This window comes from Lelliottia sp. 7254-16 (genome assembly GCF_002922995.1).
GTDB classification, from domain to species: Bacteria; Pseudomonadota; Gammaproteobacteria; order Enterobacterales; family Enterobacteriaceae; genus Enterobacter; species Enterobacter jeotgali.
The window spans coordinates 1-57,671 of the sequence record NZ_PQVS01000009.1 but is presented as its reverse complement, the minus strand read 5'-3'; the positions used below and the strand labels follow the sequence as shown (position 1 = coordinate 57,671).

The window sequence follows — 57,671 nt, the reverse complement described above, 5'->3', positions numbered from 1 at the left end:
GCTTTTTTGTCCACATAGATATAGGCAGTGACGTAGTAGAAGTCGTAGCTCACGCCGTGGAGCAAAATGCCGAGGAACAGCAGGGCGTAAGTGAAGTACTGGTCCGCGCCGCCGAAGACGAAGAAGCCGTAGCGGATGGCGGCGGTGATCAGGCCCAGCAGCAAGACCTTTTTGATACCAAAGCGCTTGGTGAAGAACGGCAGCGCCAGCATAAAGAAGATTTCAGAGAACTGACCGAGCGTCATCCAGCCGGTGGCGTTTTTCATCCCCACTTCGGTGAGATAGCCCGTGGCGAAGATGTAATAGAACGCCAGCGGCATCGCAAACAGGAACGAGCAGAAGAAGAACACGAGGAAGTTTTTATCGCGCAGCAAAATCAGCGCGTCCAGCCCCAGCATCACCTTGATGTCCAGCTTGCCGGTACTCTTCGGTGGCGTATTCGGCAGTGTCAGGGCAAATACGCCCAGCAGCGCGGAGCTGGCTGCCGTCATCAGCAGAGGAATATTGGTGTCCGAAATGTCGTTAAAGCCGAGCATTTCCGGCAGGAATCCGCAGGCCAGACCGGAGGCAATCCAGCCAATCGTCCCCATCACGCGGATGCGCGGGAAATCGGCCTCGACGTCGTCGACGTTAGCAAAGGCAATGCTGTTGGTCAGCGCGATGGTTGGCATGTAGGTCAGAGAGTAGAGCAGCAGCAACGGGAAGAAGGCGCTGAATTCGGTCTGCTGGGCGGCGAAGTACATCAAAATCGCCCCGGCAAACATCAGCACCGCCAGCACTTTTTGCGCGGCAAAGAAGCGGTCCGTCAGCGAGCCGACGAGGATCGGCGAGAGGATCGCCGCGATGGCCGTACAGGCATAAGACCAGCCAATTTCCCCGGCGGTAAAGCCGCTTTTACTTAGCCACAGCCACAGCGGCACAAACCATGCGCCCCAGATAAACCATTCAACAAACATCATGAATGACAGTTGGACTTTCGTTTTCATTGTTTAATCCTGCATGTCAGAGAGGGTACGCCTTTAACATACCACTCAATAATACCTTTTAAATACCTTTGGGGCGAATGTTTGATCAATGTAACAGTTTTGTTGTACACGAAACGAGCCAGCAGATTGTGCTGAAAAAAGTTGCGAATGCTGGAAATTAGGTTAAGTCGGGTCCAGGCTTAGTCTGCTCACAAATTTGTGGGTATGGATAACACGCTCCGACATGATGTCGGAACTTACGGGAGCATCGCTATGACTGATATTGCGCAGCTGCTTGGCAAAGACGCCGACAGCCTTTTACAGCATCGTTGTATGACTATTCCAGCCGATCAGCTCTACCTGCCGGGCCACGACTATGTTGATCGGGTGATGATGGATAACAATCGCCCGCCAGCGGTGCTGCGAAATATGCAGACGCTGTACAACACCGGACGCCTCGCCGGGACGGGCTATCTGTCCATTCTGCCCGTTGACCAGGGCGTTGAGCACTCCGCGGGGGCATCGTTTGCCGCCAATCCGCTCTATTTCGATCCGAAGAATATTGTTGAGCTGGCGATTGAAGCCGGCTGTAACTGCGTGGCGTCAACTTACGGCGTGCTGGCTTCGGTGTCGCGCCGTTACGCGCACCGCATTCCATTCCTTGTAAAACTGAACCACAACGAAACTTTGAGCTACCCAACCGAATACGATCAGACGTTGTATGCCAGCGTTGAACAGGCCTTCAACATGGGCGCGGTGGCGGTGGGGGCGACCATTTACTTTGGCTCTGAACAGTCTCGTCGTCAGATTGAAGAGATCTCGGCAGCGTTTGAGCGTGCGCACGAACTGGGCATGGTGACGGTGCTGTGGGCCTATCTGCGTAACAATGCGTTTAAGAAAGATGGCGTGGATTACCACGTGTCTGCGGATCTCACCGGCCAGGCGAACCATCTGGCGGCGACCATTGGCGCGGATATCGTGAAGCAGAAAATGGCTGAAAATAACGGCGGCTATAAGGCGGTGAATTTCGGTTACACCGACGACCGCGTTTACAGCAAGCTGACCAGCGATAACCCGATCGATCTGGTGCGCTACCAGCTCGCCAACTGCTACATGGGGCGTGCAGGGCTGATTAACTCCGGCGGCGCGGCAGGCGGCGAAACGGATCTGACCGACGCGGTACGAACGGCGGTTATCAATAAACGCGCGGGCGGCATGGGGCTCATTCTCGGTCGTAAAGCGTTTAAAAAATCGATGGCCGACGGCGTTAAGCTGATTAACGCGGTGCAGGATGTGTATTTGGATACGAAGGTGAGTATCGCGTAGCCTGTTGCCCTCACCCTAACCCTCTCCCACAGGGAGAGGGAACTATGACTCCTCCACTTCATGTGGGAGAGGGGACTATGACTTCTCCACTTTCTGTAGGAGAGGGGACTATGTCTTCTCCACTTTCTGTGGGAGAGGAGACTATGACTTCTCCACTTCCTGTGGGAGAGGGGACTATGTCTTCTCCACTTTCTGTGGGAGAGGGGACTATGACTTCTCCACTTCATGTGGGAGAGGGGACTATGACTTCTCCACTTTCTGTGGGAGAGGGGACTTTCTTTTCTCCCTCTCCCTTTGGGAGAGGGCCGGGGTGAGGGGCCCAGACCGCACCGCACTTAAACCCGAAACCCTTTTTCATTTCATTCAAACACCCATCCCGATCAACTTCACACTTCCCCTGTCTTTTGTGAAAAGTGTCACTCCTCCCCGTGCATATGCCCAATAAATGACCGATGCTTAGCGGAATTTGTCTAAGGCAGCGGATGAATTTTGCGCTTAAAGTTACTTTCGAAACGGCTTTTCAAATTACGACGTCGCTCTGAACCTCTGTTGTTTTAAGGACTGATAATGAAAATAGAATCTGTAAACGTCACCGTCTTCCAGCATCCGACGCGACGGGTCTCCGACAGCGCCGGGCATTCGCACCCAGGCCCGGAAAGCATGGCCAAAATGGCAATGCTGAGTATTACGGCAGACGATGGCACCAAAGGGTATGCTTTTGCGCCGCCGGAAGTGGTGCGCCCTTTTGTGGTCAATACCTTCTTTCGCAAAGTGCTGGTCGGCCAGGATGCGTTCAACCGCGAAAAAATCTGGCAGGAGCTGGCGCACTGGCAGCGCGGGAGCGCACATCAGCTCACCGAGCGAGCCCTCGGGTTCATTGAGCAGGCATTGTGGGATCTGATTGGTCGCAAACTGAATATGCCGGTGTGGAAACTGCTCGGCGGTTACCGCGATAAAGTTCCGGCTTACGGCAGCACCATGTGCGGGGACGATCTGCCGGGCGGTCTGTCGACGCCGGACGAGTACGCGAGCTTTGCCGAAACCCTGGTGGCGCGCGGATACAAAGCCATCAAACTGCACACCTGGATGCCGCCCGTCTCGTTTGCACCGAACCCGAAAATGGACGTCAAAGCCTGCGCCGCCGTGCGTGAAGCGGTCGGACCGGATATCGATCTGATGATTGACGGATACCACTGGTACAGCCGCACCGAAGCGCTGTACATCGGCAAAGAGCTGGAAAAACTCAACTTCGCGTGGTTCGAAGAGCCGATGGAAGAGGAGAGTATGGCCTCCTACGCATGGCTGGCGGAAAACCTGTCGATTCCAATTATTGGCCCGGAAAGCCTGGGCGGAAAACACCACAGTCGCGCCGACTGGGTAAAAGCCGGGGCCTGCGACATTCTTCGCGCAGGAGCCAACGGCGTAGGCGGGATTTCACCGACGCTGAAAGTGGCGAACCTCGCGGAATCCTTCGGCATGGACTGCGAAGTTCACGGCAACGGCGCGGCAAGCCTGGCGGTGATCGGTGCGATTAAAAACTGCCGCTGGTATGAGCGCGGCCTGCTGCATCCGTTCCTGGATTACGACCAACCGGCTGCCTATCTCCACAGCCTCGTCGACCCGATGGATGAACACGGCATGGTCAGCCTGCCGGACCGACCGGGTCTCGGCGAAGACATCAATTTTGCGTATATCGAAGCCAATACAGTCAGCCACGACTGAACAATAAAAATGCCCGATGGCGCTGCGCTAATCGGGCCTACGTGGCCCCGTAGGCCGGATAAGGCGTGAGCCGCCATCCGGCAAAACGTACCCTACAGGCGATATATACATGAAACAAACTCCTCTGTTGAGGGCGTGCTTACTCGCGCTCTCGCTGATGATGGGGAGCGGGGCGGCATACGCGAAAACGCCGCCCGACCAGCTCATCATCGGCATGAACATGAACAACCTGCTGACGCTCGATCCGGCCGCGATGACCGGCAACGAAGTGGTCGGCATCGTGGTGAATCTCTACGATTCGCTGGTGGAACTCGATCCGAATGAACTGACCAACGTCAGGCCCGCGCTGGCGAAATCCTGGGATATTGCGCCGGACGGCAAAACCCTGACTTTCCATCTGCGCGATAACGTCAAATTCCACTCCGGGAATCCGCTCACCGCGCAGGATGTGGTTTGGTCAATGCGCCGCCTGCTGCACCTGAATCTGGCGCAAGCGTCGGTGTGGAAATCTTACGGTTTCAGCAAGAAAAATATCGATAACCAAATCAGCGCGCCCGACGACTACACCGTGCAAATTGTGCTGCCCAAGCCGAACGATCCGCAGCTGGTGATTTACTCTCTTGGGGCGCTCGGCAATCTCGGCGTGCTCGACAGTAAAACGGTGCAATCTCACGAAGTGAACAACGACTGGGGAAATCGCTGGCTGACCACTAACGAGGCCGGTTCTGGGCCGTTTATGCTCGACACCTGGCAGGCGAAGGATGTTCTGCGCATGCAGCGCAACCCGCACTACTGGCGCGAAGAACCGAAAATGAACCGCATCGTGTTGCGCCATTTTCAGGAGTCGCAAACCCTGCGGCTGATGATTGAGAAAGGCGATCTGGATATTGCCAGTAACATGGCGGTGTCCGATATCAACGCCCTGCGCAAAGACCCTCAGCTGACGGTTGAAGCCGTGCAGAAAGGGACCGTTTATTACGTGGCGATGAGCATGAAAGAGGCGCACTTCGCCAACCCGAAAGTGCGCGAAGCGGTGCGCTATCTGATTGATTATCAGGGTATCAACAAAGCGCTGATGCCGGGCTACGGCGTGCTGCACCAGCGCCCGATCAAAGCCGGGATGCCGTCGACGCTGCCGGACCCTGGCTATCGGCTGGATATTCCACGCGCCAAAAAGCTGCTGGCCGAAGCGGGCTATCCGCAAGGTTTCGACACCACCCTGCGCGTGCTGGCGGATCAGCCGTTCCTCAATATCGCCATTGCCGTGCAGTCCACGCTGATGCAGGCGGGGATCAACGCCAAAATCATTACCGGCACCGGGAACCAGATCTACGGTGCGATGCGCGAGCGTAAGTTCGACATGCTGGTTGGGCGCGGCGGAAGTGGGGTCGAGCCGCATCCGCACTCCAGCCTGCGTGCGCTGGTTTATAACCCTGACAACAGCGACGAAGCGCGGCTCACCAACTTCCAGGGCTGGCGCACCAGTTTCTACGACAAACCCCTGAACGAAATGATCGACAACGCGCTGCTGGAGCGCGATCCGCAAAAACAAATCGCCGATTATCAGCAGATCCAGGTCCGTTACGACCAACTGATCCCGGCGATGGTCCCTCTGTCGCAAATGGTCGATTCGGTCGTGGTGCGCAATGAAGTCAAAAACTTCCAGTCGCACCCGTCGGCCACCACGTTCCTGCGTGAAGTCTACAAAACCGGAGGTGAACAATGAGCGTCGCGATCCTATCTCCCGCCTCCCGTACCCGCCGTTTCTCGAAGCGGCTGACGCAGGTGCTGGTGACGCTGTTTGGCCTGCTGCTGCTGACCTTTTTTATCGGTCGCGTGATGCCGGTTGATCCGGTGCTGGCGATTGTCGGGCCGGACGCCGACCACAGCACCTATCAGCAGGTTTATCACCAGCTGGGCTTCGATCAATCCTTGCTGACGCAATTCGGCATTTACCTGAACAATCTCCTGCATGGTGATTTGGGGAATGCGCTGCTGACCGGCAAACCGGTGACGGACGATATCCTGCGCGTCTTCCCGGCGACGCTGGAGCTGGCAACGATGGCGATCGTCGTTGGCGCGGGTTTAGGCATTCCGCTGGGCGTGCTGGCGGCGGCGCGGCGCAATAGCCTGTCTGATTATGTGGTGCGCATCATTAGCCTGGCGGGTTATTCCACGCCGATTTTCTGGGTCGGGATGATGGGGCTGCTGCTGTTCTATGCCTGGCTCGGCTGGGTGGGTGGTGCTGGAAGGCTGGATTTGGGACTGGATGGTATCGTGCCGCGCCGGACCGGACTGATGACCGTCGATGCACTCCTGGCGGGCAACAGCGCCGTGTTCTGGAACGCGATCAATCATCTGGTGCTGCCCGCGTCATTGCTCGGCTTCCACTCGCTGGCCTACATCAGCCGTATGACCCGCAGCTTTATGCTGGCGCAGCTCTCGCAGGAGTTCATCATCACCGCGCGGGTGAAAGGCTTAACCGAGCGGCAGGTTATCTGGAATCACGCGTTTCGCAATATCCTGGTGCAGCTGTTAACGGTAGTCGCGCTGGCCTACGGCTCGCTGCTGGAAGGCGCGGTGCTGATTGAAACCGTCTTCTCGTGGCCGGGTTTTGGTTCTTATCTCACCGGCAGCCTGCTGCTCGGCGATATGAATGCGGTAATGGGCTGCGTGCTGCTGGTGGGCGTCATCTTTGTGATGCTCAACCTGCTCTCCGACATGCTGTATCAACTCTTTGACCCGAGGACGAAATCATGACCGTTTCTCTGGATACGCCGCTGGGGGCCGCTAACCGCGAAAGCCGCCAGCGTATCAAACGCAGCCTGAACCGTGGGGCCGGTTTTGTCGGCAAAATGGCGCGCAACCCGCTGACGGCAATCGGTGGCGGGATTGTTCTGCTGCTGCTGATCGTCGCCGCCTTTGCCCCGCTGATTGCACCGTATAACCCGCTGGTGCAAGACCTCAACAATGCGCTGGTCGCGCCGAATGCCCGGCACTGGTTTGGCACCGATGAGTTTGGCCGCGATATTTTCAGCCGCCTGGTGTACGGCTCGCGCATCACGCTGTATATCGTGCTGCTGGTGTCAGTCACCGTCGGGCCTTTAGGGTTGCTGCTGGGCGTCACCGCCGGATATTTCGGCGGCAAAGTCGATGCGGTGCTGATGCGCGTGACGGATATCTTTATCTCGTTCCCAAGCCTGGTGCTGGCGCTGGCGTTTGTCGCCGCACTCGGTCCGGGGCTGGAGCACGTGGTGATTGCCATTACGATTACCGCCTGGCCGCCGATTGCCCGTCTGGCGCGGGCGGAAACGCTCTCGCTGCGCCAGGCCGATTTTATCTCGGCGGTGCGTTTACAGGGTGCGTCCCCGGTGCGTGTGCTGTGGCGACATATTGTTCCCCTGTGCCTGCCGTCGGTGATTATTCGTATCACCATGAATATGGCCGGGATCATTCTGACCGCCGCCGGTCTGGGCTTTCTCGGCCTCGGCGCGCAGCCGCCGGAGCCGGAGTGGGGCGCGATGATCTCCAGCGGGCGCACCTACATGATGGAGTGCTGGTGGGTAGTGACTATTCCGGGGCTGGCGATTTTGATCAACAGCCTGGCGTTCAACTTCTTAGGAGATGGCCTACGTGACATCCTCGATCCTCGCAGCGAATAACGCTCCACTGCTCGACGTGCGTGACCTGCACGTCGATTTTATCAACGGCGGCGCGGTGACCAACGCCGTGCGCGGCGTCTCCTTCCAGCTCGGGCGTGAGAAGCTGGCGATTGTCGGCGAGTCCGGCTCCGGGAAATCCACGGTCGGGCGCGCGCTGCTGCGTCTGCATCCGGCGAAGGCGCGGATCAGCGCCACAAAGATGCAGTTTGGCGATGTCGATTTGCGTGCGGTCAGCGAGGCGCAGATGCGCGGCATTCGCGGCAAGCGCATCTCGATGATCATGCAGGACCCGAAATATTCCCTCAATCCGGTGGTCTGCGTCGGCGATCAGATTGCCGAAGCCTGGCTGACGCACCATCCGGGGCGCAAAGCCGAGGCGAAAGCCAAAGTGCTGGAGATGCTCGACGTGGTGCGCATCCGCCAGCCGGAGCGGGTCTATCACCTGTATCCGCACGAAATTTCCGGCGGACAAGGGCAGCGCATCATGATCGCTATGATGCTCATAACCGATCCCGAACTGGTGATCGCCGATGAACCGACCTCTGCGCTCGACGTTTCCGTGCGCTTGCAGGTGCTGGGATTGCTCGACGATCTGGTTAAGTCGCGTGGTCTGGGGCTGATTTTTATCAGCCATGACATCAACCTGGTGCGCAGTTTTTGCGACCGGGTGCTGGTGATGTATGCCGGTCGGGTGGTGGAGTCCATCGCTGCCTGCGATCTGCACAACGCGCAGCATCCTTATACCCAGGGCCTAATCAGCGCATTGCCGGAACTTAACCATCGCCGTCCGGTGCTGCCCGTATTGCAGCGCCAGGCCAGCTGGCTCACCGAGTAAGGAGCAGAGATGATCGAGATTAAAAACCTCAACCTGGCGTTTGGCGAGGGTGAAAAGCGCAATCAGGTGCTCGACGAGGTGAACATTAGCGTCGGGGAAGGGAAGATTTACGGGCTGGTGGGGGAATCGGGTTCCGGCAAAACCACGGTGCTGAAATGTCTGGCCGGGTTGTTTACCCACTGGGACGGCGAACTGGCGATCGACGGTATTCCGCTGGGGCGAAAGATCAACGCCGAACGCTGCCGCCGGGTGCAAATGGTGTTTCAGGACCCGTATGGATCGCTGCATCCGCGTCACACGATTGGCGATATTCTGGAAGAGCCGCTGCAAATTCACGGCATTTCGGACCGCGATCGGCGCATTCATGGTTTACTCGACAAAGTAGGGCTGAACCGGGCGTTTCGCGATCGCTATCCGCATCAACTTTCCGGCGGTCAGCGTCAGCGCGTGGCTATCGCCAGGGCGCTGATTCTGGAGCCGCAGGTGCTGCTGCTGGATGAACCCACGTCGGCGCTGGACGTGTCAGTGCAGGCGGAGATTTTAAATCTGCTGGCAGAACTGCAGCGCGAATCGAATCTCACCTATCTGATGGTAACGCACGATCTCGGCGTGATTGCCCATCTGTGCCAGAAAGTGGCGGTGATGCAATACGGCAAGATTCTGGAAACGTTGACCGTAGATGAGCTGGTCGCCGGAAGCGCGAAAACCGACTATACGCGAATGCTGGTGAACGCCAGCCAACAGTACACCCGCGAGATGGCGCGGGAGGTGGCAGCGTATTGAACTGTGTGTTTTGTTGCCGGGTGGCGGCTGCGCCTTACCCGGCCTACAAGGTCAATGCAAAACGGCAACATCGTTGCCGTTTTTTATGTTTTCACCCTCTCCCTGTGGGAGAGGCCCGGGGTGAGGGCACCAGACCGCACAACCCTTTAGGCCCGTGCAAGCGTTGCGCCGCCGGGCATAGCCGTTACCGTAGAAGCACGCAATCCGGCGGCAACCGGCACTCCAGCGCGCCGGAGAGCAGGGAAATGCGGAAATGCTCGCCGCTGAGCGGTTCGCCGTCGAGGTTAAAGGTCATTCCGTGTGGGGCGATAATTTCAAACCACGCCGACTGTCCATCGAGCACGTTCGGGCTTTCTTCCGGGCGGGTCAGGGTGGTGAACAGCGCAGGCAGCATTCCGTCGCTGGTGAAAATCCGCAGCTGTAAGAGACCATCGTTGATCAGCGCTTCCGGGCAAAGCTGTTGTCCGCCGCCCGCCTGACGTCCGTTACCAATCCCAATAACCAGCGCGTCGCCCTGCCAGTGGAAATTTTCACCGTTAATTTCGCAGCGGTCGGGTTTGAGCATATCCATGCGCATCAGCCCGTGAATCAGATACGATACCCCGCCAAGCGCGGCTTTGAGTTTCTCTGGCGTTTCGCTGGTAATACGCGTGCCAAAACCGCCTGTCGCCATGTTGATGAAACAGGTTTTATCATTGACCTGGGCGATATCGACCGCGGTGGCTTTCCCGACGATCGCCAGCTGTAGGGCTTTATCCATGCTTTCTGGAATACCCGCGCTGGTGGCGAAATCATTGGCGGTACCAAGGGGTAAAATGCCCATCACCGGGCGCTGCGCGGCATTGCGTTCTATCAGTGCGCTTGCCACTTCATTAATCGTCCCATCGCCGCCACCGGCGATCACCGTTGCGACGCCCAGCCGACAGGCCTCGTCAATATAGCGAGCCGCGTCGCCTTTTTCCCAGGTCACACGGACGTGAATTTGTGCGCCACTTTCACGCAAATCAGCAATCGCCTGGCGCAGAAGGTCATTGCCCGCACTTTTGCCGTTGAGGATCAGTAAACTATCCGGATATGTCGACATCCAAGGTTGCTCCCTATTTAGCTCTATCAAGAGTGTATCTCAGGGAGGGAAAAAGCGCGTAAGAACAGGATGAAAGGCAAAAAATAAGCCTGCGTAAGGGCGTTTATACACCCTTACAGCAGGGGCTTTCAGCGGTGCAATGCGGGTTTGCGCGGCACACAGGACCACTGAAAACCACTATAAATCACTCAAGCGTGGACACTGTGTGGACACTCTGAGCGTCAGTGCCACCGCGTAAAGGGTTGAGCGTTATCGCGTCCTGCAGATATTCAGGGGCGAAGTGTGCATAGGTCATTGTCTGCTCAATCCTTGAATGCCCGAGAATCCGTTGAAGCGTGATAATACTGCCTCCGTTAATCATAAAGTGAGTAGCAAAGCTGTGACGCAATGCGTGTGTAGCCTGACCAGGTGGCAGATCGGGTTTCAGCTCTTTCATCAGCCGTCTGAACGCTGGATAGTTAGCCTCGGTGAAAAGGAAACCACGCTTACCTTTTGTGATCATTGTTGCCAGCTCCTTAGATATCGGAACGGTTCGCGGCTTGTTGGTCTTTGTCTTAACAAACGTGACGCGATTTTGAATGATGTTTTCCGCTTTCAGTTTTGCTGCCTCGCTCCACCTCGCGCCGGTGCTCAGGCAAAGAATCGCGATTTTTTTATTATCCCCGTCTACTTTGGAAAGGAGCTCGGCGATCTCTTCTTGTGTGAGATATCCAGTTTCCGGTTTATCTTCTTTCAACCTTTTCAGGCCTCGGAAAGGATGCTCCCCGAAAAATAGCTCTGCATCTATCAATGCGGTAAACATCCCGCTAAGACAGGTCAAATCGCGATTTATACTCGATGGTTTGATACCTTGAGAACGCCGTACCGAGCTGTACTGGCTTATCAATGATTTTGTAATCTGAAAGGCACATGGGTCATTGGTTATCTTGGTGAACAACTCAATCTTGCCCAAGTAATCTCGACCGTGAGTCTCGTGCTTGCCTTTCAACTCCCACCAAATTTTTGTCAGTTCCGACAGATGCCGCTTATCTGTCGGTTTCGCTAACCATTCTTTGTTGTGATGGTTGTACTGCGTATGTTTCTCGAAAGCGATAGCTTCGCTTTTCTTATCGAACTTCCTGCGGATGCGCTTTCCGTTGCGCCCTGCAGGTCTGACGTCCACTTCATATCGACCATCATCGAGCTTTTTAACAGACATAAAGCCTCCCGATGATGTTATTGCGTACTTCAATTTCCTGATTTACATAACAAAAACTCACTGTGCATTTACAGCACAAATAAGCACCGTAAATGGTTAGCCAGTTTTCTGGTCTGAGTGGGGTGACGTTGTTGTCTGCTGCCCAAAGTGCGCGAGAGCCGGTGCAATTTGCCCAGCTTCAGGTGATATCGACTCTGTCATAAACCACATAGTGTATTTTTTGAACTGTGGATGGTTCAAAATCTTCATCACTGCCTGTATGCCCATATCTTTTACACCCTTCTCGTAACTCGAAAGAGAGCTGTATGGAACGCCAGTTAAGTCACTGAATTCTTTTCTGTTCATACGTTCTGACTCACGCATGATGGCTAGCTTCTCATTGACGGGTATCATCGTAATTAACACTCCACTATTGATAGAAAAACGATAACAGAGTAATCTTCAATTCGTTATCGCAAGATAATGGCTCCAATATGGCAATTAAAAGCCATTGGGAGCAATTAAAACACTAACGAGGAATACTCACAAATGAATAGGGTCATTGATAGTGCGAGCGACGCCGTTCCATACCAGGAATTCGCACGTCTTATTGGTAAAACTCCTGCAGCAGTCAAAGGGATGATTGAGAAGGGCAAATTACCCATCGTGGAGATGACCGATCCGCAGTCAACCAGTGGGAGAGCCGGGGAATATTGGGTATACCTGCCAGCGTGGAACAAGGGTATGAAGATGGCCTATGACAGCCGCCCGAAAGAAATTCGAGAAGGGTGGCTAATGTGGCTTGGTTTAGGAGAGCCACGTTAATGAATATTGAACGTACGAAGGAGCCTCATTGTATTGCTCAGTTACTCCGCAGAGAAAGCCCTAGCCCGATGAACTTCACTATTACTCACGGGCGCGGCCGCAAGGGCATCATCATCCGCACTCGTAAGGCTGGCGTGATTGAGACGCTTCGCCGCCTGGTCAAAAAAAGAGGGCTGTGGTTATGACTGTCATGACTCTTGATGTGATCCAGAAACAACCAGCGGCGCTTCGGGGTCTGGTCGGTAAGTACCTGGCGCTACCACGCTGGCAGGACACCTGTGATTTTTACAATCAAATGATGGAGCGCGAACGACTGACCGTTTGTTTTCACGCTCAATTAAAACAGCGCCACTCCGTCATGCGCTTAGAAGAAATGGACGAAGCAGAGCGCGAGCGTCTTGTCTGCGCTCTGGATGAACTGAGATTCGCATTCAGTCGGTTTCGCCAGCATGGCTCGACTAAGGCGACCTTCATTAGCCGTCTTACTGTGAGTCAAAGACGTTCTCTTTTCCGTCATGCCGGGCTTACGGATCAGGAGTTCAGTATGCCGCACTGGCGATTGAATGAAGAGGAATGCTACTGGCGTGACAAACTATTCCGCGCCTTGCGAGAGTTGTTTAGCCTTTTTGAGTACGCGCCAACCATTTTAACCTCGGTAAAACCTGAGCAGTATTTACATTAATTAATCTGGATTCGTTTTATTACGCGCCTTACAGCGTGGGGACTCCTTTTGTCTGGAGATAGGCAAATGCAAAAACAAAATACAGCGCAGCGGGGCATGTATTCCGTACTTCTGGCGCAGACAGTAAGCGAAGCACAGCGCGACACAGCGACCCGTTTCTCTTCTCAGTTTGACGGTCTTATCGCGCACATCAGTAAGTCAGAACTTAATCGCACCGAGATTATCGAGTTATTAGGTCAGGAGTCGGAAAAGTTACACAACTCGATTTTCGGTAGAGCGGATTAACCACTTTTAACAGGAAGTAAAAATGAGCATACGCATCGAGATAAATAACCAGTACGTCATTACCAGCGACCGCTATCAATTTATTTTGCAGGAAAAGAAAACTGCTACATCCGGCAAGAATGAAGGTAAGGAATGGCTGGATGTAGTGGGTTACTACCCGACAATTTCTAAGCTCGTTTCCGGTCTTGTCTTGCATGACCTTTTAACGGGAGACGCTACTCGTTTCTCGGCGCTTGAAACTCAGATTGAGCGCGTAGCGAAGCAATGTCTGGACGCCTTCACTTCAAATGGCCGTTGAACCTCGGGGGCGTATTGCCCCCTCGCCACCGCCTCCTTTCCCGAAGCACACCGATGATACTTTCGTCGGTGCTTATCCCTGGAATGCTCCACGCTCTGCAATTGGCCGTGACAGACCCCTTACACGTGGCGAATTCCGTCAGGTGCAAGGTGTTTTAGGTAAAGTTAATCGCCTGCCATACGTCTTAAAAACGTTGTTCAACTCCCGGTATGACTTCATCCGTCGTACTAAAAGCCCACTTCATGGTTTCTATTTCCTTAAGAACACCGTCGAGCAAAGGGTGGGGCCACGTCTTGAGCGGGTTAACCAGCTAAACGGAATGAACGAGACCGCCTCGCTACTCTTCATGAGCGAGCGCGAAAGCTATTCGCGTTTACCTGGTATGAGTGACAAGGCGCTCAAAAAGTTTGCAGCTCGTATCGCTTCGCAGCTCTATGTTGCTTATGAAGAATTAAGCGATGCTTGGGCAGATGCTCACGGCGGTAAAGAGACTCTTTTCACCGATGAGGCACAGGCGCATTTGTTTGGGCACGTTGCCGGTGCAGCGCGTGCATTCAATATCACCCCAATGTTCTGGAAAAAATACCGCAAAGGGCAAATCACAATTCGCCAGGCATTTTCCGCTATCGCTCGTCTGATTAACGATGAATGGTGGATTAACCAGTTTAAGGCGCAGCGTATGCGCTGGCACGAGGCATTGCTGATTGCCGCCGGTGAGGTGAATAAAGACCGTTCCCCATACGCCAGCAAAACGGCGATCCGCGACGTACATTCTCGCCGCCTGGCTAACCTCGAATACCTCAAATCGTGTGAGCTGGAAAACAAAGTTACCGGTGAGCGCATCGATCTCATCAGCAAAGTCATGGGAAGTATTTCAAACCCTGAAATTCGTCGTATGGAACTGATGAACACTATTGCAGGCATCGAACGCTATGCGGCCGGTCAGGGTGACGTCGGGATGTTCATCACTATCACCACGCCATCGAAGTATCACCCGACACGTCAGGTCGGAAAGGGGGATAAAAAGACGGTGCAACTTAATCACGGCTGGAATGAAACCGCCTTTACGCCGAAGGATGGGCAACGGTATTTGTGCCGTATCTGGAGCCTGATGCGTACAGCTTTTAAAGATAACGATCTTCAGGTCTACGGGATGCGTGTTGTTGAGCCGCATCATGACGGAACGCCGCACTGGCACATGATGCTTTTTTGCAAACCTGAGCAACGCAAACACATCACCGAAATCATGCGCCGTTATGCCTTAAAGGAAGATGGCGATGAAAAGGGCGCTGCAGCACAGCGCTTTGAAGCGAAGCACCTCAATCAAGGTGGTGCAGCCGGTTACATCGCTAAATACATTGCGAAGAACATCGATGGTTACGCGCTCGATGGTCAAGTGGATCACGATACCGGCAAGCCTCTCACCGATACCGCCGCAGCTGTAACCGCATGGGCGTCAACGTGGCGTATCCCGCAATTCAAATCAATTGGCCTGCCGACGATGGGCGCATATCGCGAACTGCGCAAACTGCCTCGCGGGGTGAGCATTGCTGATGAATTCGATGAGCGTGTCGAAGCGACCAGAGCTGCAGCTGATGAAGGTGAATTTGACCTATATATCGCAGCGCAGGGTGGGGCGAATGTTCCACGCGATAGCCAGACCGTCCGTGTGGCTCGTAACGTAACTGACGAGGTCAACGCCTACGAAGAGGATATAGAGAGAGTCGTGGGCATCTACGCCCCGCACTTGGGCTCTGAGCTTGTACACGTTACGCGGACAGCCGAATGGCGCATCGTTCCAAAGCTGTTGACCGTTGAGCCTTTGACTTTAAAAAGCGGCATTGCCGCGCCTCGGAGTCCTGTCAATAACTGTGGATTGGCAAAGGTTGAAGAAGTGAAAATTTTGAGCACGTCATCAATTAGGCAAGTAATGGAGATTGAATTGAGCAATGAAGATGAGGTTTTAGGATGTAGTAATGAGGTTTTCGGCTGGGGAAGATAAATTCATCTTACCCAGCATTGGCGCTATTTATAGATGTACCCCTCAACAGAAAAGTTACTATTTATCTTAAACATTGCTATGAATTGCATACTTCTGAGCAAATTATTAATAAAAAAGAGTATTGAAAAATACGTACTTTATCTTTAAATTCTATAAGTGAGTTTATGTCTGAAATGTTATTGAAATCATTTCCATGTGCTATTTTATGTCTCTTCTGGTTCACGTCATCTAAAAATGTTTGCCACATAGAACGTCCAGGGTACTTCTCAGGGTTCGTTTGGTAGGGGTGCCTGCTTATTTTATAAGGGAAGCTTGAGACTCTTCTTTTGGTGAGTCTTAAGGAAATATCGAGCGATCTCTTAATTTGAGTTGGGGACATTGCAAAAACATTATCAAATCTGGAGTTGTGTAGGTTTTTGAAAATATCTTTCACACCAAAACGAGATGCTACTGATTCAATCGAATCAGGTTTGGGGTTTCTGTTTTTATCAGAAATAAACGGCTCGTGAGATATTTTAAAATCAGTAGATCTTTCTAAATCTTCAATTAAACACTGGATTGTATCTTGGTATGCAGGGAATGCTTTTTCGTCGAATCCGAGATATTTTTTACAATAAGTTCTTTTTATTGAAGTGGGTAAATTTTTAAATTCTACTTCTGTATAGTCGCTAATAATGTTTTTGACAGCTCCCTTAATAAAGCCTTCCATGTGTGCAACTATTAGAACAGTTATTGAACGGCATAGTGCATTGTATAGATCTTCTTTTGTATGTTGAACGGCTATGGCCTCAGCGACCAAAAGGTCAACTTCATTCCATTGAAGATCCACAGTATCTAGATAATCTGAAATGAATGTTGTCATTATGCTAATTCCTTAGCCTTTTCAATGCGATATGTGAGTTTTGATACGTCGTTTACACTACCCTCACATGCAGAGAAAAATATTGGATCCGAGAACATTTTAGTGATCGTACTAACGGTGACAACTCTATTTTTTTTTGCGCTTTCAATATATAAATGCGTAATTGAATCGAACACGGCAGCATTGAAGTCAGACATTTTTTTTCGGTTGGTACCTGTAATTCTGTACTTTGCAAATGGTGATTCAATTCCAGACTTTTCGATACTGTCGAAAGTGTTTATAAACATTTTTTTCATGTTGTTTAAATCACTCTCACTCAATTCATTAAAACTATTCATTTTGGTAGTCAGGAAATTTTTAAACTTTCCTTTATAATCTTTGAAGCTGTTTTTATAATTAACTGCAAAGAAGCGAAGTACAAGTTCTTCATCTTCCATTTTTCTAACTCTCTTACTATTAGGAGTTAGCTTGCAACTTCTGATGAAGTTTATGTCTTGAGATAAACCCTTTATCATTTCTTTGAAAGGGCCTCTACAGGTTGCATTACGTAGTTCCTGCGATTCTAATTTAACTGAGCCGGAGTTCAGTCGTTCAAAGATGTCATATTTCACTTGAGGGTCAAGCGTAGAGTCAATTCTCAAACATTTTATACTTCTTTCTTCAAGCCTACGAATTAAAAATGAGGGGAGGTCTTTATAGTTGGCACCATTTAAACTATCTAATACCTCTAATCCTTGAAGTTCATACTCATTTTGAAAGAAATTATATATCGCTGTTAATCTTTGTTGTCCGTCAATTACTGAAAAGCGTGAGGATTCAGTGTCGACTTCATCATCAACATCTACATCTTGTGATATGTATATGAAAGGTATAGGGATGTTAAGTATTAAACTCTCGATTAACTTTGAAGATGTTTCGTCGTCCCATCGATGTTTTCGTTGATATTCTGGGTTTAATTTTATTACATTTCTATTTATTTTTTTAACTAAAGTTTCCAAATCATATTCAATGGTTTGAGTCTTAACTGTACGTTCTTTTGCTATCTGCTGAAGTTCATCGAGGCTGTGCTTAAGGCTGCTCATAATTTTCCTTGGTTATGTTGTATTCTGCCGGAAACTCTAATTAGGACAATTTCTCGATTATGCAATTATTTGCATTCTATTGCATCTAAAACTGCACGTGCTAAAAAGTTATTCGTTTCTCACAGGGCGCAGGTTAATTAAGGAAATGCACTTGCATTAAAACCGCCCGATCAAGCGTGCAGGCGTGGCGGGGAAAGCATTGCGCGCCAGCACCGGTGACAGCATTTAATTTTACGCGTCTGTGGGCGTCGTGGCGGCACTGTTGATGTGCTGGTCTGTGCATGGGTACGCGGGATGTTGCATGGCGTGTGGCGCTTCTGAGGCGGTCTGTGATGATACCGCCCGGAGGCGGCATTTTGGCGGGTTTTACTCTGTTTCGAGGCTGTAATCTTTAAAGCGGATCACCTCCATCCCGAGCCAGTCGTTAACCTCTTTGAAACGCTCCTGCAGCGGCGTCAGCTCGTTACGCACAAAGACCCGCGCCACCTTCTCGACATCCCCCATTGAGCCGATATTTTCGGGCTTACCACCCATGAGCTGGAACGGGACGCGGTGCGCATCGAGCAGGTCAGCGGCGCTCACCTTTTTGATATTGAAAAAATCATCCTTGGTGGCGACTTCACTCAGCGGCACGATCTTAATGCCGTCCGGTTTCCCGTTGGGCGCGTAGAAAAACAGGTTTTTAAAATTCCCCAGTCCCTTTGAATTACGCATCGCATCACGCAGCGATTCGACGTCGGTGCTGCTTTGCGCCGCGTCGGTCACGTACATGATGTAACCCGCATGCGCGCCGTTCTGGTAATACTTGCGACGAAACAGCGTGGCGGACTCATTCAGCCAGGCGGAATTCAGTGCGCTCAGGTATTCCGGCATCCCATAAAGCTCCTGATTAATATCCGGCTCAAGCAGGTGAAACACCGAGCCGGGCGCAAATTCGTGCGGGTGGGTGAAACTCGACACGTACCAGTAAACATCATCCTCGACGCCACGGCGGGTGTATTTCGCAGGCGATGTTTCCAGCTTCATGAGTTGGCCGGTGACGCTCATGCGCTTCTCAAGGTAGCCGTTGGCAAAGACCAGATAGTCGAGTACAAGGCGGCTGAAATCCTGACGCGACAGCAACGGGTGCGGGATATAGGTGCTCGCCAGAATGTTACGCTTCACGTAAATCGGGGAGCTGTGGTGGACGGCGGCACGCAGGCTTTTTGCCAGCCCCGAGAAGTTGACCGGCGGCTCGTACCATTTCCCGTTATGAATACACTCGACATAATCGAGAATGTCGCGCCTGTCCATCACGGCGGAGGGCTCACCAAAGGTGAACGCCTCCATTTTTTGCGGTGCGCGGGAGGTCGTAGTGGTCGGTTTAAATTTTGCTTTTGCCATGTCAGTAAATTTCCAGAATAGAGTTTGAGTGCATCCCGCTCCCGGCGGAAAGCGGTTCGTTTAGCAGGGCGTGCATGGTCGCCCACGCGATATCCGCGTGGCTGGCTTCCTCGCTTCGACTCGCTTCATAGGTCGAACTGCGCCCGCTGCTGGTCATGGTTTTGCGAATGGCCATAAACGACTGTGTGATGTCAGTTGCACCGGCGTCGTATTCCAGACACCCGCGTCGGATGGTGTCTTTTGCTTTCAGCACCATCGCGGTTTTCATTTCAGGCGTGTAGCGGATGGCGCGCGCCGCCGGGAAGAATGAGCGCACAAGCTGGTAAACACCCTGGCCGATGCCGGTCGCATCGATGCCGATATAGTCGACGGTGTATTTTTCGGTGAGTGACCTGATGGCCTCCGCCTGCGCCGCAAAATCCATCCCTTTCCACTGGTGACGCTCAAGGATGCGGAACTTGCCCCCGGCAACCAGCGGCGGAGCCACTACCGCACAGCCTGCACTGTCGCCGGTGTGTGACGGGTCGTAGCCAATCCACACCGGACGCCAGTTAAACGGACGGTCGGCAAATTGTTCGAAGTCCTCCCATTCTTCCATCGCATCGACCATGCAGCGCTGCAGCTCCTCGAACGGGAATACCGACGCCTTGTCGTCGACGAACTCGCACATGAACAGGTTGCGGAAATCGTCTGCGCTGTTTTCCTGTTTCAGTTGATCCAGATTGAACAGGGTGCAGCCCCCGGCGAGCGCATCCTCGATGGTGACAATCTGCCGCCACTGACCATCCGGGCACAGCACGCCACCGGCGAGCGCCTTGTGGCTGATATCGATGTCGACCCGTTCGTCGCGATTGCTGCGCCCCCGGTTAAACAGCTCGCCTGACCAGAACGGATAAGCACCGTGCGCCAGCGTGGACGGAGTTGAGAAATAGGTGGTGCGCAGATGCGACTGTGATGCCATCCCCGACGCCACTTTGCGCAGCCGCTGGAAATTCGGTATCCAGAAAATTTCATCGACATACAGGTCTCCATTGTGGCTCTGCGCGGTGTTGGAGTTGGTCCCGAGGAAAATCAGCTCTGCACCGTTGTTGCCGATGACAATCGGGTCGCCCGACAGGTCGACGTCGACGAGACGCGCAAAGGCGATGATGTATTTTCGGAACACGTAAGCCTGCGTTTTACTGGCTGACAAAAATATCTGGTTTTGCCCGGTTTTCAGGGCGCGCAAAAGTGCCTCGCGCGCAAAGTAAAACGTTGCGCCTATCTGGCGCGATTTAAGGATGTGGCGAATGCGGTGCGCGATGCCTGCCTTATGCCAGTTGAGCTGATACTCAAACGACTGGTCGAGGAAAATCTCTTCCAGTTTCTCGATAGCCTCCTCGCTGAAAAAGTTACGTTTCGGCTTTTTGCGATCGCCTTTGTTGCGGCTCGCGATATTGGGATTTAAATCCACTTCATTACCGGTCTGGCCGTAGCGATTCACGCGCGCGAGTCGCTCCATCTGTCGCGATAAAAAATCAGCGACCTTAAAGTCATGCGGTGTCAGGTCGGGCTTGGCATAAAGCTGAATCAGCCGCGCCTCAAGCGTCGTTTCCACGCGATTGAGCGGGGCGGTTTCCTCCCATCCGTCGCGCTGCTTCCAGCTCTGCACCGTCGGGCGCTTCATCTGCAGCGTGTCGGCAATTTGTGGCACGGAAAAACCCTGCCAGAACAACAGGCGCGCCTGTCGTCGCGGGTCGTGCAAAAGGGAGAGGTCAGTTGAAATGGTCATGGTTGCCTCGTGTCGGTGAATACGGGGCAAGGCTAAGGAAATTAGCGCAGGGATTCGCTAAGCCCCTGTTGTGTCAGGGGTTGCACTTCTGCAAGCGGTGGCTGATGCGGGGCGGAGTCGGGACACTACACCCGAACCGAAAACCTAACATCAGGACACCTGAACAATGGCAAAGAAAGTTTCTAAATGGTTTCGCATCGGCGTCGAGGGTGACACCTGCGATGGCCGCGTGATTAACGGCGAAGATATTCAGGATATGGCGGACACATTTGACCCGCGTGTCTATGGCTGTCGCATCAACCTCGAACACCTGCGCGGCATCCTGCCCGACAGCGTGCTCAAACGTTATGGCGACGTGACCGAAGTCAAAGCGGAAATTATCAGCGATGACTCGGCGCTGAACGGCAAGAAAGCGCTGTTTGGCAAAATCACACCGCTCGACGAGCTGGTCAGCATGGTGAAAGCCGGGCAGAAGGTTTACACCTCGATGGAAATTCGCCCGAACTTCGCCAACAGCGGCAAGTGCTATCTCGTCGGCCTCGCCGTGACCGATGACCCGGCAAGCCTCGGCACGGAATACCTCGAATTCTGCAGCCGTGCCACGCAGAACCCGCTCGCCGGTAAAAAAGCCCATCCTGACGACCTGTTTTCCGTTGCCACGCTGGCAGAGCTGGAATTCGAAGACGTTCCCGACACCGTGCTCAACAGCCTGACTGACAAAGTTAAAGCCATTTTCAACCGCAAGCAGGTGAGCGATGACGCGCGTTTTGCTGACGTGCATGAGGCGGTGACGGAAGTATCTGAACTGGTGCAGGCCAGTCTCAGTGCGACTGACCAGCGCATCGCGGAGCTTGAGACCACCTTTGCGCAGTTTAAGCAGGACGTGACGCGCAAGGCAGACGAAAGCGCGCAGGCGTTTTCCTCTCTGAAAAGCACCCTTGATAACACCGAAAGCCTGAGCCAGCCGCGCCGCGAGAAATCGAAAGGCGGGACGGGCGACGAGCTGCTGACCAACTGCTGATCCACACGCCGGGTGTATTGCCCGGCCTGACATCTGACAAATTAGAAAAACAGGAATACCCATGCGTAAAGAGACCCGCTTTAAATTCAATGCTTACCTGTCCCGCGTTGCGGAGCTGAATGGCGTCGAGACCGATGACGTGGCGAAGAAATTCACCGTCGAGCCGTCCGTGACCCAGACCCTGATGAACACCCTGCAGGTGTCATCCGCGTTTCTGACCAAAATCAACATCGTGCCGGTCGACGAGCTGAAAGGCGAAAAGGTCGGGGTGGGTGTCAACGGCACGATTGCGAGCACCGCCGACACCGCCGGTGATGATGAGCGTAAGACCGCCGATTTCACGGCGCTGGAATCCAACAAATACGAATGTGCGCAAATCAACTTTGATTTCCATATCCGTTACAAACAGCTCGACCTGTGGGCGCGATTCCAGGACTTCCAGACCCGTATCCGTGACGCGATCATCAAGCGCCAGTCACTCGATTTCATCATGGCCGGTTTCAACGGTATTACTCGCGCGGAAACCTCCAACCGCAAAACGCATCCGATGCTGCAGGATGTTGCGGTGGGCTGGCTGCAGAAGTACCGCAATGAAGCCCCGGCGCGCGTGATGTCGAAAATCACCGATGCAAACGGCGATGTGGTTTCGGCGGTGATCCGCGTGGGTGAAAACGGCGACTATGAAAACCTCGATGCGCTGGTGATGGACGCCACCACCAACCTGATTGACGAGATTTATCAGGACGACCCGGAGCTCGTGGTCATCACCGGTCGCAAGCTGCTCGCGGATAAATATTTCCCGATCGTTAACAAGACGCAGCCAAACACCGAATCACTGGCCGCTGACATCATCATCAGCCAGAAGCGCATCGGCAACCTGCCCGCCGTGCGTGTGCCGTACTTCCCGGCGGATGCGCTGATGATTACGCGCCTCGATAACCTGTCGATTTACTTCATGGACGACGCGCACCGCCGCGCCATCATCGAGGAGCCGAAAAAAGACCGCATCGAAAACTACGAGTCGATGAACATCGATTATGTGGTTGAGGCTTATGCCGCCGGTTGCCTGATTGAAAACATCAAGCCCGGTGAGTTTGCCGCGTCTGCTGAACCTGCTGACCAGAACGGCGGAGCGTAAGCCATGACGAGCCCCGCAGCGCTTCACATGATGCGGGTCTCGGCCTCTGAAACTGCACAGCGGGGCGCTGCTCCGCTGCGCAATGCAACTGCCTATGAGCAGATGCTCGTTAAGCTGGCCGCAGACTGTCGCACGTTAAAACAAATCCGATCCACTGAACGTAAGGCCGACAAAAAGCGTGAGCTGCTGCCGTTTTATCTGCCGTGGGTGGCGGGTGTCCTTGCGAACGGCAAAGGGGCGCAGGATGACATTGTCATGACCGTCATGCTGTGGCGTCTCGATGCGGATGATATCGCCGGTGCGCTGGAGATTGCCCGTTACGCGCTGACGTATGGCCTGACGATGCCTGTCGGCGGCCACCGTCGCACCACGCCGTATCTGCTGGCCGAAGAAGTCGCGCTTTCTGCGCAGCGCCTGCGCGATGCGAATCAGTCGCCTGAGCTGGCGCACCTGCTCCACACCCTCGAACTGACTGAGCGTGCGGATATGCCCGATATCGTGCGCGCGAAGCTGCACAAAATCACCGGCTACGTGCTGCGTGACGCAGGGAAACTGCCCGAGGCACTGGTGCACCTGCAGCGTGCGATCCAGTTAGAGCGAACTATCGGCGTGAAAAAGGATATCGAACAGCTTGAGCGCCAGCTTAAACCGAAGCCAGAGCCCGCGCCCAAAACGACTACACCACGCACGCGCAAACCTGCCGCTAAACCGGCGGTACGGCGCGGACGTCCTCCCAAAGCGGCAAAAGCCGCAGGTTAACCGAACGCTCCCCGAGCCGGGCGGCACGCCGTTCAACGCGGGTATTGATTGCCCTGACTGCGACCGGCGTCCACCGCCCACCTATTTTCTGAGGTTGTCATGATGACAGTAATTATTGAGCCCAAAAACCCGCAGGACGTGCCGGGCGTGGTGATACCGCCACCGGGCGTGAGCGAGTCGGTCATTAAAAATACGGGCTTTTTCCCTGATGTTGACCCTCAGCGCGTGCGCGAAGAAATGCGCCTTGAGCAGACGGTTTCCCCTGTGCGCCTGCGCCGGGCGATTAAAACCGCCATCGCGGAGACCAACGCGGAGCTGCGCGACTGGCGCGACCGTCAGCTCGACGCCGGTCACGCCACGCTCGCGGATGTCCCGACCGACGAGCTCGACGGCGAGAGCGTGCGCTGTTTCCACTACTTCAACGCCGTATGCGCGATGACGACCGCCACGCTGTACGAGCGTTATCGCGGCGTGGATGCGACCAGCAAGGGCGACAAAAAGGCCGACAGTATCGACAGCACTATCGATGAAATGTGGCGGGATATGCGCTGGTCAGTGGCGCGCATTCAGGACAGGGCGCGCTGCATTGTGGGGCAAATCTGATGAAGGTCTATGCGATGCAGGGTGACACCCTCGACGCGATTTGTGCGCGCTATTACGGGCGGACAGAGGGCGTGGTCGAGGCGGTGCTGCAGGTGAATCCGGGGCTGTCGGAGCTGGGCGTCATCCTGCCGCACGGCACGGCTATCGAGCTGCCCGAGACCGACAGCGCCCCGAAAACCGAGACGGTGAATCTATGGGACTGAACATGGAAAAAATCACGACGTTTGTCGCCTACTGGCTGGCCGTGGGGGTGGCGTATTTCGGGGCGATGTCCCCTGAAAAACTGGCGCTGTATGTCGGCGGTGGCTGCGCCATTTTTACCGCGCTGACGAATTACTGGTTTAAGCGCAAAACGTACCTCTACCTGACATCGCTCGGGCTGGATAAGGGGGCTATTCGTGAGCTCAATCATTAAAAAATGCAGTGTGGCCGCTGTGCTGGCGCTGGCGGCACTGATGCCTGACTTTCGTCTGCTGAACACCTCGCCCGGGGGACTGGCGCTAGTCGCTGATCTCGAGGGCTGTCGCCTGACACCTTACCAGTGCAGCGCGGGCGTGTGGACGTCAGGCATCGGCCACACTGCCGGTGTCACGCCGAAAGGGGATATCACCGAGCGACAGGCGGCGGCGAACCTCGTCGCGGATGTGCTCAATACCGAGCAACGGCTCGCGGTCTGCGTGCCGGTGAAGATGCCCCCACGCGTCTATGACACGCTGATCAGTTTTGCCTTCAACGTGGGAACGGGCGCGGCCTGTGGCTCGACGCTGGTCTCGTTTATCAAGCGTCAGCAGTGGTGGCAGGCGTGCGACCAGCTTACCCGCTGGGTGTATGTGAATGGCGTCAGAAACAAAGGTCTTGAGAACCGCCGCGCGCGGGAGCGGGCTTACTGCGTTAAGGGGATGCAATGAAAGTGCTGATGATTCTGCTGGCCGGATTGCTCGGCGGGGTGCTGTGGCTGCGCCATGACAACGCGAATTTATCCCGCTCGTTTGAGAAAGCGAACCGGGTCGCCAGCGAGCAAAAGACCACTATCGGGATGCTGAAAAATCAGCTTGCCGTGTCACAGCGTATTGCCAGGACGAATGAGACTGCGCAAGTCAGGCTCAGTGACGAACTGAACGCCGCCGGTGAGCTGGCGACCCGACGGGAACAAACGATCACGAGGTTACTCAATGAAAACGAGGATTTACGCCGCTGGTATCGCGCTGATTTGCCTGATGCTGTGCGCCGGTTGCACACCCGCACCGCCTGCGCCTCAGCCGGTCACTGTTTACAACGCCTGCCCGAAAGTGAGCCTCTGCCCGATGCCGGGAAGCGAGCCGCTCAGTAACGGCGATTTAAGTGCCGATATCCGCAGGCTTGAGCATGCGCTCACGGCCTGCGCGTTAAAGGTTGAAACCATCAAAGACTGTCAGGATAAAACAGATGCAGAAAATGAAAAGCCTGCGCAAGGCGCTCACTGATGCCGTGCCGCAGTTAAAAAATAATCCCGAAATGATGCGCATCTTTGCCGACGAGGGGAATATCGATGCGCGCCTCGCGGCCTCGCTGTCGCACGAAAAAATTTATACCCTGAATGTGATCGTGTGTGATTTTGTTGGCGACCCTGATTTGATTTTTGTGCCGGTGGCCGCGTGGCTGCGTGAGAACCAGCCGGATATCTGCACCACGGATGAGGGGCGCAAAAAGGGCTACCGGTTCCAGATGGATTTGAACGACGGGGATAACGTTGATATCAGTATCAGCCTGCAGCTCACCGAGCGCACGCTCGTCAGGGATGAAAACGGCGCGCTGCACGTCAGCTATGCGCCTGAGCCGCCTTTACCCGAGCCGGTCACGCGCCCGACCGAGCTGTACATCAATGGCGAGCTGGTGAGTAAGTGGGATGAGTGAGTTTAAACCCTTTGACGACAGGCTGGCCGGACTGATTGGGGCGCTATCACCGGCGGGGCGGCGTAAGCTCGCTGCTCAGATTGCGAAGGAACTGCGCAAGGCGCAGCAGCAACGCATCAAACAGCAAAAAGCGCCTGACGGCAAGCCGTATCAGGCGCGAAAGCGCCAGCCGCTCAGGACAAAGTCGGGACGTATCAAGCGGGCTATGTTCCAGAAGCTTCGAACCAGCCGCTATATGAAAGCCAGTGGCCAGAAGGATGCTGCTGTGGTGGAGTTTACCGGCAAGGTGCAACGCATCGCGCAGATTCACCAGTACGGGCTTAAAGACCGGCCAAATCAGTTTAGTCAGGATGTACAATATCCTGAGCGCCAGTTACTCGGATATAGTGGGGTAGATAGTGAGATAATTCATAAGCTAATTGCTAACCATCTAAGTTGAAGTCGATTAAGTTAGTCAATAGTTTGCATGTGGCCTCGCGATGGTTTTACGGCATAGTGATTTTAAGTGAAACAAAACTATTGACCTTGGGATTTACAAGGGCTATCAACTTAAATTGAGATCTAAGCTGTTGTAGGATATGTTAAAATGACCCATGCTCGAACACTGTTAACCACTTGAAGATGTAGCATTTAAAGTGATCGCTTGAACTGGGTAACTTCATAAGGTGTAGTCCCGAGAGATGACTACTGTTATATACTTATTGAATACATGGTGAGATATGGATTTTGTTACAAGTACGTTGCTTTCAGGAATACTCTATGATGGCTTTAAACATGGAGTGAAAATTACTACGGGATTTTTAAAAGAGAAATTACAAGGATGGATTGTTGATGATTCTTTATTGAGTCAATTATCCATCAAAATAAATGATCTTAATCTTCAGGATTACAGTGAAAATGCTATTGAGCGAAAGCTCAATGAATCATCAGACATACAAGGTATTTTAAGTTTGATACAACCTTGTCAAAATAATAATATAGGGACTGTTACTCAGTATCATAGCGGTTCGGGTGATAATATTGTTGGTAATAAAACTATTCACAACAAGTAGAAATAAAGATGATGGTAAATCAAGAACACAATGGCTCAGGTGATAATATCGCAGGGAATAAATACGAATATATAGTTCGTAATATTCAGTCTAGGGATTTAATATCTGTCATAGATGATGTCATGCATGATATTTCTTATAGGGAATTAGTTAAGGCGCGTGAAAAGCTCGACGTGCTCAATAACATAAGCTCATTAGAGCATGATGTATCTCTATTGTTAAAATCTTTGAATTTAAAACTTGATTTAGTTAAGGGTTCTATACCATCATCGAAAAGTGATTTAATTAGATTACTGCAGTATACAAACCTCTCAACGGAAGTTTGGGAGGTAGTGGTATCTATTCTAATAGATTATGAATCTAGAACTTCTGAAAGTATTGCTCGAGAAAGATACTTAGATTCTAATTCTGAGGGGCATTATATTAAAGAAGTTTTCTTTGAGCGCCTGGCATCCCAAGAAGAGTTATTAGATTATTACAATAGCTCAAAGGTTTATAATTTATCTGAGCAGGAAATAACCGGGATTATTAGAGGCGCTATAAGAGTTGAAGATTATGAACTTTCCTTTCGGCTTTCTCAATTATTAAATAAGCATTTTGAATCGAGCAACTCCAGAGCACTATTACTTTTAACAGAAAGTTGCATTCTTATTGAGCGTAATCAACAAATTCAATATATATCATTTAGTAAGCAAGAAAAATCAAATGTCGATCGACTTATTGTCAATCTTTTAGCCGACAGTGTTAATAATAATACGGACAGACAAATTGCAACGTTAACTAATTTGTTAAACGTAACATGTTTCATGGATAGTAGGCTTTTTGATATGGGAAAGGTCTATGTGAATGAAATAAGAAAAATGGCACCAGCAACTGCCGATCTTTTAGAACAGATAGATACAAGATTAGTAATTCCAAAAAATAATTTTAAATTATTATCTAACTCTCTGGACTTAGAGCAGTTTGCGCTTTTGGATTTTGCTCTTGAACATGATTACGTTAAGATTAGAGATGTCCAAAAATGGATTGACCAAGGTGGGGTAATCAGTACTGGTGATGAATATATAAATTCATTTTTTGATCTATATCTAACTGCTTTAGTATGTTCAATTGATAATAAAAATGAAATACAAGAATTAGAAGTGAAATCGCAAAACTTTTTTGAGAAAGATTTAAATAGATTTAAGCAAATAAATCCTGCCGGTATTTTGAAGATGTGCGAAAGATTTATAAAGCTTAACTTACCTTTGAGTGTTGTTACTTATCTCAGTCCATTTATTTCAGATGATGCTTGGGTATCGCCAACATTTGAATGCTATTTGAATGCTTTATATCTAAGTGAGAAATTTGATATGTTTCTTTCTAAAATAAAGCATCTTCAACCTGAGGACAAAACACAGTTAATTTATATAAGAGAAGCTGAAATTTGCGAGAGAATGGGTGAAAATGAACAATCAATTAATTTGACTAGATCTGCAATAGATTTGTATCCAAATAACCCGTATCCTTGGCATTTGTTGCTACATACTTCAAGGAAGGACGGCGCCACTGTTGATGCTCTGAAGGAGATTGTTTTTGAAATACCGGAAGCAATATTATCCAACTTTCATGAGTCAAATATAGCATTGGTTAATGAGATAGCCACTCATGTCGATGTATGCCTTGCTGAAAGAGTTCTTGTCGATTGGTTTGTACAAAATCCAAGTAAAGTTGCTAAGCCTTTCACTCAGATTCATACTAATACGCTTATAAAGCGTTCAGATGATCATAGCAATCCCTATATTCCGATGAAGTGTGGGGATGGCGTAAAATATTCGGATGGATTCGAGACCTTTACTCGAATTCTTGTGCGTGACGTTGATGCTAGTCACCCAAGCTTACTAGATATAGATTCTCCTTTAGGCCAGATACTTGAGAATATGCGCCAAGGGGAGAGTAGCAGGGGTTATACGTTGCTTGAGCGCCTACCTCCATATGTTGCAGCGTTTAGATTAGCAGTGGAACTTCGCAGCAAAAGTAACGATGGTACTGATGCATTTAGACAGTTTTCGCTACCCTCTAATGAAGAGGATTTTATTCCCTATTTTGAAAGTATTATAAGGCACTACGACTCTCAAGACAAAGAAAGAGATGCTATACTCCATGGTCCTACTGTACCCCTTGTTTTTAGAGGGAAATTTACCTTTCCATCCGATCCCGTTAGAGGTGCTTTAAATAATTTAACGGCACTTGCATCTGCTAAAAATTTGGCATTATTCAATGATGGGGAAGAAAATCCTGATAAGGTGATCATTGATGTTTATACGGCTGTCTATATATCGCTGATGGGTTTCTCTTCGGCTTTCGTTAATTTGGAATCCTCAATAGTTGTTAGTCAATATACAAAAGATGTTTTGGAGAGCTGGATAGAGAACATCCTGAGAGAGGATTACTTATCCATAGGGGTGACTGATAAAGGCATTTATAGAGTTACATCAAAGGATATTAGAGAATATTCTTCTGAACTAATTCGTGGGCTTCAAACTTTACTTGAACATGTGACAGTGGAAGCAATGAAACCGGTTGATACGCCTGAGTTATTAGTGAAGATAAGAGATATGGTAGATGAATCTATTTATTCTACTTTCCAGTTGTCGGTGGCAAATAATATTCCCTTGCTTTGTGTTGATCACTTAATGTGTGAATTGATTTATCGCTCAGGCTTTCCAGTCTCGAACATGTATTCTTACATTATGAAGGTTTTGCATTCTTTAACTCTCTCTGAAAGAAAGAAAAGCATTCAAATTAGTTTGACTTCGGGCACACCAGTCCCTATTTTATATCATGATATAATGGAATTAAGTATTTCAACCGATAAGTCAGATGCATATCTTGTATTTAAGTTTATGGAAAAATATGGCGAAGTTATTAATGCTACAGGATCTCCTCTCGAGTATCTAACTGCAATTGTAAGAAATGCAACAGTATTGGCATACATTGACAAGACAATTCTTGCAGGAGGGCGTGCGCATAATCCACAGTATGATGGGTATGCTGAACATATTTTTTATTATTGCTGTCGGTCTGCAATGCTTTCTCTAGAGGGGGATACTAGTGAAAAAAGGTTAGCACTTCTTATAGAAAATTTGATTAGTACGACTCGTCTGGCTCGTAAATACTTAGATCTGATATCGTTGCTTACATCTGAGTTCGCTTTAGGGCATTTTCTCGATTTTGATGCATGTAACGAGGCTTTAGTTGCGTGTCGTGTGGATAGACAAGCTAAAGATCAGGAAAATGGGGAAGTAATTTAGATGTAGAATCTAGCACTCAACTAGTTGATAAATGAATTTATATTGGACATTGGTTATTTGCATTTTCAATATTTAGCATTGATCAAGAGTGAGTGCCAATTGTATTTGAGTAGCTAATTTTATTTTTTCCATAGCTATCTACGTAATACTTCGCCAAGAACTAAGTTCTGAAATTGTTACGTCATTTGCAATTGTTCCTCTTTGTTTCTCGATGTTGTTTCATCGCCTATAAAACCCTACCAGATTGCCGCTGGCATTGTTCGGCGGCATCCTTCCCCCATGAACAATCTAACTTCTCTGCAGGATATCGCTCGCGCGATCCGCAACCTCATCCGCACCGGTATTGTGACCGACGTCGACCCCGTCGAGGGGCTCTGTCGTGTCCAGACCGGCGGGATGCAAACCACCTGGCTAAACTGGCTGACCTCTCGCGCCGGGCGCTCGCGGGTGTGGTGGGCTCCTTCCGTTGGCGAGCAGGTGCTGATTCTTGCCATCGGTGGCGAACTCGACACCGCGTTTGTTCTGCCCTCCATTTTCTCTGATGACCATCCTGCACCGTCTGCCTCACCCGATGCCTTTCACGTTGCCTTTCCTGACGGGGCGGTCATTGAGTACGAGCCAGAAAGCGGGGCGCTCACCGTATCAGGTATCAAAACCGCCGACGTCACCGCGTCGGATTCCCTTACCGCCACCGTGCCGGTGGTGCTGGTCAAAGCTGAAACCCGCATCACGCTCGATACCCCCGAGGTGGTGTGTACCAACAAGCTGATAACAGGCTCACTCGAGGTGCAGAAGGGCGGGACGATGAGAGGGAATATCGAGCACAGCGGCGGGAAACTGACCTCTAACGGCGTGCAGGTGGATGACCACGACCACGGCGGCGTGAAGCGCGGCGATGACAGAACGGTGGACACACAATGACGGTGCGTTATCTGGGAATGAACAGCCAGACCGGGCTCAGTATTTCTGAGGCCGACCATATCAGGCAGAGCGTGCGCGACATTCTGGTCACGCCGGTTGGCTCGCGGGTGATGCGCCGTGAATACGGCTCGCTCCTGTCGGCGCTGATTGACCAGCCGCAGACCCCGGCGCTGCGCCTGCAGATTATGTCTGCGTGTTATTCCGCGATCCAGAAGTGGGAGCCGCGCGTCAGTCTGTCGACCATCACCTTTGAGCGCGGCGAGACTGACGGTGCGCTGTATGTCGATATCACCGGGACGCGCTCGATGACGAGCCAACCCTTTTCACTGACCATTCCACTGAGTTAAACGTTATGGCTACCATTGTTGACCTGAGCCAGCTCGCCGCGCCCGATGTCGTGGAGGAGCTCGATTATGAAACCATCCTGACCGAACGAAAGGCGACGCTCGTCTCGCTCTATCCCGCAGACCAACAGGAAGCGGTCGCGCGCACGCTGGCGCTCGAATCCGAGCCGATGGTGAAACTGCTGCAGGAGAACGCTTATCGGGAAGTTATCTGGCGTCAGCGCGTCAATGAAGCGGCGCGCGCGGTCATGCTGGCTTACGCTGCCGGTGCTGACCTCGACCAGCTCGGGGCTAATTCCAGCGTTGAGCGCCTCGTGATTACGCCTGCAGACGAGACCACGCTGCCGCCGACGCCTGCCGTGATGGAATCGGACACCGACTATCGCCTGCGCATTCAGCAAGCCCCCGAGGGACTGAGTACCGCAGGCTCAACCGGCGCATATCAGTTTCATGGTCGCAGCGCTGACGGACGGGTCGCGGATATTTCCGTCATCAGCCCTGAGCCGTCGTGCGTCACCGTGTCGGTGCTGTCCCGCGAGAATAACGGCGCAGCGTCTGCTGACCTGCTGGCGGTGGTGCGTGCGGCTCTCAATGATGAGGACGTGCGGCCGGTCGCTGACCGCGTGACCGTTCAGTCAGCCGCGATTGTTGACTACACCATTGACGCGGCGCTTTACCTTTACCCCGGACCCGAAAGCGAGCCGGTGCTCAGCGCGGCAAAAGCGAAGCTGCAGACCTATATCAGCGCACAGCACCGGCTCGGGCGGGATATCCGCAAATCCGCCATCTATGCCGCGCTCCACGTCGAGGGTGTGCAGCGTGTCGAGCTCGCCGCACCGGTGGCCGACATCGTGCTCGATGATACGCAGGCCTCTTTTTGCACCGTGTACAGCGTGACGGTCGGGGGCAACGATGAGTGAGACCCGTCTGCTGCCGGTCGGCTCCTCGCCGCTTGAGGTGGCGGCGGCGCGCGCCTGCGAGGATATCGAAAACACCCCCGTTCCGCTGCGTCGTCTGTGGAACGCCGACACCTGCCCCGCGAATTTGCTGCCGTGGCTGGCGTGGGCGTTTTCGGTTGACCGCTGGGATGAGAGCTGGCCGGAAGAAACCAAACGCGAAGTGATCCGCGCGGCGTGGTTTATCCATGCGCACAAGGGGACGATTGGCGCGGTGCGTCGCGTAGTGGAGCCGCTCGGGTATCTGATTAACGTGACTGAGTGGTGGGAAACCAACGACCCGCCCGGCACATTCCGCCTCGATATCGGGGTGTTAGAGACGGGCATCACCGAGGAAATGTATTACGAAATGGAGCGGCTGATTGCCGATGCCAAACCCGCCAGCCGCCATCTTATCGGTCTGAACATTATTCAGGATATTCCGGGCTATCTGTATTACGGAGCCCTGAGCTATGACGGCGATATCACCACGGTTTACCCCGGATAAGTGAGAGCACAATGACAGTAAAATATAAAACCGTTATCACCAAAGCCGGTGCGGAAAAGCTGGCGGCGGCGACCGTCCCGAACGGGAAGAAAGTGAATTTTACGGCGATGGCCGTCGGGGACGGTGGCGGCAAACTGCCCGAACCGAACGCCAGCCAGACAAAGCTGGTCAATGAGGTCTGGCGTCATGCGCTGAATAAAATCAGCCACGACAAAAAGCACAAAAACTATGTCGTCGCCGAGCTGGTTATTCCGCCCGAGACCGGCGGTTTCTGGCTGCGTGAAATGGGCCTTTACGACGACACCGGCACGCTGATTGCGGTCGGTAACATGGCGGAGAGCTACAAGCCCGAGCTGGCGGAAGGGTCAGGACGCGCGCAGACGCTGCGCATGGTTATCATGGTGAGCGACATCGACACGGTCGAGCTGTCCATCGATACTACGCTTGTGATGGCAACGCAGGATTACGTCGACGACAGGCTCGCAGAGCATGAGCAATCACGTCGCCATCCTGACGCCACGCTGAAAGAAAAAGGTTTCACGCAGTTAAGCAATGCGACCGACAGCACGTCTGAGACGCTCGCCGCGACCCCGAAAGCGGTTAAGGCGGTCTATGACTTCGCCAGTGCTAAATATACGGCTCAGGACGCGACCACAAAGCAGAAGGGCATTGTCCAGCTCAGTAGTGCGACCGACAGCACCTCGGAAGCGCTGGCGGCGACGCCAAAGGCAGTAAAGAACGTTAATGATGACCTGAGCAGAGTAAAAGAGAGTCTGGGAACGGCATCAAAGGCGGATGTCGTGACATCGATGACAGACACGACCGCCGGGCGAGTGCCGGTCGTCGGCTGGCAGGGGCTGGGCGGCGGAGCCCGAGATACCAACGTTTCAAAAGAAACCGTTGCATCGTTCTGGCGCGATACGGTGACGGTTAAATCAGGGATTACGCTTCCCTACGACGGTACGCCCACAACCAATTATTTCGGCATTGATGGGGCGAACCTTCACGCCTATATCGGGCGTCAAAAATCTGGTGAGGGCATTTCTTGGGTAAAACTGTACAGCGAATTTAACAAGCCCACGGCGGCGGATGTCGATGCTGTTTCGGCCTCGCAGGGCGGAACATTCCAGAAAGGCATTGCCGTCAAGGGCAATGGTGCCACGGTGGCGCTGTGGCCGCTTGCTGCAGGTCAGTCGAGCTATCTGTTAGGCAAGGATTACAACGGCGATAACGTGTTTTATTTCGGACGCGGGAGCGAGAGCTATCACGTATCGCTCTATAACTACAAAGGCAACAGCGGAATTATTTTAGGCTGGGAGGGGTCTGTTTCCCTCAACCCTGACGCCGGTAAGCCCGTCATTGTTAACAATGGACCGCTGAAAGCCAGTACGGAAATTCAAAGTTCAAATGCTAACAGTTTCCGGATTGCCTACGGGAATTACGGCGCATTCTGGCGAAATGACGGTAGCAATCATTATCTTATGCTCACCAATAGCGGTGACGCATGGGGGGGCTATAGCAGTTTGCGTCCCTTTACCGTGAACATCCCGACCGGAAGGGTCTCCCTCGGACATGGTCTGAATGTGACAGGCCAGGTCTTGCCGTCAGATTACGGGAATTTCGATGCGCGTTATCAGACCAAAGGGAGCTACGCCGCGCCGAATATCGCATCGAGAGCGGCGAATGGCTGGCTGCAGGATGCGAGTACCGGCCTGATTTATCAGTGGTGTCAGGGTGCGACGGTCAGCAATGAAGCTAACCACACGGTGACGTTCCCTAAAGCGTTTCCCTCGGCGTGTCTGTTTGTCTCAGTCGGTACGTTAAACGTGAGTAATAACGACAACGCTGAGCAGATTTATCACCTTGTTTCAAAGACGACGGCGAACTGCGTCGTTAAACCTAATCGGGCATATGGCAGTAACGGCAATGTTGCGCCGTTAGTCTGGGCTGTGGGGTACTAAATGAACGGATATTTTTACAGTGCGGGAATCGGTGGTTTTTTGTATGAAGGGGATCGTGCTGCGTTTGAGGCGGCGGCTGGCTGGCCTGCCGATGCGGTCGCCATTTCTGACCGCTGGTATAACCAACTTATCGACGGCCAGACCAAAGGCAAAATGATTGTGCCGAATGAGCAGGGCAAGCCAGTGCTGAAAGCCATCGCGCCTGATTACCCGGCAATGGCGGAACTGCAGAAACAACACATTATCAGCGACGCGATGCAATCCGTGAGCGTGATCCAGCTCAAGCTGCAGGCCGGTCGCGCTCTCACTCAATCTGAGTCAGTCACACTGGCCGCTGTGCTGGATTACATCGATGAGGTTGAAAATATCGATACAGCATCCGTGACAGGTCAGGTCGACTGGCCGCAAATTACCCGCTAAACCAGAGCCCTCCACCCGGAGGGCTTTTTGCTGGTTGTGTCATCCTCCCGCCAACGCCATTCCGTTTCCTGTATTCCGCACACAACACAAAATAGTGGCTCCACTTCACCACGGAGTTAAACGGATGGGCGACTATCATCACGGCGTGCAGGTCATCGAAATTAATGACGGCGTGCGCACCATTTCCACCGTCTCAACGGCCATCATCGGCATGGTCTGCACGGCCAGCGATGCAGACGAAAAAATGTTCCCGCTGAATGAGCCGGTGCTCATTACCAGCGTGCAAAGCGCCATTGCGAAAGCGGGTAAACAGGGCACACTGTCGGCCTCCCTGCAGGCCATCGCCGACCAGTGCAAACCGGTCATTGTGGTCGTGCGCGTGGCCGAAGGTATCGACGACCCCGACGATCCTGACGCGGCGCAGAAAGAAACGATTTCCAATATCATCGGCACCACGGACGAAAACGGGAAATATACCGGGCTCAAAGCGCTGTTGACGGCGCAGACCGTCACCGGCGTTAAACCGCGCATTCTCGGCGTGCTGGGTCTTGATTCACAGGAAGTGGCGACCGCGCTCGCGTCAACCTGTCAGAGCCTGCGCGCCTTTGGCTACGTCAGTGCATGGGGCTGCAAAACCATTTCCGACGCCATCGACTATCGCAAGAATTTCAGCCAGCGCGAGCTGATGGTCATCTTCCCTGATTTTCTGGCGTGGGACATCACGGCGAATGAAACCTCAACCGCCTGGGCGACGGCGCGCGCGCTCGGTCTGCGTGCCAAAATCGACCAGACGGTCGGCTGGCATAAAACCCTGTCTAACGTCGGCGTGAATGGTGTCACCGGCGTCAGCGCCTCGGTGTCGTGGGATTTGCAGGAGCCTGCCACCGACGCGAACCTGCTGAATCACGCCGGTGTCACCACGCTGATTCGTAACGACGGCTTTAAGTTCTGGGGCAACCGCACCTGCTCGGATGACCCGCTTTTCCTGTTTGAAAACTACACCCGCACCGCGCAGGTGCTGGCCGACACGATGGCGGAGGCGCACGCGTGGGCGATGGATAAGCCCATCACTGCGACGCTTATTCGTGACATCGTCGCCGGTATCAATGCCAAATTCCGCGAGCTGAAAACCAACGGCTATATCGTCGATGGCGCGTGCTGGTACGACCCGGAGTCAAACGACGTCACAACCCTTAAAGCGGGGAAACTGTATATCGATTACGACTACACCCCCGTCCCGCCGCTGGAAAACCTGACCCTGCGCCAGCGCATCACTGATACCTATCTGGCGATCCTGTCGGACTCGGTCAACAGCTAAGGAGCTGAGAACATGGCATTACCGCGCAAGCTTAAATATCTGAACATGTTCAACGACGGCCTGAGCTATATGGGCGTCGTGGAGTCCGTCACGCTGCCAAAGCTGACCCGCAAGCTTGAGAAGTATCGCGGCGGCGGAATGCCGGGCTCGGTATCGATTGACCTCGGCCTCGATGACGACGCGCTGTCACTTGAGTGGACGCTCGGCGGTCTGCCTGACATCGACCTGTGGGCGCAGTATGCCTCGCCGGGTGCTGACAGCGTGCCGCTGCGTTTTGCAGGCTCTTATCAGCGCGACGACACCGGCGTAATTTCTGCCGTTGAGGTGGTAATGCGTGGCCGTCACAAAGAGTACGACGGCGGCGAGAACAAGCAGGGTGAAAGCGGGACGACCAAAATGTCGACCGAGCTCGCCTATTACCAGCTCACGGTTGACGGCAAAGAGGTCATCGAGATTGACGTCATTAACATGGTGCTGAAAGTCGACGGCGTTGACCGTCTGGCGGAGCATCGCAAGGCGATTGGCCTGTAACCCCTGAACCGGTCAGTTATGCTGGCCGGTCACTTAACTTTGTTGAGAGAACACTATGAAAAACATCAATGAAACCGACGTTACCGAAACTGAAAACCCGAACGTCGTTACCCTCGATACGCCGCTGATGCGCGGTGAGCAGAAAATCGAGCAGGTGACGTTAACCAAACCGAATGCGGGAACCCTGCGCGGCGTGTCGCTGGCGGCGCTGGCACAATCGGATGTCGATGCACTGATTAAGGTGCTGCCGCGCATGACGTATCCGGTGCTGACAGAACACGAAATTATTCGCCTCGACGCGTCCGATCTGCTGTCGTTCGCCGGTAAGGTGGTCGGTTTTTTGTCACCGGCTTCGGCTCGTTAACGTTCCCTGAAAACCTGTCGGTCGATGACCTGATGGCGGATATCGCAGTGATATTTCACTGGCCGCCGTCAGAGCTGAATTCCCTGAGCCTGACCGGACTCCTGACATGGCGCGACAAGGCGCTGCAACGTAGCGGAAACCATCATGAGCAATAACGTCAGACTTGAGGTGCTGCTGAACGCAGTCGACCGGGCAAGCCGACCGTTTAAAGCTATCCAGACCGCCAGTAAATCCCTGTCGGGCGATATCCGCACTTCACAGAAATCCCTGCGCGAGCTCAATGCGCAGGCGTCCCGCATTGACGGATTTCGAAAAGCCAGCGCGCAGCTCGCCGTCACCGGTCAGTCACTGCAAAAGGCTAAGCAGGAAGCGGCCGCGCTGGCCGTTCAGTTTAAAAACACCGAGACACCTACGCTCGCACAGGCGCGCGCACTGGAAGCGGCGAAGAAATCTGCTGCTGACCTGCAGCTCAAATATAACGGCCTCAGGCAGTCGGTACAGCGCCAGCGCACCGAGCTCTCGCAGGCCGGGATTAACACCCGCATGCTGTCGGCGGATGAGCGCCGACTGAAAGGCAATATTAGCGAGACGACTGCGCAGCTTAACCGTCAGCATGACGCGCTGGCGCGGGTTAGCCAGCAACAGGCCAGACTGAGCGCGGTTAAAAAACGCTATGAATCCGGGCAACACCTTGCCGCCGGGGCGCGCAATGCCGGGATGGTCGGCGTCGGTGTATCAACTGCCGGGCTTTACGGGGCGTCACGCTTCATCGCGCCGGGCATCGGATTTGATAAACAGATGTCAGGCACGCAGGCGATCCTCGGGCTTGATAAAAGCGATGACAAACTCGCGGCCATTCGTCAACAGGCGCGTGATATCGGTGCGACCACGGCCTTTTCACCGGGTGATGTGGCGAGAACGCAGACCACGCTCGCACGCTCAGGCTATAACGCTGACGACGTGCTGGCGGCAACCGGGTCAACCGTCAACCTGAGCCTTGCGGCTGATGTCGATATTGCCGAAGCCGCCGACATCATTACCAACATGCAATCGGCGTTTAACCTGTCCACCACCGAGATTGAGCGAGTCGCGGATGTGATGACTAAAGGTTTTACGTCGTCGAATACTGGCCTTGTCGAGTTGGGCGAGGCGATGAAATACGTCGCGCCGATTGCGGAGGCCGCCGGGGCGAGTATTGAAGACACGACGGCGATGCTCGGGATTCTGGCGGATAACGGGATTAAAGGCTCGATGGCCGGAACCGGGGCGAGTGCCATTTTTAACCGTCTGCAGGCTCCGATGGGTAAAGCCGTCGATGCGATTGCTGAGTTAGGCGTTAAGACCCGCGACGGCAAAGGGAACATGCTGCCGGTCGAGAAAATCCTCAAGGATATTCATAAGTCTTTTGCGAAAAACAAACTCGGGACAGCGGAGCAGGGCGAATACCTGAAAGTCATCTTTGGTGAGGAGGCGATGAAGGGGGCGATTAAACTCGTCGCCGCTGCCGGTGATGGCTCGCTTGCCAGCAAACGCCAGCAAATCGGGGACTCCAAAGGAACCACGGAACGGATAGCCAAAATCCAGACCGACAACCTCGACGGGGATCTGAAAAACCTGCAGTCGGCTTATGAAGATTTGCAGATTGAGGTATTCGATAAAGAGAACTCCGCGCTGCGTCGCCTGACGGTTTCCGCGACCGATATGCTCGGCAGGGTCGCCGCCTGGGCGAAAGCAAATCCCGAACTGACACAGACTATTTTCACCGTTACCGCCGGTGCGCTGGCGCTGGTTGGCGTGCTCGGCGGGATTGGCCTGATTGCGTGGCCGGTCATCGCCGGGATTAACGGCATTATCGCCGCTGCCGGTTTGCTGGGTGTGATTTTCTCGACTGTCGGGACCGCCATTGTCACGGCCATTGGGGCAATCAGTCTGCCGGTGGTGGCCGTGGTCACTGCTGTCGTGGGTGCTGCGCTGCTCATCTATAAATTCTGGGAGCCGATTAGCGCCTTTTTCGCGGAGGTGGTGGCGGGGATAAAAACGGCTTTCGACTCACTGTCGCCGGTGTTTGACGCCATCGCGAAAAAACTCGGTGCTGTCTGGAAATGGTTCACTGACCTGTTTGCGCCGGTCAAGTCCCTGCAGGACATTTTCGAGCGCTGCAAAAATGTCGGTGTGGCCTTTGGACAGGCGCTGACTGATGCGCTGATGGCTCCGCTCGACATCTTCAACAGCCTGAGCGGAAAGGTGAGCTGGTTGCTCGAAAAGCTCGGTGTTATCAAAAAGGAATCCAGCGACCTCGGCCAGAACGCCACGAAAACGGATAAGACCCCAAATGGCGGGTATATCCCGGCAACCGCGGCTTATGGTGGCTATCAGAGTTATCAGCCGGTCACGGCTCCTGCCGGGCGCTCGTATATCGACCAGAGCAAAAGTGAGTACAACATCACCCTGCAGGGCGGGGTTGCGGCGGGGAGTGACCTCGACCGCCAGCTCCGCGAGGCCGTCGACAAACTCGACCGCGAAAACCGTGCGCGTCAGCGCTCCAGCATGAGACACGATTAAGGAGGACATGAAGCATGTTAATGGTGCTGGGCTTTTTTGTGTTTGAGCGGCGCACCATGCCGTATCAGTCGATGCAGTATTCGAAGGATTACCGCTGGGCGTCAAATGACCGTATCGGCAAGCCACCGGCGTATCAGTTTCTCGGGGAGGGGGAAACCACGCGCACGCTGTCGGGTGTGCTTTACCCGGAAATCACCGGCGGCCGCCTGTCCTTACTGGCCGTCGAGCTGATGGCCGACGAGGGGCGCGCATGGCCGCTGATTGACGGGAACGGCATGATCCACGGCATGTATGTCATCGATAAAGTGACCCACACCCACAGCGAATTTTTCAGCGACGGCGCGGCGCGAAAGATTGAGTTTAGCCTGTCGCTGAAACGCGTCGATAAGTCACTCGCGGCCATTTATGGCGACCTGAAAACGCAGGCCAGCAATCTGGTCACTGATGCCGGTAACTGGCTGGGAGGGCTGGCGGGATGATAACGGAAATGAATATTCAGGCCGGGGCACGCATCGCGCCTGCGTATATGCTCACGCTCGATGGCGAGGATATCACGCAGAATTTCAGCGACCGGCTAATCGGGCTGACCATGACCGACAATCGCGGATTCGAGGCTGACCAGCTTGATATCGAGCTCGATGATACCGACGGGCTGGTCGAGCTGCCGCCGCGCGGGGCAAAGCTGACGCTGTGGCTGGGCTGGCAGGGCTCCGCGCTGGTGAATAAGGGGAGCTTTACGGTCGATGAAATCGAGCACCGGGGCGCGCCCGATACGCTGACTATCCGGGGGCGCAGTGCCGATTTTCGCGGGACGATGAACTCCCGCCGCGAGCAGTCATGGCATGACACCACGCTCGGGGTGATTGTTGAGACCATCGCGCAGCGTAACAAACTGACGGCCAGCGTCGCGGATACCCTGAAAGCCATTGCGATCCCACATATTGACCAGACGCAGGAATCCGACACGGCGTTTTTATCCCGGCTGGCGGAGCGTAACGGGGCGTCTGTCTCAGTAAAAGCAGGGAAACTGTTATTTCTGAAAGCGGGTAGCGCGATGACGGCCAGCGGCAAACCCATCCCACAAATGACCGTTGAGCGTGGCGACGGCGACCGGCATCAGTTCGCCATTGCTGACCGCGAAGCCTACACCGGCGTCACGGCGAAATGGCTGCACACCAAAGACCCGAAACCGCAAAAGCAGAAGGTGAAGCTGAAACGCAAACCAAAGGTGCAGCACCTGCGCGCGCTGCAGCACCCGAAAGCGGCCAAAACCACGGCAAAGACCAAAGCTAAAAAGGAGCAGGAAGCGCGAGAGGGGGAGTATATGGCCGGTGAGGCTGACAACGTGCTGGAGCTCACGACCATCTACGCGGCAAAGGCACAGGCGATGCGCGCCGCTCAGGCAAAGTGGGACAAGATACAGCGCGGTGTCGCAGAATTTTCAATCTCGCTGGCGTTTGGCCGTGCTGATTTATTTCCTGAAACGCCGGTGGCGGTGAAAGGCTTTAAGCGCGTGATAGACGAGCAGGCGTGGATAATCAGCCGGGTGGTGCATAACCTCAACGGGAACGGCTACACGACGGGCTTAGAGCTTGAGGTGAAGGTTTCTGATGTGGAGTATGAAAGCGAAGAGACAGAAAGCTGATTATGTTTTATATGTTTGTTTTTAAAGGGTAAAGTGAGTAAAATGCATGCATCGGAAACGTTCAAAGGTGCACATCATGTTTCACTGTCCTAAATGCCATTTTGCCGCTCACGCTCGCACAAGCCGCTATTTTTCTGACACGACAAAAGAGCGATACCATCAGTGCCAAAACATCAACTGCAGTTGCACCTTCGTCACTACCGAATCCCTTTCGCGTTTTATCGTTTCACCGGGTGAGGTAGTGCCCGCGCCACCGCACCCGACAGCGTCAGGACAACAGCAGATCCAGTGGATGTGACTAAAAAAAGCCCCGCATAAGTGGGGCTTTTTGTATCTGTGAGATATGCGGTGTTAATTACATGGTTGTCAGCAGAGTGCCAGGAGCGGAAGTCATCAAAGTCTCCACTCTCGAAATAAATATCAAATCCTTATATAGCATTTTCCAATATAACCAATTGAAAAAAAATAATATTTTGGTATGTTGATTGAAATGAGTAGTTTTAGAACCCAGATGAAAAATTATTGTCTATCAAAGTAGATATAAGGTTCCCAAGAATGTATATATATGCAACTAAAACTGAAACTTTTAAAAGATTCATAACCGGTGTCTTAAGTAGTTATAGCGCAACAATTTCTAACGAAGCAAAGATTAATTTACAAAATGGAACAACCTCCTCGGAGGATGCTTTAATGTGGCTAATCAATAAAGCCTTTAAAAAGGAGTTTGAAGACGCTAATAAAGTATATGGACATAATTATCCCGGCATAGATTATGTTGACAAGCGTAATAAAGTTGTTATGCAAATAACAGCAACCGCAAGTAATAAAAAGTTCAGAGATAGCATAGATAAAATGCCTGATTGGTTAAAGGAAAGTGGATATAAAGACTTTCATTTTTTTATTAACTCTACCAACAGAAGAGTAGAATATTCTCATCAAGATTTTAATGTAAAGGTTTTCGACATTAAAGACTTAATTTCCTCTCTATGCACTTCAGGAAATGAAGAGCGAAAGGAAATTGTTGCTTATCTAGAGGAGAACTTTTCCGATTGGATTTCTCGGACTTCTTCAGAACTATTTATGCCACAAGTGACTGATTTTAAAACGAATAAATCCTTATTTAATAAGTTTATTGAAATTAATTATTCGGGTGAAAATCGGTGCTTGAACTATTCCGATATTGAATGGTTACGTGAACAGTGTAAAAATGATTTGTACCATCTTCAAAAAATGTTATCAGAATTGTCAATATTGCAGCGTAATTTTATTTGTATGATTTATCAGTATGGTTTTGTGAATGGTAGAAATAGAGAGCATGCGGTTTCGGAACCAATCCGATTAAACCTCGCACAATATGTAACACATTTTACAGAAGAAGAGGCTGAGCGCTTTGATGATATATATTATGGCTTATATAAGTGGGGTATTTGTGAAATCTTAGAAGCGTTCGATTCGGATTTTTACGCACCAGACAGTAGTACTTTTCCTCATTACAAAGAATTAATTCTAAAATGGTCTAACTGGGATGCGAACTATAATCTTTTTAGGGCGATAGGTAATTTTTACATGTCAAGATATGATGAAAAAGAATTGTATCGGGCAATCAGAAGTAATGATTTTGTGCTTGTTTATTGATGCGGAATCCTTTCCTAAGGAATAGAGAACATTATATTTATATATGAAAATTCACTCAAAGATGGCTTTTCATGCTCAGGGCATTATTGGATACCATGAAGTTATTTTCTGATTCTCGCTGTGAGTTCAACAAATGGATGCAACAGATTGCTTAAAACGCTCTGCGGGTGATTCATAGCTTAGCGTTTTTCACTTTGCTTCATCTATCTGTGTGGCAATGCTGTTGAGTCTTTGCTAGCTGTGAACCGATAAGTCACTAAAACAAAAGCCCCGCATCTGCGAGGCTTTTGGTATCGATGTGGTCAATGTGTGGACATTGATAGAAACAAATCCATTTATTTCATTAGGTTACAGCAAAAAAATAAGCCTGCGTAAGGGAGATTACGCAGGCTAAGGAGGTGGTTCCTGGTACAGCTAGCATTTATGGGTTATGTTTTTCAGCGGAGGGGATAATACCCTTATTGAACGAAGCGGTATGTGATCCGTTTCTAAGAATTATCCCATGCTGAAAAAATACCCTAACTTAACTATTTGTTGTGCGGATTGCGGGTGCTTTCGCCATCAAAATTGCGCATCAACAGGGCGTATTCCAGCTCCACTTCTTCCGGCACTGGCAGCCATACGGTGTGCCCGTCGCCAGGCGCCACGGTGATGGCTTCGCCTTTACCGTTTTCCAGATGCTCCAGCGTGAAGTTGATATTACCTTGTGGGGTCATCAGCTCCAGGCTGTCGCCTTTGGTGAATTTGTTTTTCACCGCGACTGCCGCCAGCGGGCCTTTACGCGCGCCAGTGAAGTCGCCGACAAACTGCTGGCGCTCGGAAATCGAGTAGCCGTGTTCGTAGTTCTGGTAATCGTCATGGGTATGACGGCGCAGGAAGCCTTCGGTGTAGCCGCGATGCGCCAGACATTCGAGAGTTTCCAGCAGGCTGGTGTCAAACGGTTTACCCGCCGCGGCGTCGTCAATGGCTTTGCGATAAACCTGCGCGGTGCGGGCGCAGTAGTAGTAAGACTTGGTGCGACCTTCGATCTTCAGGGAGTGCACGCCCATCTGCGTCAGACGCTCGACGTGCGCAATCGCGCGCAGGTCTTTGGAGTTCATGATGTAGGTGCCGTGTTCGTCTTCGAAGGCGGTCATGTATTCGCCCGGACGTTTCGCTTCTTCAATCATAAACACGCTATCGGTTGGCGCGCCTACACCTAATGTTGGTTCCACAGTTTTCACCGGGATAGGCTCGTGTTTGTGCACGATATTGCCGACATCATCTTCTTTGCCTTCCTGGACGTTATATTCCCAGCGGCAGGCGTTGGTGCAGGTTCCCTGGTTCGGGTCGCGTTTGTTGATGTAGCCAGAGAGCAGGCAGCGGCCAGAGTAGGCCATGCACAGGGCGCCATGAACGAAGATTTCGAGCTCCATTTCTGGTACCTGGGTGCGGATTTCTTCGATCTCTTCGAGCGACAGTTCGCGTGACAGGATCACGCGGGTCAGCCCCATCTGTTTCCAGAATTTAACTGTTGCCCAGTTGACGGCGTTCGCCTGCACGGAAAGGTGAATGTCCATTTCCGGGAAGTTCTCGCGCACCAGCATGATTAAACCTGGGTCAGACATGATCAATGCATCAGGACCCATTTCCACTACCGGCTTGAGATCGCGAATAAACGTTTTCAGCTTGGCGTTGTGCGGCGCGATGTTCACGACCACATAGAATTTTTTGCCCAGGGTATGCGCTTCGTTGATGCCGAGCTGCAAATTCTCGTGGTTAAATTCGTTGTTACGCACACGCAGAGAGTAACGCGGCTGGCCCGCATACACCGCATCGGCACCATAGGCGAAAGCGTAACGCATATTCTGCAGCGTTCCCGCCGGGGAAAGGAGTTCTGGTTTAAACATGTTTGTTCTCGTTCTGATGACAGGTCAGATCCGCTCGCACCAGGTGCAGCGGTAAGGGGAGATCCCGTACTTTAAGGGCGGGCATTGTAGCGCTGTGGGGGAGGGAGGTAAAGCGCCGGGTAGCGGTGGCACCAGCCGGCGAGGGTATGCGGGTCAGGTAAGATCTTTTACCGTCTGGCTCGCGCCATTATTTTTTACCGAGGCGATGCCGGTTTCCCGTGATTGCTCGGACGCATATAGCTGGCTTGAGCCAATCACCTGATGGTTTGCCGCCTTCAGATTGAAGTGGAATTTACCGTTCGCCGCCGTCTTTTTCTCGTAGCGCTCGTCGAGCGGGCTATTCGTGCGCACAGAGGCAATGCCGTTTTCTGCCGCCCCCTTTGTGGTGTACAGCTCACTGGTGAGGATAATCTCTCCGTTCCCCGCTTTCAGAACAAACCTAAACTGCCCATCACTGCTTTTGCTTAGTTCGAACCAACCGGCCATAAGAACTCCTTGATTGAAAATGAGTTATCAAAACAGGCGACAGCTAAACGCACCGACAAAGAGAGTATGGATGATAATGCGAGACTTTCTAGTGATGAAAAACCCGCCTGCGGGCGGGTGAGATTTGACGTGGCGTAAAGGTATTACGCAATCCGGCAGGCGTCCGCCTCCCAGCGATAACCTACACCGTACACTGCGCGAATAAACGACTGATCTTCATCAAGCGCTTCCAGTTTACGGCGCAGATTCTTGATATGGCTATCTATGGTGCGGTCCGTGACTACGCGATAATCGTCGTAAAGATGATTTAGCAGCTGTTCGCGGGAGAACACTTTTCCCGGTTCGCTGGACAGCGTCTTCAGCAGGCGAAACTCTGCGGGCGTCAGGTCCAGCAGTTTGCTGCGCCAGCTCGCCTGGAAACGGCTTTCATCGACAATCAGCGGGCTTTCGGCGTCAAGGACCTGTAAGTCACGCTGCGGACGGCAGCGGCGCAGAATGGTCTTCACGCGGGCAACCACTTCACGCGGGCTGTAAGGTTTGCAGATGTAATCATCGGCACCAATTTCCAGCCCAAGCAGGCGGTCGATTTCTTCGATTTTGGCTGTCACCATCACAATCGGCACGTCGGAAAAACGGCGGATTTCGCGGCACAGGGTCAGACCATCGGTGCCGGGCAGCATCAAATCCAGCAGGATCAGATTCGGCGGCGTCTGGCGCACATATGGCAGCACCTGATCGCCGTGGTTGATGAGCGTTGGGGCATAACTTGCCGCGCGCAAATAGTCGATCAGTAACTGCCCAAGCTTAGGCTCGTCCTCCACGATCAGAATGCGTGGCGTATTTTCGTCAATGGGTAACTCAGTCATACTTCTCTCGATAAATCGCGTTCCAGCGGTAGGTCTACTGTAATGCTAACCCCGCCAAAAGGCGAATGGGCGGCGCGGATTGTGCCGCCATGCGCCTCGACGATGTTAACGCAAATTGCCAGCCCTAAGCCGGAGCCGCCGCTGGCGCGGTTACGCGAGCCTTCAGTGCGGTAAAAACGCTCGAACAGTTTTTCCTGTTGGGCATCGGTCACACCAGGAGCCGTATCGGCAAAGGTCAGGGCGAAACGTCCGTCTTCCAGTTGGCCCGAAATGCGCAGCGCGCCGCCGCCGTCGGTATAGCGCAGGCTGTTTTCCAGCAGATTATTGAATAGCTGCATCAGGCGGTCCGGATCGCCGAAGACCACGGCGCTGTCCGGCAGCGACAGCTCGATTTTCAAATTGCGACTGGCAAAGCGTTCGCGGAATGCACCGGCGGTCACTTCCAGAATATTAATCACATCAACGGGCGCTTTTTGATAGGCCAGCGCCCCTTCGTCAGACATCGACAGCTGATGCAGATCGTCCACCAGCTTGGTCAACGTTCCCACTTCCGCCTGCAACGAGGTGACGGACTCCGGCGTAAACTGGCGCACACCGTCCTGAATCGCCTCCAGTTCGCCGCGTAAAACGGCCAGCGGCGTGCGTAATTCATGGGAAATATCGGCCATAAAATCGCGGCGCATCTGCTGATTTTTCTCAAGCGTGCTGGCGAGCTGGTTAAAATCCTGCGCCAGTTTGCCCAGTTCATCCTGGCTGCGGGTATCCACGCGGGTAGAAAAATCGCCCGCCGCCAGCTTGTGCGTGCCTTCTACCAGTCGCTTGACGGGAGCCAGCAGGCCGCGCGCCAGCGGGAATGTCGCCAGTGCGGCGAGCAGGGTTGAGAGGGCGACAATCAGCCAGCTGGTCTGGCGCTGCTGACGGTCAAAGTTGATATCGGTGTTGCGCGTCAGCCGCTCGACCGGCGAAGCGATCACCCAGCCGACGGGAGTGCCATTAAACAAAATCGCCCGTTTGGTGCCATCGGGCGGAACGGGCGCACGCGGGCCGACCAGCACATATTTGTCCTGATCGATAACCCAGAATTGGGTGCGCCAGCCGTGCGGGGGCATACCAGGGCCTGGACGATCGTCGTCGTTATCATGCTCCAGCGAGCGCAGGATCTGAAACACAAAGCGATCGTTATTGCGCAAGAAACGCCAGTTGCCGTGCAGCGCGTACTGCTCGCTGATTGCGTCGCTCAGCAGCTGAAGCCGCTGTTCGTTGCCGCGTTTAATGTAGTCGATAAATCCGCGTTCAAAGCTGACGCGTACCGCCCAGTGCATGGTGATGAGCAGCACGATACAGGTGGCAAAAATTGCCAGAAACAGCTTTCCCGTAATGCCGGGACGCCAGAATTTCATGACTCACTCCTTTTGCGTCGGCTGATGACGACGTTCTTACTGGTATCATCCGGGACACGTGCGAAAATAACGGCGGGCAGGGCAATTATCACCGCCATGCTGAGATAGGTGTAAAGGAAGACCTGATGCGCAACCGTGGTATCGACACTGAGATGATGCTGACCGTACATGCCGAGCAGCAGGCCGGCAACGGTGACGCCGACGCTCATGGAGAGTTGCATGATCATTGACAGCAAACTGTTGCCGCTGCTCGCCAGTTCGTCGGGCAGATCCTTCAGCGTCAGGGTATTCATCGACGAGAAGCGTGTGGAGTTGATGACGCCCTGGAAGAACAGCACCAGCGGTAGGGCGTAGTACCAGCCCATCAGCGCCACGGCCATAAACAGCAGGCTGATCAGCGCCAGCCCAAGGGTGGCAGTGACCAGCACCCGGCGATAGCCGAAGCGGTTAACCACCTGGACCACAATGCGCTTCATTCCCATGCTGCCGAGCACCATCGGGATCATCATTAACCCGGCGTGGAACGGCGAAAAGCCCATCCCAATTTGCAGGAACACCGGCGTCATAAACGGCAACATACCGCTCCCGAGGCGTCCGGCGAAGCTGCCGAACAGCCCGAGGCGGAAGGTGTGATTGCGAAACAGCGACAGGCTAAAGAGTGCCTGATCGTTATCGCGGGCGTGCCACAGATACCAGAGAATCGAAATAATACCGATGGCGACAAGTAAGCCCAGCGTCAGCGGCGAAATCCCCAGCCCTTTTTGCCCGTCGAGCGCCAGCGTCAGCGTCGCCATGCCTGCCGCCAGCAGCACAAAGCCGAAGATATCAAAGCGCCGGGTCTGCATTTTGTAGTTCGGCATCAGCGAGAGCGTAGCAATCGCGCCGATAATGCCGACCGGGAGATTAATCAGGAAAATCCAGTGCCAGGAGGCGTATTCCACCAGAATACCGCCGAGCGCAGGCCCGAGCAGCGGCCCCACCTGACCAGGCAACGTCACGAAGGTCATCGCCGCCATATATTGCTCGCGCGGCACAATTTTCATCACCGTTAGCCTGCCGACAGGCACCATCATCGCTCCGCCAACGCCCTGTAACACGCGGGCCATCACCAGCTCGTTCAGGGTGTCGGCCTTAGCGCAAAACAGCGAACCGAGCGTGAACAGCACGATGGCGGTGAAGAAGATATTCCGCACCCCAATTTTGTCCGCCATCCAGCCGCTGGCGGGCAGCATGACCGCCACCGTTAACACGTAGGAGACAATCACCATGTGCATGTGCAGCGGACTCTCGCCCAGACTTTTTGCCATCGAGGGGAGGGCGGTGTTGACGATGGTCGTGTCCAGCGATTGCATAAAGAAGCCGAAGGCGACAATCCACAATTGCCAGCGGACATTGTTGGGCAAATCAGTCATTTACTCGATTACCGTTTCTCTGTTTTTACGTGAAAAACGCACCCGCAGGCGGTCGAAGAACAGGTAGACCACCGGGGTGGTATAGAGCGTTAATAGCTGGCTCATCACCAGCCCGCCGACGATAGTGATCCCCAGCGGCTGGCGCAGTTCAGAGCCGTCACCGCCGGAAATCACCAGCGGCAGCGCGCCAAACAGCGCCGCCAGCGTCGTCATCATAATCGGGCGAAAGCGCAGCAGGCAGGCCTGGAAGATGGCGTCCTGCGGCGACATGTTGCCGTTGCGCTGCGCGTCGAGCGCAAAATCGACCATCATGATCGCGTTTTTCTTCACTATGCCTATTAATAGCATGATCCCGATAAGCGCAATTAGGCTAAAGGGCGCTCCAAACAACTCCAGCGCCAGCAGCGCCCCGACGCCCGCCGACGGCAGAGTGGAGAGGATGGTCAGCGGATGGACGTAGCTCTCATACAGAATGCCGAGCACGATGTAGACGGTCGCAATCGCCGCCAGAATCAGGATCACCTGCGAGTTCATCGTCTCCTGGAACACCTGCGCGGTACCGGCAAAGCTGCCGCGCACGGTCGATGGCACGCCGAGCTGAGTCATAGCGCGGTTGATCGCGTCGCTGGCCTCAGACAATGACGACCCGGTCGGCAGGTTAAACGACACCGTCGACGCCGCCGACAGCCCCTGATGGTTCACCGACAGCGGTGCATTGGCAGGCTGCCAGCTGGCGAAGTAGGAGAGGGGGATCGATTTGCCGTCGTTGTTGATGACGTACATTTTATCCAGCGCACTGATGTCCTGGGTGTAGCGCGGATCGACTTCCATTACCACTTTGTACTGGTTCATCGGCTGATAAATGGTGGAGATTTGGCGCTGACCAAAGGCGTTATTTAGCAGGCTGTTGGCTGCCTCAACGTTGATGCCCAGACGCGCCATAGTTTCGCGGTCATAGGTCAGGTTCATCTCTGCGCCGTTGTCCTGCTGGTCCGAGTTCACATCTGCCAGTTCCGGCAGTGCCGCCAGCGCTTTACGGATTTTCGGCTCCCACTCGCGCAGGGCGGCCAAATCGTCCGAGAGTAGCGTGTACTGATAGCTGGCATTGGCCTGGCGACCACCGACGCGGATATCCTGAACGGCCATCAAAAACAGATTTGCTCCTGGCTCTTTAGCGAGTTTCACGCGCAGGCGGTCGATCACCTGCTGCGCGGTTTCGTTGCGCACGCCGCGCGCTTTCAGGGTGATAAACATCATCCCGCTGTTGACGCGCGAACCGCCGGTAAAGCCGGTGACGTTATCGACCGCCGGGTCTTCACGAATAATCTTCATGAAATCCTGCAGTTTCACGCGCATCGCCTGGAACGAAATGCTCTGATCCGCCTGAATCCCGCCCATCAGCACGCCGGTGTCCTGCTCCGGGAAAAAGGTTTTCGGAATGCTGATATACATCCAGACGTTCAGCGCGATGGTGCCGATCAGCACCAGACCGACAATGCGCGTATGATTCAGCACCCATTTCAGCGAGCGGCCATAGCCCTCCTGCATCGCTATCAGCATGCGTCCAAAACCTTTTTTACGCGGCTGCGAGTGGGGCTTGCTGCGCTTGAGCATCCAGCCGCACATCATTGGCGTCAGGGTAAGTGAAATCACCAGCGAAATGCCGATCGCCACCGACAGCGTCACGGCAAACTCACGCAGTAACCGGCCAGGTAATCCGCCCATCAGCAGCAGCGGCAGGAACACCGCCACCAGCGACAGGCTCATGGAAAGCACCGTAAAACCGACTTCGCGCGTGCCCTGAAGGGCGGCTTGCAGCGGCTTCATGCCCGCTTCGAGATGGCGCGAAATATTTTCGAGCACCACGATGGCGTCATCGACCACAAATCCGGTGGCGATGGTCAGGGCCATCAGCGACAGGTTATTGAGGCTAAACCCGCACAGGTACATGGCGGCAAAGGTGCCAATCAGCGAAACAGGCACCGCCACGGCGGGGATCAGCGTTGCGCGACCAGAGCGCAGGAACAGGAACACCACCAGGATAACCAGCCCAACGGAGATAATCAGCGTCTGCTCGACTTCCTCCAGCGAGGCGCGAATGGTTGGCGAGCGGTCCTGAGCAATCTGCAAATCAATGGCTGCCGGGATCGTCTCCTGCAATTCCGGTAGACGCTCGCGGATGCTGTTTACCGTCTGGATGATATTGGCTTCCGGCAGTTTGCGGATCATCAGCAAAATAGCCGGTTTGGCGTTGGTCATCCCGGCGTTGCGCACGTCCTGCACCGAGTCGGTGACGCTGGCGACATCGCTCAAACGCACCGCCGCGCCGTTGTTGTAGTGAATGATCAGCGGCTGATATTCGGCGGCGGTTTTGAGCTCGTCGTTAGTCTGGATCTGCCAGCGATGGCTGCTGTCTTCAATCGTCCCCTGCGGCCTGCGCACGTTGGCATTGCTGATAGCCGTGCGCACATCGTCCAGCGACACGCCCTGGTTAAACAGCGCTTGCGGATTTAACCCGACGCGCACCGCGGGCAGGGAGCTGCCGCCCACGTCCACGTCACCGACGCCGTCAATCTGGGCGATAGTCTGCGACAGCTGCGTCGAGGCAAAGTCGTACAATTCACCCTGCGAATAGGTATCCGACGTCAGCGTTAAAATCATAATTGGCGCGTCGGACGGGTTGGCTTTGCGATAGGTCGGCCGGCTTGGCATCCCACTTGGCAGCAGGCTTTGTGCGGCGTTGATCGCGGCCTGCACGTCGCGGGCCGCACCGTTGATATCGCGGTCAAAGTTAAATTCAAGAATGATGCGCGTGCTGCCGAGTGAACTGCTGGAGGTCATTTCACTGACCCCTGCAATACGCCCGAGCGAGCGTTCCAGCGGCGTCGCCACCGACGAGGCCATCGTTTCCGGCGAGGCGCCGGGCAGCGAGGCGCTGACCATGATCACCGGGAAATCCACCTGCGGCAGCGGGGCCACCGGCAATAACCGGAAGCCAAGCACGCCGCACAGGGTGATGGCGAGCGAAATCAGAATCGTCGCCACCGGGCGATAAATGAAGAGGGCGAAAAACTTCACTTACGCCTCCTCTTCACGCTTAGGGAAACGCGCTTTGAGCTTCAGCGCCAGATTATCAAACAGCAGATAAATCACCGGCGTGGTAAACAGCGTCAGCACCTGGCTGACAAGTAAACCACCGACCATGCCAATCCCGAGCGGACGGCGCAGCTCGGCGCCCACGCCGGTACTCAGCATCAGCGGCAGCGCACCCAGCAGAGCGGCCATTGTTGTCATCAGGATCGGGCGAAAACGCAGCAAACAGGCCTGGAAAATGGCCTCGCGCGGCGCCATCCCCTGTTCGCGCTCGGCGGCAAGAGCAAAGTCGATCATCATGATGGCGTTTTTCTTGACGATGCCGATCAGCAAAATAATGCCGATAATCGCAATCACATCCAGCTCGCTGCCCGAGAGCATCAGCGCCAGCAGCGCACCGACACCGGCTGTCGGCAGGGTAGACAGAATCGTGACCGGGTGGATAAAGCTCTCGTACAGCACGCCGAGCACGATATACATCGCCACCACCGCCGCGACGATAAGCCAAATGGTATTTCCGAGCGCGGCCTGGAACGCCAGCGTGCTGCCCTGGAACTGGGTTTGAATATCGGTCGGGAAGTTGAGGGTTTTCTCGGCGTTGAGGATCTGTTCTACCGCCTCGCCGAGCGAGTAATTGTCCGGCACGTTAAACGAAATGGTGGTGGACGGGAACTGGTCGAGGTGGTTAATCGACAGCGGCATAAAGCGCTGCTCGATGGTGGCAATAGCGCTCAGCGGCACAATTCCGCCGTCTTTGCTGGTCAGACGAATGGAATCCAGCGCGGCAAGGCCCGGCGTTTGTTCAGTATTGTGCTCCAGCACCACGCGGTACTGGTTGGCCTGGGTGTAAATGGTGGAAATCAGTCGCTGACCAAAAGCGTTATACAGGGCGTTATCGACATCAGCCATGCTAATGCCCAGACGACTGGCGGTGTCACGATTAACGTTCACATACGCAGCCAGACCTTTGTCCTGCCAGTCACTGCTCACGTCTGAAAGTTGCGGCAGTTCCTGGAGTTTGCTGACCAACTGCGGAACCCAGGTACTGAGCGCCTCCAGACTGTTGGCCTGCAACGTAAACTGGTACTGGGTTCGGCTCACGGTGGTATCGATGGTCAAATCCTGGGTCGGTTGCAGATAAAGCTCGACGCCAGGCACGTTCGCCACAGAATTTTGCAGCCGTTCGATCACCGTGTTGACGCGATCGTCACGGTCGTCCAGCGGCTTAAGGTTGATCTGCAAACGGGCGCTGTTCAGTGACGGGTTAGTACCGTCTACGCCGACAAACGAGGTCAGGCTCTCGACTGCCGGATCTTTCATAATAATCTCGGACACCTGCTGCTGGCGCTGAGCCATGCTGGCGAACGACACCGACTGCGGTGCCTGAAGGGTGCCCTGAATGATGCCGTTATCCTGAATCGGGAAAAAGCCTTTCGGGATGAAAATCCACAGCATCACGCTTAAGGCCAGCGTCCCCACCGCGACGCTCAATGTCGCCCACGGATGATTGAGTACTTTAGTCAGTACGCGTCCATACGCGGCAATAACGCGTTCAAACAAGCGCTCGGAGGCGCGAGAAAAACGGTTTTGCTTACGCAGGGATTCATAGCTCAACATGCGGGCGCACATCATCGGCGTCAGCGTCAATGACACCACGGCGGAGATGAGGATCGCCACCGCCAGCGTGACGGCAAATTCGCGGAACAACCGGCCGACGATATCGCCCATGAACAGCAGCGGGATCAGCACTGCAATCAGCGAGAAGGTGAGGGAGATAATGGTAAAGCCGATCTCGCCTGCGCCTTTCAGCGCGGCGGCCAGCGGCTTCTCGCCTTTTTCGATATAGCGCGAAATGTTCTCGATAACCACGATGGCGTCATCGACCACAAAGCCGGTGGCGATGGTCAGGGCCATCAGCGTCAGGTTATTAATCGAAAAATCGAGGAACACCATCACCGCGAAGGTGCCTACCAGCGACAGCGGCACCGCCACGGCAGGGATGATGGTGGCTGGCACGTTACGCAGGAAGACGTAGATAATCATCACCACCAGCGCAATCGCCAGCATCAGTTCGAACTGAGTATCGCTGACCGAGGCGCGGATATTGGTGGTGCGATCCGAAAGCACTTTCACGCTCACGGATTTTGGCAGGCTTTCGATAAGCTGCGGGAGCATGCTGCGGATGCTGTCGGCGGTGTCGATAATGTTCGCGCCCGGCTGGCGCTGGACGTTCATTACAATCGCCTGCTGCTTGTTGGTCCATGCACCGAGCCAGCTGTTTTCCGCGCCTTGTTCGACCGTCGCCACATCGCCGAGGCGAATCGGCGCGCCGTTCTGGTAGGCCACAATTAATTGGCGGTACTCATCGGCGGACTGCATCTGGTCATTCGCTGAGAGCGTGACCGCGCGCGTTGGGCCATCCAGCGAGCCTTTCGCCGAGTTGACGTTGGCGTTGGTGATGGAGGTGCGGATGGTTTCGCTGGTTAATCCGAGCGCGGCAATCGCCTGGGCATTGAGTTTCACGCGCACGGCAGGGCGCTGGCCGCCGGAGAGCGTCACCAGACCGACGCCGGAAACTTGCGAAATTTTCTGCGCGACGCGCGTTTCGACCATATCTTCCACCTGCGTCATCGGCATGGCGGAGGAGGTGACGGCGAGGGTCATAATCGGTGGATCGGCAGGGTTCACTTTGCTGTACACCGGCGGATTCGGTAGATCCGACGGGAGCAGATTCGTGGCGGCGTTAATCGCGGCCTGCACTTCCTGCTCGGCCACGTCGAGCGGTAGAGTGAGCTGGAATTGTAGCGTCACTACCGACGCGCCGCCGGAGCTTTGCGACGACATCTGTTTCAGGCCAGACATCTGACCAAACTGGCGCTCCAGTGGGGCGGTGATCGCGGACGTCACCACGTCCGGGCTGGCACCTGGATAAAGGGTGACAACCTGAATGGTCGGATAATCCACTTCGGGAAGCGCCGAAACGGGCAGGAAGCGGTAGCCGATAATCCCTGCCAGCAGGATAGCCACCATCAGCAGCGTGGTGGCGACAGGGCGCATAATGAACAGGCGTGACGGCCCACCTGTGGAGCTCGGTGGCAACACCTGCATCAGGAAGTCGCTCCCTGTTTCGCGTGTTCGCTTTTCGCCGGTTTATCGCCGGTGGCCGTGTCGCTGTGCGCTTCAACCACTTCCACTTTTGCCCCTTCGGTCAGACGGTCGATGCCGTCTGTCACCACGCGATCGCCTGCGGAAAGCCCGGCACTGATAACCACCGTCTGGCTGTCCTGAATGCCCGGTTTCACCAGATGTTTGCTGACTTTATTATCGCTGTTCAGTACCCAGACGAAGTTGCCTTCATTACCCATTTGCAGCGCGGCGGTGGGAATGACGACGGCGTTTTCTTCGGTGGCGACCAGCATACGTGCGTTGACGAACTGGTTCGGGAACAGGGCGTCGTCCTGGTTATCAAAGCGGGCTTTTAGCTTGATGGTACCGGTGGTGGCGTCAATCTGGTTATCCAGACTCAGGAGTGTACCGTCGCTCAGTTTGGCTTTATTCGCGCGATCCCAGGCTTCTACCACCATTTTCTGACCGCTTTTTTGCGCCTGAACCACGGTCGCAATCTCGCTTTCTGGCAAAGTGAAAATTAAATCAATTGGGTGAGTTTGGGTGAGGACCACGATGCCGGTGGTATCGCTGCTGGAAATCTGATTGCCGATATCGACCTGTTTCAGGCCGACGCGTCCGTCGATGGGCGCAGTGATGCGGCTCCAGTCGAGCTGTAGCTGTGCGCTGGCAACGGCGGCTTCATCGGCCTTGATGGTGCCCTGGGCCTCGCTCACCAGCGACTGCTGAGTGTCCAGCTCCTGGCGGGAGACGAGGTTCGTTTTGACCAGCTGCTGATAGCGCGCCAGATCGCGCTGGGCGTTGGCAAGCGTCGCTTTATCTTTGGCGAGCTGTCCCTGGGCCTGAGCAAGGGCGACTTTGAACTGACTCGGGTCGATTTCTGCCAGCAAATCACCGGCTTTTACCTGCTGGCCTTCCTGGAAGTGGATTGCCATCAGCTGCCCGTCGACGCGGCTGCGCACAGTCACGGTATTGGCGGCGGTGACCGTTCCCAGCCCGGAGAGATAACGAGGAACCGATTTGCTGACGGCGGTTGCGGCCTGAACCGGGGCCAGCGCGCCGCCGCGCATACCGTGGCGTCCACCGCCTGCGGGGCGTTGTGATGCCGTGTTTGCACCGCCCGGCGCGGGTGTGCCCGTCGATTGACTGCGCCAGTACCACGCAGCGGCAAGCGCCACCACAATGACACCGACGGCGATTGCCCAGCGGAATTTGTTGCTGCCTTTCATCGTTATACGTTCTCTTCCTGAAACACTTCGGGGAATGATACTAGTTTAGTCAGGCAACGCCGTGGAAAAATGGAGGAAATATGAAAGACTGTCTGGATTTGTCCGAGATAAAAATAAACAGCAACCTATGGTTGCTGTTTTACTGTTTTCTCCCTCTCCCGTGGGAGAGGGCCGGGGTGAGGGCATCAGGCCGCACCAACGACCTACAATCTTGTTACGGCTGTTCCCCCTCACCCTAACCCTCTCCCTCTGTACGGTCCGGGGACATGGTAGACAGGTGTTCGGGGACATGGTGAACACTATTTAACATCCTTTACCCATGGTGATCGACTTTTTCTTCAGGTCGATCACCCCCACTTTCGTGCTGTACCACCACACCTCATAACAGCCATCTTCAGCCCCTTCCTTCAGTCCCACATATTCGCCCCTGAACGCTTTTCCTGCCTTCAGCGTTACCCCTCTCAGGCTCAGTTTTCCGCTGATATCCACTTTCCTGACCATCACGCCCTCGTCGTATTCCGGG

General features: G+C 53.7%; 57 protein-coding genes and 1 pseudogene (1 of these 58 running past the window's edge). 41 read left to right on the top strand and 17 right to left on the bottom strand.

Going from position 1 to position 57,671, the window contains the following annotated elements; genetic code table 11:
* Positions 1–986: the 5' portion of a nucleoside permease gene (locus C3708_RS13415; protein ID WP_095282627.1), read on the bottom strand. Its footprint begins 292 nt before the window's first position; the window shows 986 of its 1,278 coding nt (coding positions 1–986); the start codon lies at positions 984–986; its stop codon lies off the left edge, out of view.
* A gap of 252 nt (positions 987–1,238) precedes the next feature.
* On the opposite strand from C3708_RS13415, the gene fbaB reads away from it, so the two are divergent.
* From fbaB to C3708_RS13380, 7 genes are all read left to right on the top strand, one after another.
* Complete coding sequence (gene fbaB / locus C3708_RS13410; protein WP_095282626.1) at positions 1,239–2,291, top strand: class I fructose-bisphosphate aldolase; 1,053 nt, start codon at positions 1,239–1,241, stop codon at positions 2,289–2,291.
* Positions 2,292–2,858: 567 nt separating this feature from the next.
* A complete protein-coding gene (locus C3708_RS13405) occupies positions 2,859–4,013 on the top strand; it encodes a mandelate racemase family protein (protein WP_103949587.1) in 1,155 nt (384 codons plus the stop codon).
* A 109-nt stretch (positions 4,014–4,122) separates the two neighbouring features.
* Positions 4,123–5,739: an ABC transporter substrate-binding protein gene (locus C3708_RS13400; RefSeq protein ID WP_103949586.1), complete on the top strand. Its 1,617-nt coding sequence runs from the start codon at positions 4,123–4,125 to the stop codon at positions 5,737–5,739.
* Entirely contained in the window at positions 5,736–6,773 is a 1,038-nt protein-coding gene (locus tag C3708_RS13395; RefSeq protein WP_103949585.1) for an ABC transporter permease, read from the top strand. Before C3708_RS13400 ends, C3708_RS13395 begins: the two co-directional genes overlap by 4 nt.
* Positions 6,770–7,675: an ABC transporter permease gene (locus tag C3708_RS13390; RefSeq protein WP_103946201.1), complete on the top strand. Its 906-nt coding sequence runs from the start codon at positions 6,770–6,772 to the stop codon at positions 7,673–7,675. Before C3708_RS13395 ends, C3708_RS13390 begins: the two co-directional genes overlap by 4 nt.
* Positions 7,647–8,510, top strand: a complete 864-nt coding sequence (locus C3708_RS13385) for an ABC transporter ATP-binding protein (RefSeq protein ID WP_103949636.1) — start codon at positions 7,647–7,649, stop codon at positions 8,508–8,510. Before C3708_RS13390 ends, C3708_RS13385 begins: the two co-directional genes overlap by 29 nt.
* Before the next feature lie 9 nt (positions 8,511–8,519).
* Entirely contained in the window at positions 8,520–9,293 is a 774-nt protein-coding gene (locus C3708_RS13380; protein ID WP_103949584.1) for an ABC transporter ATP-binding protein, read from the top strand.
* 184 nt (positions 9,294–9,477) lie between these two features.
* Here the strand turns inward: C3708_RS13380 and yegS are convergent, their stop codons facing one another.
* The 3 genes from yegS to C3708_RS13365 form a co-directional block, all read right to left on the bottom strand.
* Positions 9,478–10,377 carry a lipid kinase YegS gene (yegS, locus tag C3708_RS13375; RefSeq protein ID WP_095282620.1) on the bottom strand — a complete coding sequence of 300 codons (900 nt, stop codon included), beginning with the start codon at positions 10,375–10,377 and terminating at the stop codon, positions 9,478–9,480.
* Between the two features lie 184 nt (positions 10,378–10,561).
* On the bottom strand, positions 10,562–11,575 hold the full coding sequence (locus tag C3708_RS13370) for a tyrosine-type recombinase/integrase (protein WP_103949583.1): 1,014 nt from the start codon (positions 11,573–11,575) through the stop codon (positions 10,562–10,564).
* A gap of 96 nt (positions 11,576–11,671) precedes the next feature.
* Positions 11,672–11,968 (bottom strand): helix-turn-helix transcriptional regulator, encoded by a 297-nt coding sequence (locus C3708_RS13365; protein WP_103949582.1) that lies wholly within the window; start codon positions 11,966–11,968, stop codon positions 11,672–11,674.
* A 135-nt stretch (positions 11,969–12,103) separates the two neighbouring features.
* Here C3708_RS13365 and C3708_RS13360 point away from each other — a divergent pair, with 135 nt between their 5' ends.
* From C3708_RS13360 to C3708_RS13335, 6 genes are all read left to right on the top strand, one after another.
* Entirely contained in the window at positions 12,104–12,379 is a 276-nt protein-coding gene (locus C3708_RS13360) for a regulatory phage cox family protein (protein WP_103949581.1), read from the top strand.
* Entirely contained in the window at positions 12,379–12,564 is a 186-nt protein-coding gene (locus C3708_RS13355) for a hypothetical protein (protein ID WP_103949580.1), read from the top strand. Before C3708_RS13360 ends, C3708_RS13355 begins: the two co-directional genes overlap by 1 nt.
* Complete coding sequence (locus C3708_RS13350; protein ID WP_103949579.1) at positions 12,561–13,061, top strand: replication protein B; 501 nt, start codon at positions 12,561–12,563, stop codon at positions 13,059–13,061. The genes C3708_RS13355 and C3708_RS13350 overlap by 4 nt, the downstream gene beginning before the upstream one ends.
* A 66-nt stretch (positions 13,062–13,127) precedes the next feature.
* Positions 13,128–13,346: a DUF2732 family protein gene (locus tag C3708_RS13345; protein ID WP_103949578.1), complete on the top strand. Its 219-nt coding sequence runs from the start codon at positions 13,128–13,130 to the stop codon at positions 13,344–13,346.
* A gap of 22 nt (positions 13,347–13,368) precedes the next feature.
* Complete coding sequence (locus C3708_RS13340) at positions 13,369–13,644, top strand: DUF5405 family protein (protein WP_103949577.1); 276 nt, start codon at positions 13,369–13,371, stop codon at positions 13,642–13,644.
* Positions 13,634–15,646, top strand: a complete 2,013-nt coding sequence (locus tag C3708_RS13335; protein WP_233210417.1) for a replication endonuclease — start codon at positions 13,634–13,636, stop codon at positions 15,644–15,646. Before C3708_RS13340 ends, C3708_RS13335 begins: the two co-directional genes overlap by 11 nt.
* A gap of 76 nt (positions 15,647–15,722) precedes the next feature.
* Here C3708_RS13335 and C3708_RS13330 read toward each other — a convergent pair whose 3' ends face one another.
* The 4 genes from C3708_RS13330 to C3708_RS13315 form a co-directional block, all read right to left on the bottom strand.
* A complete protein-coding gene (locus C3708_RS13330; RefSeq protein ID WP_103949576.1) occupies positions 15,723–16,508 on the bottom strand; it encodes a HEPN domain-containing protein in 786 nt (261 codons plus the stop codon).
* Positions 16,508–17,590, bottom strand: coding sequence for a DUF262 domain-containing protein (locus C3708_RS13325; protein ID WP_103949575.1), 1,083 nt, complete (start codon positions 17,588–17,590; stop codon positions 16,508–16,510). Before C3708_RS13325 ends, C3708_RS13330 begins: the two co-directional genes overlap by 1 nt.
* A 366-nt stretch (positions 17,591–17,956) precedes the next feature.
* A complete protein-coding gene (locus C3708_RS13320) occupies positions 17,957–18,973 on the bottom strand; it encodes a phage portal protein (protein WP_103949574.1) in 1,017 nt (338 codons plus the stop codon).
* Between the two features lies 1 nt (position 18,974).
* Positions 18,975–20,744: a terminase ATPase subunit family protein gene (locus C3708_RS13315; protein ID WP_103949573.1), complete on the bottom strand. Its 1,770-nt coding sequence runs from the start codon at positions 20,742–20,744 to the stop codon at positions 18,975–18,977.
* 166 nt (positions 20,745–20,910) lie between these two features.
* Here C3708_RS13315 and C3708_RS13310 point away from each other — a divergent pair, with 166 nt between their 5' ends.
* From C3708_RS13310 to C3708_RS13175, 28 genes are all read left to right on the top strand, one after another.
* Entirely contained in the window at positions 20,911–21,765 is an 855-nt protein-coding gene (locus tag C3708_RS13310) for a GPO family capsid scaffolding protein (protein ID WP_103949572.1), read from the top strand.
* Between the two features lie 61 nt (positions 21,766–21,826).
* Positions 21,827–22,903 (top strand): phage major capsid protein, P2 family, encoded by a 1,077-nt coding sequence (locus C3708_RS13305; protein ID WP_103949571.1) that lies wholly within the window; start codon positions 21,827–21,829, stop codon positions 22,901–22,903.
* Between the two features lie 3 nt (positions 22,904–22,906).
* Positions 22,907–23,662, top strand: coding sequence for a terminase endonuclease subunit (locus C3708_RS13300; protein ID WP_103949570.1), 756 nt, complete (start codon positions 22,907–22,909; stop codon positions 23,660–23,662).
* A gap of 99 nt (positions 23,663–23,761) precedes the next feature.
* Positions 23,762–24,265 carry a head completion/stabilization protein gene (locus tag C3708_RS13295; RefSeq protein ID WP_103949569.1) on the top strand — a complete coding sequence of 168 codons (504 nt, stop codon included), beginning with the start codon at positions 23,762–23,764 and terminating at the stop codon, positions 24,263–24,265.
* The gene (locus C3708_RS13290; RefSeq protein ID WP_103949568.1) at positions 24,265–24,468 is read left to right on the top strand and encodes a tail protein X; all 204 of its coding nucleotides are present in this window, start codon (positions 24,265–24,267) and stop codon (positions 24,466–24,468) included. The genes C3708_RS13295 and C3708_RS13290 overlap by 1 nt, the downstream gene beginning before the upstream one ends.
* Positions 24,459–24,680: a primosomal protein gene (locus C3708_RS13285; RefSeq protein ID WP_103949567.1), complete on the top strand. Its 222-nt coding sequence runs from the start codon at positions 24,459–24,461 to the stop codon at positions 24,678–24,680. Before C3708_RS13290 ends, C3708_RS13285 begins: the two co-directional genes overlap by 10 nt.
* Complete coding sequence (locus C3708_RS13280; RefSeq protein ID WP_103949566.1) at positions 24,664–25,173, top strand: lysozyme; 510 nt, start codon at positions 24,664–24,666, stop codon at positions 25,171–25,173. Before C3708_RS13285 ends, C3708_RS13280 begins: the two co-directional genes overlap by 17 nt.
* Positions 25,170–25,595 carry an Rz-like lysis system protein LysB gene (gene lysB, locus C3708_RS13275; RefSeq protein ID WP_103949565.1) on the top strand — a complete coding sequence of 142 codons (426 nt, stop codon included), beginning with the start codon at positions 25,170–25,172 and terminating at the stop codon, positions 25,593–25,595. Before C3708_RS13280 ends, lysB begins: the two co-directional genes overlap by 4 nt.
* A complete protein-coding gene (gene lysC / locus C3708_RS23910; protein ID WP_103949564.1) occupies positions 25,483–25,728 on the top strand; it encodes an Rz1-like lysis system protein LysC in 246 nt (81 codons plus the stop codon). Before lysB ends, lysC begins: the two co-directional genes overlap by 113 nt.
* Positions 25,691–26,158, top strand: a complete 468-nt coding sequence (locus tag C3708_RS13265; RefSeq protein WP_103949563.1) for a phage tail protein — start codon at positions 25,691–25,693, stop codon at positions 26,156–26,158. Before lysC ends, C3708_RS13265 begins: the two co-directional genes overlap by 38 nt.
* Positions 26,151–26,597, top strand: coding sequence for a phage virion morphogenesis protein (locus C3708_RS13260; RefSeq protein ID WP_103949562.1), 447 nt, complete (start codon positions 26,151–26,153; stop codon positions 26,595–26,597). Before C3708_RS13265 ends, C3708_RS13260 begins: the two co-directional genes overlap by 8 nt.
* A 280-nt stretch (positions 26,598–26,877) precedes the next feature.
* Entirely contained in the window at positions 26,878–27,210 is a 333-nt protein-coding gene (locus tag C3708_RS13255) for a hypothetical protein (RefSeq protein WP_103949561.1), read from the top strand.
* A gap of 8 nt (positions 27,211–27,218) precedes the next feature.
* On the top strand, positions 27,219–30,503 hold the full coding sequence (locus C3708_RS13250) for a hypothetical protein (protein WP_103949560.1): 3,285 nt from the start codon (positions 27,219–27,221) through the stop codon (positions 30,501–30,503).
* A 279-nt stretch (positions 30,504–30,782) separates the two neighbouring features.
* Complete coding sequence (locus C3708_RS13245) at positions 30,783–31,424, top strand: phage baseplate assembly protein V (protein ID WP_103949559.1); 642 nt, start codon at positions 30,783–30,785, stop codon at positions 31,422–31,424.
* Positions 31,421–31,771 (top strand): GPW/gp25 family protein, encoded by a 351-nt coding sequence (locus C3708_RS13240; RefSeq protein WP_103949558.1) that lies wholly within the window; start codon positions 31,421–31,423, stop codon positions 31,769–31,771. The genes C3708_RS13245 and C3708_RS13240 overlap by 4 nt, the downstream gene beginning before the upstream one ends.
* 5 nt (positions 31,772–31,776) lie before the next feature.
* The gene (locus C3708_RS13235; RefSeq protein ID WP_103949557.1) at positions 31,777–32,688 is read left to right on the top strand and encodes a baseplate assembly protein; all 912 of its coding nucleotides are present in this window, start codon (positions 31,777–31,779) and stop codon (positions 32,686–32,688) included.
* The gene (locus C3708_RS13230) at positions 32,681–33,211 is read left to right on the top strand and encodes a phage tail protein I (RefSeq protein ID WP_103949556.1); all 531 of its coding nucleotides are present in this window, start codon (positions 32,681–32,683) and stop codon (positions 33,209–33,211) included. The genes C3708_RS13235 and C3708_RS13230 overlap by 8 nt, the downstream gene beginning before the upstream one ends.
* A gap of 11 nt (positions 33,212–33,222) precedes the next feature.
* The gene (locus tag C3708_RS13225; RefSeq protein ID WP_103949555.1) at positions 33,223–35,172 is read left to right on the top strand and encodes a phage tail protein; all 1,950 of its coding nucleotides are present in this window, start codon (positions 33,223–33,225) and stop codon (positions 35,170–35,172) included.
* Positions 35,173–35,592, top strand: a complete 420-nt coding sequence (locus tag C3708_RS13220; protein ID WP_103949554.1) for a tail fiber assembly protein — start codon at positions 35,173–35,175, stop codon at positions 35,590–35,592. It begins immediately after the preceding gene.
* 124 nt (positions 35,593–35,716) lie between these two features.
* Complete coding sequence (locus C3708_RS13215; protein WP_103949553.1) at positions 35,717–36,910, top strand: phage tail sheath protein; 1,194 nt, start codon at positions 35,717–35,719, stop codon at positions 36,908–36,910.
* A 12-nt stretch (positions 36,911–36,922) separates the two neighbouring features.
* On the top strand, positions 36,923–37,441 hold the full coding sequence (locus C3708_RS13210; RefSeq protein WP_103949552.1) for a phage major tail tube protein: 519 nt from the start codon (positions 36,923–36,925) through the stop codon (positions 37,439–37,441).
* Positions 37,442–37,496: 55 nt separating this feature from the next.
* Positions 37,497–37,805 carry a phage tail assembly protein gene (locus C3708_RS13205; RefSeq protein WP_103949551.1) on the top strand — a complete coding sequence of 103 codons (309 nt, stop codon included), beginning with the start codon at positions 37,497–37,499 and terminating at the stop codon, positions 37,803–37,805.
* Positions 37,806–37,837: 32 nt separating this feature from the next.
* Entirely contained in the window at positions 37,838–37,960 is a 123-nt protein-coding gene (locus C3708_RS13200; RefSeq protein WP_103949550.1) for a GpE family phage tail protein, read from the top strand.
* Positions 37,950–40,367, top strand: a complete 2,418-nt coding sequence (locus tag C3708_RS13195) for a phage tail tape measure protein (protein WP_103949549.1) — start codon at positions 37,950–37,952, stop codon at positions 40,365–40,367. The genes C3708_RS13200 and C3708_RS13195 overlap by 11 nt, the downstream gene beginning before the upstream one ends.
* A 14-nt stretch (positions 40,368–40,381) precedes the next feature.
* Positions 40,382–40,846, top strand: coding sequence for a phage tail protein (locus tag C3708_RS13190; RefSeq protein WP_103949548.1), 465 nt, complete (start codon positions 40,382–40,384; stop codon positions 40,844–40,846).
* On the top strand, positions 40,843–42,012 hold the full coding sequence (locus C3708_RS13185; protein WP_103949547.1) for a phage late control D family protein: 1,170 nt from the start codon (positions 40,843–40,845) through the stop codon (positions 42,010–42,012). Before C3708_RS13190 ends, C3708_RS13185 begins: the two co-directional genes overlap by 4 nt.
* 76 nt (positions 42,013–42,088) lie before the next feature.
* The gene (locus C3708_RS13180; protein ID WP_103949546.1) at positions 42,089–42,310 is read left to right on the top strand and encodes a DNA-binding transcriptional regulator; all 222 of its coding nucleotides are present in this window, start codon (positions 42,089–42,091) and stop codon (positions 42,308–42,310) included.
* A gap of 224 nt (positions 42,311–42,534) precedes the next feature.
* A complete protein-coding gene (locus C3708_RS13175; protein WP_133159918.1) occupies positions 42,535–43,647 on the top strand; it encodes an SMEK domain-containing protein in 1,113 nt (370 codons plus the stop codon).
* 527 nt (positions 43,648–44,174) lie between these two features.
* Here the strand turns inward: C3708_RS13175 and yegQ are convergent.
* The 9 genes and pseudogenes from yegQ to C3708_RS13130 form a co-directional block, all read right to left on the bottom strand.
* Positions 44,175–45,536 carry a tRNA 5-hydroxyuridine modification protein YegQ gene (gene yegQ, locus C3708_RS13170; protein ID WP_103949544.1) on the bottom strand — a complete coding sequence of 454 codons (1,362 nt, stop codon included), beginning with the start codon at positions 45,534–45,536 and terminating at the stop codon, positions 44,175–44,177.
* A 153-nt stretch (positions 45,537–45,689) separates the two neighbouring features.
* A complete protein-coding gene (locus C3708_RS13165; protein ID WP_095282618.1) occupies positions 45,690–46,022 on the bottom strand; it encodes a YegP family protein in 333 nt (110 codons plus the stop codon).
* A gap of 143 nt (positions 46,023–46,165) precedes the next feature.
* Positions 46,166–46,888 (bottom strand): two-component system response regulator BaeR, encoded by a 723-nt coding sequence (gene baeR, locus C3708_RS13160; RefSeq protein WP_095282617.1) that lies wholly within the window; start codon positions 46,886–46,888, stop codon positions 46,166–46,168.
* Positions 46,885–48,288, bottom strand: a complete 1,404-nt coding sequence (gene baeS / locus C3708_RS13155; RefSeq protein WP_103949543.1) for a two-component system sensor histidine kinase BaeS — start codon at positions 48,286–48,288, stop codon at positions 46,885–46,887. The genes baeR and baeS overlap by 4 nt, the downstream gene beginning before the upstream one ends.
* On the bottom strand, positions 48,285–49,700 hold the full coding sequence (locus tag C3708_RS13150) for an MFS transporter (protein ID WP_103946198.1): 1,416 nt from the start codon (positions 49,698–49,700) through the stop codon (positions 48,285–48,287). The genes baeS and C3708_RS13150 overlap by 4 nt, the downstream gene beginning before the upstream one ends.
* A complete protein-coding gene (mdtC, locus tag C3708_RS13145) occupies positions 49,701–52,778 on the bottom strand; it encodes a multidrug efflux RND transporter permease subunit MdtC (RefSeq protein ID WP_103949542.1) in 3,078 nt (1,025 codons plus the stop codon).
* Positions 52,779–55,901: an MdtB/MuxB family multidrug efflux RND transporter permease subunit gene (locus C3708_RS13140; RefSeq protein ID WP_103949541.1), complete on the bottom strand. Its 3,123-nt coding sequence runs from the start codon at positions 55,899–55,901 to the stop codon at positions 52,779–52,781. It abuts the gene before it with no gap.
* On the bottom strand, positions 55,901–57,148 hold the full coding sequence (locus C3708_RS13135; RefSeq protein ID WP_103949540.1) for an MdtA/MuxA family multidrug efflux RND transporter periplasmic adaptor subunit: 1,248 nt from the start codon (positions 57,146–57,148) through the stop codon (positions 55,901–55,903). The genes C3708_RS13140 and C3708_RS13135 overlap by 1 nt, the downstream gene beginning before the upstream one ends.
* A 303-nt stretch (positions 57,149–57,451) precedes the next feature.
* Positions 57,452–57,671, bottom strand: a pseudogene (locus C3708_RS13130) (IS481 family transposase); the annotation flags it as partial.

What these genes read in the sequence shown, in the direction of transcription:
- fbaB (WP_095282626.1), top strand. Translation starts at nt 1,239, where the DNA reads ATGACTGATATTGCGCAGCTGCTTGGCAAAGACGCCGACAGCCTTTTA.
- C3708_RS13405 (WP_103949587.1), top strand. Translation starts at nt 2,859, where the DNA reads ATGAAAATAGAATCTGTAAACGTCACCGTCTTCCAGCATCCGACGCGA.
- C3708_RS13400 (WP_103949586.1), top strand. Translation starts at nt 4,123, where the DNA reads ATGAAACAAACTCCTCTGTTGAGGGCGTGCTTACTCGCGCTCTCGCTG.
- C3708_RS13395 (WP_103949585.1), top strand. Translation starts at nt 5,736, where the DNA reads ATGAGCGTCGCGATCCTATCTCCCGCCTCCCGTACCCGCCGTTTCTCG.
- C3708_RS13390 (WP_103946201.1), top strand. Translation starts at nt 6,770, where the DNA reads ATGACCGTTTCTCTGGATACGCCGCTGGGGGCCGCTAACCGCGAAAGC.
- C3708_RS13380 (WP_103949584.1), top strand. Translation starts at nt 8,520, where the DNA reads ATGATCGAGATTAAAAACCTCAACCTGGCGTTTGGCGAGGGTGAAAAG.
- yegS (WP_095282620.1), bottom strand. Translation starts at nt 10,377, where the DNA reads ATGTCGACATATCCGGATAGTTTACTGATCCTCAACGGCAAAAGTGCG.
- C3708_RS13370 (WP_103949583.1), bottom strand. Translation starts at nt 11,575, where the DNA reads ATGTCTGTTAAAAAGCTCGATGATGGTCGATATGAAGTGGACGTCAGA.
- C3708_RS13365 (WP_103949582.1), bottom strand. Translation starts at nt 11,968, where the DNA reads ATGATACCCGTCAATGAGAAGCTAGCCATCATGCGTGAGTCAGAACGT.
- C3708_RS13360 (WP_103949581.1), top strand. Translation starts at nt 12,104, where the DNA reads ATGAATAGGGTCATTGATAGTGCGAGCGACGCCGTTCCATACCAGGAA.
- C3708_RS13355 (WP_103949580.1), top strand. Translation starts at nt 12,379, where the DNA reads ATGAATATTGAACGTACGAAGGAGCCTCATTGTATTGCTCAGTTACTC.
- C3708_RS13350 (WP_103949579.1), top strand. Translation starts at nt 12,561, where the DNA reads ATGACTGTCATGACTCTTGATGTGATCCAGAAACAACCAGCGGCGCTT.
- C3708_RS13345 (WP_103949578.1), top strand. Translation starts at nt 13,128, where the DNA reads ATGCAAAAACAAAATACAGCGCAGCGGGGCATGTATTCCGTACTTCTG.
- C3708_RS13340 (WP_103949577.1), top strand. Translation starts at nt 13,369, where the DNA reads ATGAGCATACGCATCGAGATAAATAACCAGTACGTCATTACCAGCGAC.
- C3708_RS13335 (WP_233210417.1), top strand. Translation starts at nt 13,634, where the DNA reads ATGGCCGTTGAACCTCGGGGGCGTATTGCCCCCTCGCCACCGCCTCCT.
- C3708_RS13330 (WP_103949576.1), bottom strand. Translation starts at nt 16,508, where the DNA reads ATGACAACATTCATTTCAGATTATCTAGATACTGTGGATCTTCAATGG.
- C3708_RS13325 (WP_103949575.1), bottom strand. Translation starts at nt 17,590, where the DNA reads ATGAGCAGCCTTAAGCACAGCCTCGATGAACTTCAGCAGATAGCAAAA.
- C3708_RS13320 (WP_103949574.1), bottom strand. Translation starts at nt 18,973, where the DNA reads ATGGCAAAAGCAAAATTTAAACCGACCACTACGACCTCCCGCGCACCG.
- C3708_RS13315 (WP_103949573.1), bottom strand. Translation starts at nt 20,744, where the DNA reads ATGACCATTTCAACTGACCTCTCCCTTTTGCACGACCCGCGACGACAG.
- C3708_RS13310 (WP_103949572.1), top strand. Translation starts at nt 20,911, where the DNA reads ATGGCAAAGAAAGTTTCTAAATGGTTTCGCATCGGCGTCGAGGGTGAC.
- C3708_RS13305 (WP_103949571.1), top strand. Translation starts at nt 21,827, where the DNA reads ATGCGTAAAGAGACCCGCTTTAAATTCAATGCTTACCTGTCCCGCGTT.
- C3708_RS13300 (WP_103949570.1), top strand. Translation starts at nt 22,907, where the DNA reads ATGACGAGCCCCGCAGCGCTTCACATGATGCGGGTCTCGGCCTCTGAA.
- C3708_RS13295 (WP_103949569.1), top strand. Translation starts at nt 23,762, where the DNA reads ATGATGACAGTAATTATTGAGCCCAAAAACCCGCAGGACGTGCCGGGC.
- C3708_RS13290 (WP_103949568.1), top strand. Translation starts at nt 24,265, where the DNA reads ATGAAGGTCTATGCGATGCAGGGTGACACCCTCGACGCGATTTGTGCG.
- C3708_RS13285 (WP_103949567.1), top strand. Translation starts at nt 24,459, where the DNA reads ATGGGACTGAACATGGAAAAAATCACGACGTTTGTCGCCTACTGGCTG.
- lysB (WP_103949565.1), top strand. Translation starts at nt 25,170, where the DNA reads ATGAAAGTGCTGATGATTCTGCTGGCCGGATTGCTCGGCGGGGTGCTG.
- lysC (WP_103949564.1), top strand. Translation starts at nt 25,483, where the DNA reads ATGCTGTGCGCCGGTTGCACACCCGCACCGCCTGCGCCTCAGCCGGTC.
- C3708_RS13265 (WP_103949563.1), top strand. Translation starts at nt 25,691, where the DNA reads ATGCAGAAAATGAAAAGCCTGCGCAAGGCGCTCACTGATGCCGTGCCG.
- C3708_RS13260 (WP_103949562.1), top strand. Translation starts at nt 26,151, where the DNA reads ATGAGTGAGTTTAAACCCTTTGACGACAGGCTGGCCGGACTGATTGGG.
- C3708_RS13255 (WP_103949561.1), top strand. Translation starts at nt 26,878, where the DNA reads ATGGATTTTGTTACAAGTACGTTGCTTTCAGGAATACTCTATGATGGC.
- C3708_RS13250 (WP_103949560.1), top strand. Translation starts at nt 27,219, where the DNA reads ATGATGGTAAATCAAGAACACAATGGCTCAGGTGATAATATCGCAGGG.
- C3708_RS13245 (WP_103949559.1), top strand. Translation starts at nt 30,783, where the DNA reads ATGAACAATCTAACTTCTCTGCAGGATATCGCTCGCGCGATCCGCAAC.
- C3708_RS13240 (WP_103949558.1), top strand. Translation starts at nt 31,421, where the DNA reads ATGACGGTGCGTTATCTGGGAATGAACAGCCAGACCGGGCTCAGTATT.
- C3708_RS13235 (WP_103949557.1), top strand. Translation starts at nt 31,777, where the DNA reads ATGGCTACCATTGTTGACCTGAGCCAGCTCGCCGCGCCCGATGTCGTG.
- C3708_RS13230 (WP_103949556.1), top strand. Translation starts at nt 32,681, where the DNA reads ATGAGTGAGACCCGTCTGCTGCCGGTCGGCTCCTCGCCGCTTGAGGTG.
- C3708_RS13225 (WP_103949555.1), top strand. Translation starts at nt 33,223, where the DNA reads ATGACAGTAAAATATAAAACCGTTATCACCAAAGCCGGTGCGGAAAAG.
- C3708_RS13220 (WP_103949554.1), top strand. Translation starts at nt 35,173, where the DNA reads ATGAACGGATATTTTTACAGTGCGGGAATCGGTGGTTTTTTGTATGAA.
- C3708_RS13215 (WP_103949553.1), top strand. Translation starts at nt 35,717, where the DNA reads ATGGGCGACTATCATCACGGCGTGCAGGTCATCGAAATTAATGACGGC.
- C3708_RS13210 (WP_103949552.1), top strand. Translation starts at nt 36,923, where the DNA reads ATGGCATTACCGCGCAAGCTTAAATATCTGAACATGTTCAACGACGGC.
- C3708_RS13205 (WP_103949551.1), top strand. Translation starts at nt 37,497, where the DNA reads ATGAAAAACATCAATGAAACCGACGTTACCGAAACTGAAAACCCGAAC.
- C3708_RS13200 (WP_103949550.1), top strand. Translation starts at nt 37,838, where the DNA reads ATGGCGGATATCGCAGTGATATTTCACTGGCCGCCGTCAGAGCTGAAT.
- C3708_RS13195 (WP_103949549.1), top strand. Translation starts at nt 37,950, where the DNA reads ATGAGCAATAACGTCAGACTTGAGGTGCTGCTGAACGCAGTCGACCGG.
- C3708_RS13190 (WP_103949548.1), top strand. Translation starts at nt 40,382, where the DNA reads ATGTTAATGGTGCTGGGCTTTTTTGTGTTTGAGCGGCGCACCATGCCG.
- C3708_RS13185 (WP_103949547.1), top strand. Translation starts at nt 40,843, where the DNA reads ATGATAACGGAAATGAATATTCAGGCCGGGGCACGCATCGCGCCTGCG.
- C3708_RS13180 (WP_103949546.1), top strand. Translation starts at nt 42,089, where the DNA reads ATGTTTCACTGTCCTAAATGCCATTTTGCCGCTCACGCTCGCACAAGC.
- yegQ (WP_103949544.1), bottom strand. Translation starts at nt 45,536, where the DNA reads ATGTTTAAACCAGAACTCCTTTCCCCGGCGGGAACGCTGCAGAATATG.
- C3708_RS13165 (WP_095282618.1), bottom strand. Translation starts at nt 46,022, where the DNA reads ATGGCCGGTTGGTTCGAACTAAGCAAAAGCAGTGATGGGCAGTTTAGG.
- baeR (WP_095282617.1), bottom strand. Translation starts at nt 46,888, where the DNA reads ATGACTGAGTTACCCATTGACGAAAATACGCCACGCATTCTGATCGTG.
- baeS (WP_103949543.1), bottom strand. Translation starts at nt 48,288, where the DNA reads ATGAAATTCTGGCGTCCCGGCATTACGGGAAAGCTGTTTCTGGCAATT.
- C3708_RS13150 (WP_103946198.1), bottom strand. Translation starts at nt 49,700, where the DNA reads ATGACTGATTTGCCCAACAATGTCCGCTGGCAATTGTGGATTGTCGCC.
- C3708_RS13140 (WP_103949541.1), bottom strand. Translation starts at nt 55,901, where the DNA reads ATGCAGGTGTTGCCACCGAGCTCCACAGGTGGGCCGTCACGCCTGTTC.
- C3708_RS13135 (WP_103949540.1), bottom strand. Translation starts at nt 57,148, where the DNA reads ATGAAAGGCAGCAACAAATTCCGCTGGGCAATCGCCGTCGGTGTCATT.